The organism is Corynebacterium sp. LK26, assembly GCF_014335085.1.
In the GTDB taxonomy this organism is placed as follows: domain Bacteria; phylum Actinomycetota; class Actinomycetes; order Mycobacteriales; family Mycobacteriaceae; genus Corynebacterium; species Corynebacterium jeikeium_D.
In genome coordinates this window covers 1-57,671 of sequence record NZ_PDHB01000001.1, presented here as the reverse complement: position 1 = coordinate 57,671, position 57,671 = coordinate 1, and the positions used below count along the sequence as shown (strand labels likewise).

Genomic DNA, 57,671 nt, shown 5'->3' with positions numbered 1-57,671 from the left:
GTCCCTCGGCCCGCTGCTGGAGTCCATCTCCGCACACGTTGATGGCGTTCCGTGCTGTACTCACATTTCCTCCGATGGCGCTGGCCACTTTGTAAAGATGGTCCACAACGGCATCGAGTACGCGGATATGCAGGTCATTGGCGAGGCCTACCACCTGCTGCGCGAAGCCGCTGGCCTCACCCCTGCAGAGATTGCAGATATCTTCCGCGAGTGGAATAAGGGCGACCTGGATTCCTACCTGGTCGAGATTACCGCTGAGGTTCTCTCTCAGGTCGATGAGAAGACAGGCAAGCCGCTGGTGGATGTCATCGTTGATGCTGCTGGTCAGAAGGGTACCGGCCGTTGGACGGTCAAGGCCGCTTTGGACTTGGGCATTCCAGTAACTGGTATTGGCGAGGCCGTGTTCGCTCGCGCCCTGTCGTCTTCCCTTGCTCAGCGTGAGGCTGCCCGCAACCTGCCGTCGGGAAGCCTGGCTAAGGCTCCGGAAGATCGCGATGCTTTTGTGGAGCGCGTCCGTAAGGCGCTCTACGCTTCCAAGATCGTTGCCTACTCGCAGGGCTTCGATGAGATTAACGCTGGTGCCAAGGAGTACGGCTGGGAGATTGACCGCGGTGCGCTGGCGACCATCTGGCGTGGTGGCTGCATCATCCGCGCACAGTTCCTGAACCGCATCAAGGAAGCGTACGACCGCAATCCGGAGCTGCCGGCGCTGGTACTCGACGAGTACTTCCGTGACCAGGTCACCGAGTGCCTCGACGCGTGGCGCGACGTTGTCGTCACTGCAGCACAGATGGGTATCCCGGCTCCGGTGTTCTCCTCTTCGCTGGCTTACTACGACGGCCTGCGTGCGGAGCGTCTGCCGGCAGCACTGGTTCAGGGGCAGCGTGACTACTTCGGTGCGCACACTTACCAGCGTGTTGACCGCGAGGGTGCTTTCCACACCCTCTGGTCTGGCGACCGCTCCGAGGTTGAAGCGTAGTCTTGAAGTCTGTCGCTTCACGCTCTTGAAGTTAAAAGGGGTCTGAGATGCCATTTCCCAAGAAGGCAAAGCCTGATTTTGTGCCACGAGTTCTTTCCATCGCCGGCACAGACCCAACAGGTGGCGCTGGGCTCCATGCCGATTTAAAATCAATCGCCGCCGCCGGTGGTTATGGTATGGGCGTGGTCACCGCTTTGGTATCTCAGAACACCGTGGGCGTTCGTGCCGTCCACACCCCACCTGTTGACTTCCTCGTCGAGCAGCTGGCTGCTGTAACTGAGGATGTCACCATCGACGCGGTGAAGATTGGCATGTTGGGTTCACGCGAACTCACGCAGGCCGTCACCAACTGGGTTCGGGAGACCAAGCCAGCCGTGGTTGTTCTCGATCCGGTTATGGTCGCCACCTCTGGCGACCGTCTGCTTGACGAAGATGCCATGGACGCAATGCGTGACTTGGTCGCGGAAGCCACCGTCATCACGCCGAATGTTCCCGAACTGGCATTGCTTGCCGACGCCCCGGAGGCCAGCGACTTCACTGAGCTGATTGAGCAGGCGCTGGAGTTCGCGAGCAAGAACGATGTCATCGTGATTGCAAAGACTGGTCACTTAAGTGATGAGGAAGCCGGCAATGCCGTGGCCTTCCCCGATGGCCAGGTTTTCTTCAGCTCTTCTCCCCGCATTCACACTGAGAACACCCATGGCACGGGTTGTTCGCTGTCCGCAGCTCTTGCCACACGGATTGGTGGGGGCTCTGCGATTAATGATGCCCTGCGCTGGACTACGCGCTGGCTCAGCGAGTCCATTCGTTTCGCGGATAACCTCAACGTCGGCCAGGGGCACGGCCCCATTGACCACGGCCACAGGGCTCGTCGCCTGGAAAAGGTCGCGCTTCGCCGAATGCAACCAGTGCATCTGAACTCTAGTTTTTACCCGGCGGCCATCGAAGGCACTGATACTGAGCAGACGCCGAAGGAGCTGGAATCTTTCTTCGGCCACTCACTCCAGATTGCGCCGGCGGGCCCCTTTACTTCCCAGCTGTGGCGGGACATCGAGGACATCGTTGCCGAGATTGGCGGAATGTTCAGCGTCCCCACGATGCTCCGCGGCGACCTTTCCTCGGACGAAACCAACTTCTTCGTAGCGCAAGAGGCCTGGTACTTGCACCAAGTTTTCCCAGTCCTGTCGCATCTGGCAACCAAAGCACCCTGCGCTAAGGAACAGGTTCTGTGGTCGTCACTCGCACAGGAAGCCCTGGTGCGTGCGTTGGAATTGAGCAATAACGCGCTGGAAGAGACTTCTTCGGCGCTCGAGGACATCGAGCCGACAACCATCACGCAGCTTTTGCTGGACGTGCATTCTTCCTGTAGCGCTTTCAACCCATATCGGGTCGCCGTAACCAGTATCGTCGCCGAAATGTGGATTGCAACCGAGCTGACTCTGCAAGGAAAATCGCTGGTTGATGGGGATTCCGCGATCGCGAACTGGGTGGAGGTGTATTCCGACCCCGAGTATGTTGACAGTGTTCAGCAGGCTCTCGAGGTCCTTGAAAAGAATATGTCCACGGCCAGCGATGCGGAGCTCAAATCCATCCGCAACATCTTCCGTCGAGCCGCCATTCTTGAGCGCGAGGCCTATGCGCAACCGGGTCGCGGTTGGTAAATGTCATGGGACGGTAGTTTTCAAGCTCACCGGACGTGCCTATTGCATGGCTGTCCGGGGATAGCGGTATTCTAACAAGCATGCCCCCTCCTGCTGAGTCCAGTGATTTCAGACAGTTGGGCACGCCGGAAGCGATTGTGAGTATTCTGCGTGCCCAGCACATAACTTCGCCTACCGCCGTGCAGGTGGCGACTTTGCCAGATGCTTTCGCTGGCAAGGACGTTCTCGCACAGGCCCCCACAGGCTCGGGCAAAACGCTCGCATTCGGCATTCCGCTGGTCGCGTTACTCAATAACGCCTCTCCAGCGCTTCCCGGTTACCCGCGCGCGCTCATTATTTCGCCAACGCGCGAACTCGCAGATCAGATTGCTGATGTCCTCGCTGACATCGGTGCCGCTGCAGGTCTGCGTGTCTTGAGCTTGGTCGGCGGTGACTCCGTGGCCAAGCAGCAGACTCTGCTCGCGGCACCAGTCGATATCGCTGTGGTCACACCGGGTCGCGCACACGATTTGCGCCGCCGCGGTCTCCTCAGCCTTGAGCACGTCCTCGCTGTTGTCGTTGACGAAGCGGACATGCTCGCTGACATGGGCTTTCTGCCCGATGTTCTGGGCCTGGTCCGTGCGTGCCCGAAGTCGGCACAGCGCATGGTTTTTTCCGCCACGATTAACGACGACGCCGCGGGGCTTATTCGCGATCGTCGCGCAAGTAGCACTGAAGTTGCGAAGCACAAGGTCACTGCCTCCCGGTTGACCATGCGCAATATGCGGCATCTGTTACTTCGGGTGGAGGACAACAACGAAGCCGACGAAGTGGTCGCCTGGATTGCCTCCCGCAAGGATCAGTGCGTCATCTTCGCCAACTCTAAGGCGCGTGTCGTGCAGCTGGCTAAGTTTCTACAGTTCTATGACATCAAGTTAGGTTTCCTCCACGGCGATCGCGGCCAGGCAACTCGCCGCGCGGTCCTCAAGGCCTTTGCCGACGGTGAAATCAATGTCCTCGTCACCACGGATGTGGCCGCTCGTGGCATTGATATCGATGCTCTTGACTTGGTTGTGCACGCGGATCCGCCAAGGGATTCCGCGACGTATATTCACCGCTCTGGTCGGACGGCTCGTGCAGGTGCTTCCGGCACGGTAGCGATGATTGTGCGTGACCGCCAGGTTGATCAGGCCCGCGAGCTGCTGGCAGGGGCCGGCGTTGAAGCTGAAGAGCTGCGCGCCGCTCCGGGACTGCCGCGATTTGTCAAGGAACTGGGCGCACGGCGTCCGCGCCGGGCTCGTCAAGATCAGAGCCAATCGGCAGGCGGTGCTGGTGGTGCCGGTTACCGCGGGCGCGGCGGTTCGTCGGCAAGCGGAAAGAATCGTGCTGGCGGTCGCGTACACCGCCCCAAGCGAGGGAAAAAGAAGAAGAGATAATCAGTGGATATTGTTCTCAATATTGTCGCGGTTGTCGGCTTTATCGCGCTAACCGCTGGCACCGGCCTCTTTGTGGCGTTTGAATTCGCGCTGACGGGACTGGAGCGGTCTACGATTGACGCCGACCGCGCCCGTTCAGCGGATGCACCTGCTGAGGCCGTTCACAAGGCGCATAATCGACTGTCCTTCCACCTCTCCGGTGCACAGCTGGGCATTACGTTGACGACACTGGCAACTGGTTTCCTCGCGGAACCGGTGCTGGCGCAGTACTTCACGCCGATGTTGCATTGGATGGGGCTCAGCGAGTCTGCAGCGGGACCGACCGCGCTGATTCTTGCGCTCATTGTGGCCACGATGTTGTCGATGGTCTACGGCGAATTGGTGCCAAAGAATGTCGCGATTACAGAGCCGTTGGCAGTAGCGCGAGTTACGGCTCGTCCGGTGATGGCGTTTAACTGGGTGTTCCATTACTTCATCCATTCGCTGAATGCTACGGCGAACTGGCTGGTGCGCAAGCTCGGTATTGAACCGGCGGATGAGTTGGCTTCGGCGCGTTCCCCGCAGGAGCTGGAAGCACTGGTGCGCAATTCTGCGGAGCAGGGGGCATTGGATGAGTCGAAGGCCGCTGTGCTCGAGTCGTCGTTACGCTTTGGCGAAACGACGGCGGAGGACCTAATGACGCCGCGGTCGACGATTACCTCCCTCGATGTCGATGACACGGCGCTGGACCTGCTGGCTGTCGCTATCGAATCGGGGCATTCCCGCTTCCCCATTACTGACGGAGACCTCGATGCCACTGTCGGTGTTGTCCACGTCAAGGACGCATTTGCGGTGCCTGCGGCGAAGCGTTCAACCACCACCATGCGGGAGATTGCACGGCCTGTGCCGACGCTGCCGCAGTCGCTGGACGGCGATGCCGTGCTGGAGGCCGTGCGTTCGGCCGGTTCGCAGATTGCGCTGGTCGCGGACGAGTACGGCGGCATCGCCGGCATTGTCACCATCGAGGATGTCGTCGAGGAAATTCTTGGCGAGGTCTGGGATGAGTACGACGACAAGGAGTCCGAGCAGGAAGTCAAACGCGCGATCGAAGGTTGGAACTGCTCTGGCCTTGTGCGTACCGACGAGCTGCCGACCAAGGTCGGATACTTCGCCCCAGAAGGTAGCTTCGAAACGCTCGGTGGCTTGATTATGTTTGCGCTCGGTCGCATCCCGGAGGTCGGTGACGTCGTCCTGCTGCCAGAGACCGAACGCGACTTCATGGACGAGTTCGAATCGGGTATCGCCGGACGCTGGTACGCCCGCATTCTGGCGATGGATGACCGCCGCGTGGACCGTGCCATTTTGATTCCTGTGACCAACGAGCGCGCTAAGGAGATGTTCAACCTATGAGTGACTGGTTTGGAATCCTCCTGACTTTCTTCTTGTTGTTGGTCAACGCGTTTTTCGTGGGCGCGGAGTTCTCACTTATTGCTGCGCGCCGTGACCGTTTGGAAGCGCTGCTGGCTCAGGGAAAGAAGCGCGCACGCACAGTTATCAATGCTTCTGAGCACCTGTCGATGATGCTCGCCGCCGCACAGCTGGGCATCACCATTGCCTCGCTACTGCTGGGTAAGGTCTCTGAACCGGCGCTGGCACATCTGCTGGAAGCTCCTTTCCACGCCATGGGTATTCCGGAGTCGCTGCTGCACCCGCTGAGCTTTGCCATCGCATTGATGCTGGTGTCAGTGCTGCACATCATGCTCGGTGAGATGGTGCCGAAGAATATCGCGCTGGCAGGACCGGAAACGATGGCCATGCTGCTTATTCCTGTTCACATGGTCTTCTACCGCTTGACCAAGCCGCTGTTGCTGCTGTTTAACTGGATGGCTCGCCATACGCTGAGGCTGTTCGGCATTGAGCAGCGCGATGAGCTCGACACCACTGTCGATTCCACTGAGTTGGCATCGATGATTGCGGAGTCTCGTCAAGAGGGGCTCCTTGACAGCGAGGAGCACGTCCGCCTTCGTCGCACACTGGCTTCGGCCACGCGCACCATTGAGGAGGTACTGATTCCGCACGAGCAAATTCGGCGCCTCCCCACCGCACCGACTGTGGGCGACCTAGAGACGGCGGTCACCGAAACTGGATTCTCCCGGTTCCCCGTCGCTGCAGCCAACAATGAACCCAACGAGTACCGCGGCTATGTTCACGTGAAAGATGTCCTCGACCGCGTCATGGATCCTGCCTCCGGCCCAGAGACAGCCATCCCCGATGACGAGATTCGCCCGATGATTGAGATTCCGATCGATGCCACGCTGGATGAGGGATTGCGCATCATGCGCCGCTACAGCGCCCACATGGCAGTGGCTGTACGCGCTCGCATGCCAAAGCCGCACCTGCGCGCAAACGCCCCGGCAAGCATCGCTCCGAAGACTGGTGCTTTCTCCGGCGCGGAGCAGATCGGCATCGTGGCTCTGGAGGACCTCATCGAGGAGCAGGTCGGTGTCGTGCGCGACTGGACCCACGAGGTCTCCCCGCGTCGCAGCGGTGCGCCAAAGCAGCACTCGACCGTGAACCAGCCCCGGACCCGACCGGGCAGCACGCAGGGGCGCCAGCCGTGACGCCTACGCCCGATTCGTCTTTCGATTGGCGTGAAGCCAAAGCAAGGCATATCGCCCGCGTCGATGTCCTGACCCGCGACCGCCTGTCCCGTCGCAGTCGCGGCCAGCGCCACCCGGTCTGGGACTTCATCTTCGAGTACTACCCCGTTAAACCCGGCCAACTCCGCCGCTGGTCACCGGGCATCGGCGTAGATCTTCCCGGTGCGACGGCCAAAGACATCAGTCACCTGAAGTTCTTTACCCTCGACACGGACGACACTACCGATAGCCCTGCCCGCAAGGAGCCCACCGATACCGCCTCTGGGACGGCGCGCATGGATGTTTCGGCGTACGTCGATAAGCGAGGTACGACGGTGGCGTACATCGGCAATCTGTTGCGTTCGACGCGCGCGAATCCGGCGCACTTTGACTGCTTTGGCCTGCATGAATGGGCGATGGTGTATCGCCAGCCGGAGCATCGTCATCCGGAGCCACTGCGGCTGGGTCAGGCAGGCACGGACGAGGTCGTCGAGGCCCACACGGTTCGATGTACGCACTTCGACGCCTTCCGTTTCTTCACGCCCGACGCCGTGCCGCTCAACGAGTTTGCCCCGACGCGCGAGACACAGCCGCACTGTGAGCAGATGGGGTGTCTGCACGCCAACATGGACTTGTATAAATGGGCGACCAAGCTCGGCGAGGCGGTCCCCGGCGACCTGTGGCTGGATACTTTCGAGCTCGCGTGCAGTGCCCGTGAGTTGGATATGCGCGCCGCTCCCTACGATCTGCGGGATTGGGGTTTTGCGCCCATTCGCATCGAAACGCCCGAAGGCAAGGCCGAGTACGTCCGCCGCCAGCGTGAGCTCAGTGCGCGTGCCGATGTTCTGCGCGGCCGTCTTCTCGAAGTGGTAGATGTCGCATTGTCCACGCAGTAAAGTTGGCAGGAGTTACGTGCGCGTTTGTGCTTTACGACGAGGTCTGCTGCGAGTCGGCAGTGCCGAGCACACTCAGCATAGAAAGGGCTAGAACGACATGGGACGACACGCCTCGGGTGAGAACAACTATCGAGTGGCTAAGGGGCCTTTTATTGCCGTCTTGGTCGTAATTGTTTTGGTCGCTGCGGTTTTTGCCTGGGTTAATCTGCGCAAGAGCAACGATTCGTCGATTGATGCTGACCGTGCACGGTGTACGAAGGGTGACCTGACGCTGGTGGTGACCGCTGATCCTGCTGCGGTGGGCTCGGCACAGAAACTTGTGCAGGACTATGGCGAGTCGAATCCCGTGGTGAGGGACTTCTGTGTGCGGCCACAGATTACGGTGGCGGGCTCGCAGGAGGTTGTGAACGCCCTGTCTGAGGCTGGCGGTGCTGAAGCTGGTGAGGGAGCTCCGGAGGACCCCGCTGCGGGTGAAGCCGGTACTGGAATTATGACTCCGGGAGTCTGGATTCCCGCCGATATCTCTTTTGTGGACCAGGCGAAGAACTCAGACAAGGTCAAGGTCAACAACCCCAAGACGTGGTTGCCGCCGATTGCCAGCGGCGTGGCCTTCACAACCAATCGTGCTGACCAGCTGAACAACGCCACCTGGGAAGAGCTTGCAGGATTGCGCGTGGCCGCCCCAGGTGGCTCCGATGCGGCACTGTCGGCCGTGATTAGTGCTCGACTTGGCGGTGGCCCGGACGTCGCTCGCGAACGCGCGGGCTTGGGTGAGGTCTACACCTCCAATACTCTGCTGACCATGCTCAGCCAGAACGTCGCTGATTTCGACGGCGTGGCCGCAACCCAGCCCATGCTGCAGATGGCCGGCGAGGGGCTGAAGCTGGTCTCCCCTGCGGACGCACCCCAGTTGCACGCGCCAGTTGTCACCTTTGGCTCCGGCGGCAAAATCGACGAGAACACGGCTCGCGCGGCCGAGGACTTCCGCAACTTCGCAGCAGATCACGGCGCCGACGGCGAAGCTGCTGAGAGCACTTTCAGCCCTGAAGTAGCGGAGAACTTTGGAGTGCTCTCGCAGATTCAGACGGATTCTTTTGCGCTGCCGCCAGCACTGGAGCAGCCGGACGCGCAACAGCCCGCAACTGCGGTGGGTTCGGCGCTCCTGCTCGCTGACACCTCCGAGGGCGTCGATGTTGGGGCGCTGTCTGCGGCACTTTCCGGCGCTATCGATGCGGCACCTGGCGGCCGATACGGCCTGTGGACATTCGCACCCGAGGTGAACCGCCTCGCGGAACTTCCCGCGCCCGATGACGAGGCCAACAACGGCGCGGAAGCCGTAAAGGGTTCGCTGGCCGAACTTCCGGCCGGTGGTGAGGCACAGTTCTGGCCAGCGCTTATCGATGCCTACCAGGCCGCCCGGGACACCTACTCCCCTGACAAGCCGAACCGTCTCGTCGTGCTCACCTCGGGTCGCGATGCCTCGGGCGCCGATGCCGCCGAGTCTGTCGAGAGGATTAAGGAACTCATTAGCCCGGACCGCCCGGTAACGATTGAGGTCATCGTGCTTCCCGACGGGGACAGCTCCAGCCCCGAGCTGCAGGAAGTGGCAAATATGACCACTGGCTCTCTGCGCATTGCGGCTGACTACGGCGATGGCCTGGCCTCTCAGTTGGCTGCGGCTATCGGTACGGAGTAAGCAGAAAAAACCGCCTCCATCTGGTCCAACCTCGGGAGAGGTAAGACGGAACCAGTTGTGGAAGGCGGTTTTCGTTTAGTTTGTTTCGGCTATTTGAGCGGCGGCCGTAGCAGCAACGCCGCTATCCAGCCAAATAGTTGGCTGTTAGGAGATGCGACGGCGACGACGCTCAGCCAGCTCGTCGATGCCAGTGCCTGGGTTCTCCTGAGTACCATCGATACGCTCAGACGGGAAGGAGGCGATGGTGCCAGTCAGTTCCTTCATAATGCCCGGGACAGCAATGCCGAACACTCCCTGGCCACCGTTGAGCAGGTCGATGACCTCTTCATTGGAGCGGCACTGGTAGACGGTGCGACCGTCGGAAACCAGAGTGATGGTAGCCAGGTCATCGACGCCGAGGTCGCGCAGGCGGTCGACAGCCAGACGGATGTTCTGCAGGGAAATACCGGTGTCCAGCAGACCGCGAACAATCTTCAAAACGAGGATGTCGCGGAAGGAGTACAGACGCTGGGTACCCGAGCCCTTGGCGGTACGGATAGAAGGCTCCACCAGCTTGGTGCGTGCCCAGTAGTCCAGCTGGCGGTAAGAAATGCCCGCTACCTGACATGCGATAGGAACGCGGTAGCCAACCTGCTCGTCCGGTCCCATGTCGAACAGGGATTCCTGAACCGCGCGTGGCTCTTGCGAGTCCGACGCACGGAGCTCATTGTCGCCAAAGAGCGAACCGCTGTTGTCGTCGACCATATAAATTCTCCCGAGGTAGTTTCACTGCCGTTATTTATCTTTCGCCAAGGTTAATCGGCTGTCAATACATCACAGGACGACACGCCGAATCTCTAAACCTAAAGTTAAGGTTTAGAGTTTGGAGTCATAGTTTCCCCAGCTCAAGCACGACCCGGGAGCAAAACCGCAGGACGGGATGAAACTATAACTTACGAAAAGTTACCCCTTTTATGGGGTCATTCAGCGACACGCCGGAGGAAATAAGCGTCACAACTACCTCAAAAGTAACCGGTTATTCACTCCAGTCACACGTTTAACGGTCGCCATCGGAAGCTGAATCGGCGCCACCGTCGGCTTCACCATCAGACTTCTTGTCCTCCGCATCACCATGCGGCTCGGCGAAGTAGTCAGCATCAATACTGTCGAGGAATTCCGCAAACTCCGACACCGATGCCTCGACGGAGTCGGTCTCCGACTCGTCGGCAAGCGAACCGCCATTGGTTGCGACGAGACGCGCCGCTACCGACGTGGCGTCGAGCACATCACGCGCGACATACAGCGGAACCTCAAGCTCGCTAGCGATAAGGATGAGGTCGGAGGGCCGCATATCAATCTCTGCGCCACCTTCGAGCACCAGGCTGGCGATGAAAACGCCCTCATGCACGCCCGTAATCTGGCCGCGCAGGGCGCTCTGCCCCACCATGTCCAGCGTATCGACGAAGACCTCATGCATGCCCGGGCGACGCTGCGTAGCGCCGGTCTCACGGGCGGAGTACTTCGTCGCCGTCGCCAAATCAATCCAAATCGGGATAATCCGATTGGTCTCTTCGGCATGCAGGAGCAGCACTGGATCGTCCTCAGGAGGATGCGCCATCCAGTCTAGAAACTTGACTTCTACGAGTTTTTCGTCCATAACAGCGATAATTGTAGCGAGCCGCTATTTACGCGGGACTACCGACTACTTCCCCAGGTCCTTGTTGACCTGGCGCTTGACCAAAGTGCCGTGCAGCGTGACCATCAGCGCAGTCATCTCACGGCCCATCTCCACAGCCTTCTGCTTGCCGCTAGCTGCACGCGACTTACTCAGCGGACTAGCAGCGAGCGACACCAAATCTGCCTCACGGGCCGCAGCGGTACGCACAGTTTTGAGGTGGCGGGCATCCAGGCCAAACTCAGCCAGCTTGACCGCCGTCTCAGTGATGAGCAGGTCATCGCCATCGAACATGTTCAGCGTGTCCGGAGTAATCAGGCCCACTCGAACCAGTTCAGTGATGAACTTCTCGCTAGCGCCGGTGCGCTCTGCCAGCTCCGCCTGCGTCAGCGAGACCACTGCGGCTTCGCGGAACTGATCCGCCGTCACCAGTGGAGTGACCGATGCCAGCCCGTCGCCGCCAGCGTTGCCCGCATCAATTTCGTCGAGCTGCTCTTTAATAACCTTCAGCGGCAAGTAGTTATCGCGCTGAACGGTGAGAATGTAGCGCAGGCGGTCAATGTCCGCCTGGCTGTAGCGACGATAACCCGAGGAGCTACGCGACGGGCACAGCAGCCCCTCCGACTCGAGAAAACGAATTTTGGACAGCGTTACATCAGGGAACTCAACCTTGACTTCCTTCAGCACAGCACCGATGGTCTTCTTCTTGCCCACCGAGCGTGCTTGCTTCGCAGTGCTTTCCGACGACGCCGGCTGCGCAACTGCTGATTTGCGTACTGCTGCCACTGGTCTTTTCCGAGCCTTTACAAAAATAAGGGGTTAATGCCGACAGGCGTCGACATTAACCGATGTCGAATTAGTTACCGATCAGGAAGACGAGGCGGAACTTACCGACCTGAACCTCGTCACCATTAGCCAGAACCGCGGAGTTCTTCGGCTCGCGGTTAACGTAGGTACCGTTCAGCGATCCCACGTCGACGACCTCGTAGGAGTCACCGTTCTTGCGGAACTCTGCGTGACGACGGGAAACAGTCACATCATCGAGGAAGATGTCGCTGTCCGGGTGACGACCAGCGGTGGTGACTGCCTGATCGAGCAGGAAACGCGAACCCGCATTTGGCCCCCGCTTGACAACCAAGAGTGCCGAGCCCGCCGGAAGTCCTTCAACACCGGAGACCGTGGAGTCCGTGTTAGAGCCGGACTCCATTTCCTTCAGCAAATCTGCACGGAAGACCGAGGTGGTCTCGACCGATGCCTCTGGCTGGCCGCTATTGCTAGTCATATCTTTCCCTCCGGGATAACCTTGGGCGATTTACTCGTTACTTTTTAGATAATAGCGCCCCAACCGCTTTCATGTTGTTATCTAATCCCAACCATGTTGTGACGCAGCTCACCGACAGGGTATGTACAACATGATTGATATGCGTAAATACCGACATCTGAGAGCTTTCTCTGTGGGTGTACCTAGGCCGGTCACCTGAGAAATATTTTCAAATTGTTACCAAACTTGTGGTTACGGCTTACCTAAACATCGCGGCAATCGAGCCGACGACCGAGCCACCACCATTGCTCAATGGGTTGTCGTTGACCATGTAAGTCCACGTCGAGCTCGGGCGAGCAAGACCCGTGTCCTCCAGATGTGCGCCTTCGCCGTCGATTTCGACCTCCTGGAAGGTCTGCACCGACTCGGTAACGGCATTGTTCACCAGGTTCTTAAAGGCGCCGATGGCGGCGCGGTGGAACTCATCAATGGGGCTTTCCTTAGCCAGCGCGCGCAGGTGAATCGACTCCCGCAGGTCATCCAGATCCGCCAGGTGGTCCGACCATCCGCGATCCAGGTGGCTCAGCATGATTTCCCGGGCAGCGTCCTCGGCGACATCGCGCCCGATTGCGGATTCGACTTCCTTCGCCCGCGCCGATGCCAACTTGGACAGTTCTTCCCAGGCAGCATTCGTAGTCAGCAGCTTCTCCCGGCGCTCATCCAGAATCTCGCGCTGGTCACCGATGAGCTTGTTGTACTTCCATGTCGTCGCATGAATCGACAGCATGGTCGCCTCTGTCACTCGCTGTGCGCGGTCGATGAACTGATAGGCCCTCTTATCCCGGACGCGGCCATCGTCCTCGGGAAGCACGCTCAGCGTCTCGCCAGCAGCGCCCTCGGAAATCACCGGATCATCCAGGGAGACAAAGAACACCGACGAGCCCGGATCGCCCTGGCGCCCGGCGCGGCCACGCAGCTGATTGTCCAGTCGGTCAGTGCGGTGCTTCCCCAGGCCAATGACGCATAGTCCACCGCGCTCAACGACCGCATCGCGGTTGGATTCATCTGCCCCGCCGAGACGGATGTCGGTTCCTCGTCCGGCCATCTGGGTGGATACTGTGACGCGGCCAATATCGCCAGCATTGGCGATGACTTGGGCCTCCAGCTCGTCATTTTTCGCGTTCAGCACCGAGGATTCGATGCCGCGCAGGACCAGCGCATCGGCTAGTCGTTCCGATTCCGCCACGTCACGGGTGCCTACGAGTATTGGTCGACCAGTGCCGTTGAGTTCCACGACCTCGTCGACAAGCGCGGCGAACGCGTCGTCGGTGGTGGCGTAGATGCGGTCGGGCTCGTCGTCACGAATGCATGGGACGTTGGGTTCGATGACGGAGACGTGGAGTCCGTAAAACTCGCGGAACTGGTCTCCCGCGGAGGTGGCGGTGCCGGTCATACCGCAGGTGATGTCGTAGCGGCCGACGAGTTGCTGGATGGTCATGGAGTCGAGGATTCGGCCGCCCTCAGAGACCTGCAGGCCCTCCTTGGCCTCTACCGCCGCTTGCAGACCGTCCGGCCACCGCTGCAGTTCCGCCACGCGTCCCTTCGAGGCGTCGATGAGCTGTACCTTGCCATCGCGCACGATGTAGTCGACATCGCGCTGCAGCAACTCGTGAGCGTGCAGTGCAACGTTGACCTGAACCAGGGTGGTGCCGACATGTTCGGCGTCGTACAGCGAGCCGATGCCAAGCAGGCGTTCGACGCGTGCGGCGCCGGTATCGGTGAGGAAGACGTTGCGGCGGCCTTCGTCGACGGTGTAGTCGTCGCCGAGCTGCAGGCGACGCACCACGTCGGTGATCTGTCCGGTCGGTGCGGTGCCCGGCTCATTGCCGGCAAGCACGAGCGGGACTAGCGCTTCATCGACCAACACGGAGTCGGCTTCGTCGATGATGGCGACGTCAGCGGGCGACTGCACGCGGTCTTCGATGGCCGGCGCGCAGCGGTCGCGCAGAACGTCGAAGCCGAGTTCGTTGACGGCGGCGTAGACGATGTCTGCCGCATATGCTTTACGACGCTCCCCCGGTCCCTCCTGCGGCGAAATAGCCGCCACCGAGAGCCCTAGGAACCCGAACAGCGGTTGCATCCACTGCGCGTCGCGGCCTGCGAGGTAGTCGTTGACGGTCACGGAATGCACGCGGTGGCCACGCAGCGCGAACCCTGCTGCAGCCAGGGCGCCGGAGAGGGTCTTGCCCTCACCGGTGGCCATCTGGACGACGTCTCCCTCCATGAGCGCCAGTGCGCCTTGCAGCTGCACATCGAAGGGGCGCATGGACAGGGTGCGCTGGGAGACTTCGCGGAGCGCGGCTAAAAGCTCCGGTGCGTCGGTGGCGTGTTGGCGGGTGAAGTCGGCGAGGTCGGCGTCGGAAAGCGCCTGTACCTGCGGCTCGAGCTCAGCGGCGCGTGCCACCAGCCCTACGCTGCGTTTTTGGTTGCGCCCTTGCTTGCCGCTAAGAGCCTTCCAAAACCAATTAAACCCAGCCATCTTCTACCCTTCCTGCGCGCGTGTGGTTGTCGGCGCGTTCTGACTCACCAGAGTAATCAATCTGGGCCGGCCTTCGGAGTGTCAATCGCTGCCAGCGAATTTGCACCATATGTCTTTAGTCACATCTTGAGTTTGAAACAATGGGTTTAACACTTGATGCGAGCAATTTTCGGAAGGACTTGAATCCCCTATGGCAATCGAATTCATCCCCACCGCTGACCTGGTTGACGAGATCGGCCCGGACGTGCGTTCCTGCGATACCCAGATGCGTAACCTCGGCGGTCGCGTGGAGTTCTGCGGCAAGATCTCCACGGTCAAGTGTTTCCAGGACAACGCGCTGCTGAAGAAGGTCCTCTCCGAACCGTCGGAGGGTGGCGTGCTTGTCATCGACGGTGACGCTTCTGTGCACACGGCGCTGGTCGGTGACGTTATTGCGGGGCTCGGCAAGGACAATGGCTGGGCTGGTGTGGTCGTCAACGGCGCGATTCGCGACTCCAAGCTGATTGGCGAGATGGACTTCGGCTGCAAGGCGCTTGGCACCAACCCGCGCAAGTCCACCAAGACCGGCGAGGGCGAGCGCGACGTCGTTGTCTCCTTCGGCGGCATCGACTTCGTTCCGGGCGAGACGCTCTACGCTGACTCCGACGGTATTGTCGTGCGCTAGTAGCATCGCGCGCTAGACGGCAAACAAAAGCCGTAAACAAAGCCGCCGCCTCCCGGAATCTTCCAGAAGACGGCGGCTATTTTTGTCGGGCTGACCGGATTTGAACCGACGACCCCCTCACCCCCAGTGAGGTGCGCTACCAAACTGCGCTACAGCCCGCGTGCACGAAAGTGCAACGAGCTATAGGTTACATCATTGGAGTTTGAAGGCGAAAATCGCCCCAGACCCCTGCCCTGCCTACCGCATTACTGCAGGTAGATGGTCACTGGAGTGGATGTCTCCGCCATCTGTCCCTCCGGCGGATCGATCGAGGCGACCTTGCCCATAATCGCAGCCACAGAGTTGGTCGGATTGCCCTCGGCGTCGACGACGGTCACATTCTGGTAGCCGTTGGTACGCAATTCCACCTCGACCGATGCCGGACTCTTGCCCACCACGCCCTGCGGGATGGTGCCCCAACCGCTGCTGCGCTCACCGGGGCCAGGGATAGCTGGCGGCGACTCGCGAAGTTGGTCCAGCTCCTGCTCGAGGCGCTCACGGGTGTCGTTAATCGTGCCCGACGGGTCCAAACGATCGGTTGGGCTTGTCGTGGTTTCTTCCGGCGAGGTTGTCGTCGGCGTCGGGCTTGACGACGTCTCCTGCGTCGGCTCCGCCGTATTGTCGTTTTTGTCCTCGGTTCCGGAAGTAAAGGACAAGACCAGGGCTACCAGCGCGACTACGGCCACCATGGCGGCGATGGCCACAATGGCGACAGGCTTGCCCCAGCCCTTCTTAGAGTCATCATTGCCACTGTTGCCACGGTTATTACCGCGGTTGTTGCCGTTGTTCATGTCGCCGTAACCGCCTGCGCCGCCTGCGGAGTACTGCTGGGTTGCACCTGCCTGCTGGCCCGCCTGACCATAGCCGCGTTCTTCTTCAGAAAGCGGGGCCCAGTACTGGCCGCTACCCTGTGCGCCACTGCCTTGTGCACCGGCGGCACCAGCACCTGCACCGGCTCCGGCACCTCGCGAGTTCTCAAAACGTGTTTCATCGCCACGCTGCAGGAATTGTGTCTCAGAGGAGTCGCCACCGAAGTATTCGGTCGGCTGCTCGCCCGCGAAGTCGGCATCTGGGTTGTATCCGCGGTATCCCTCGTCCCGCGGAATGTAGCGAGTCGCGGAGTCATCGCCGTATGCGCTTGAGGAATCGCGTCCGTAGCTGTTGTCTCGGCCATCGTGCTGAGAGCCGTCACGGTTGTTGCCGCGCCTGACCATTGTCAGTTCTCCTTATCGCTAATTTACTGAAACTCTAAAATGCCAACGAAAAGCCCAAAATGCAATCGCCTAAATCACATTTTGGGCTTTTCTCAGCTCAATTCGAGCGACTAGCAGGCCTGAACGGAACTACCTGACGGTGCTTCCTAGCAGGTCCTAGCGGCGCTTCTTCTTCTCGCGGACACGCACCGCGATGCGCACCGGTGAGCCCTCGAAACCGAATTCTTCACGCAGCTTGCGCTCCAGGAAGCGACGGTAGCCGTGCTCCAGGAACCCGGTGGTGAACAGCACAATTACCGGCGGGCGCGAGGATGCCTGGGTGGCAAACAGCACGCGCGGCTGGCGGCCACCACGCAGCGGTGGCGGGTTCTGCTGCATGATTGCGCGCAACCAAGTGTTCAGGCGACCAGTGGAGATACGCTTATCCCACGACTCCACGGCCTCCAGCATGGCCGGCTCCAGTTTCTGCACAGCGCGACCAGTCTTGGCGGAGATGTTCACCCGACGAGCCCACGGCACATGTGCGAGCTGCTCTTCAATTTCGCGCTCGAGCAGGTCGCGACGGTCCTCATCCATGAGGTCCCACTTGTTGTAGGCGACCACAAGTGCGCGACCGGAGTCGAGAATCATGCGCAGCACGCGCTGGTCCTGCTCGGTGATCTGCTCGGAAGCATCGACCAGGAAGATGACGACTTCGGCGTTGTCAATCGTCGAGCGAGTACGCAGCGAGGCGTAGAACTCGTGGCCCTTGGCGGTCTTGGTCTTCTTGCGGATACCAGCGGTATCCACAAAACGCCAGAGCGCCTCGTCCATCTGCACCAGGGAGTCCACCGGGTCAACCGTGGTACCGGCCACGTCGCTGACCACTGCGCGATCTTCACCGGAGAGCTTGTTCAACAGCGAGGACTTGCCCACGTTCGGCTTGCCCACCAATGCCACGCGACGCGGCCCGGTCGGTAGCGACTTCGCACGCGGCACCTCCGGGAAGGAAGCCACGACTTCGTCCATCACGTCGGCATTGCCACGACCGTGGAGGGCCGAGGTTGGGTGCGGCTCGCCGAGCCCGAGGGCCCAGAACTCCGCGACGTCGCCAAGCTGCGAATCCGACTCAAACTTGTTGGCAGCGAGAATAACTGGCTGCTCCGCGCGTTGCAGGCGACGGGCCATGACCTCTTCCGTGGCGGTGATGCCGACGGTGGTGTCAACGACCATAACAATCACATCGGCGGTCTCCATGGCGGTCTCCGCCTGACGAGCAATCGCCGCATGCATACCCTTGGCGTCCGGGTCCCAGCCGCCGGTGTCCTGCACCCAGAAGCGACGTCCGCCCCATTCACCCAGGTAGGAGATGCGGTCACGGGTCACGCCCGGGAAGTCTTCGACAACTGCTTCACGACGGCCAATGAATCTGTTAACCATGGTGGACTTACCAACATTCGGTCGTCCCACAATGGCTACGGTCGGAAGAGCTTCTTCCTCCTCGTCGCTGACGCCAAGCGCTGCGAAGGCGTTTTCCAGTTCTTCCCAGTCGGCATCGTCGTCGATCTGACCGGTTTCGGCGCGCTCGATGGCTTCGGAGATGATCGTCTCGTGGTCAGCGATCGTGCGGTCGATGAACTCATCTGCGCTGGTGTGGCTACCTGCGGTGCCCGGCGCGTTTTCGCTCCCCACGTTTGCGACCAGGTGTCCGGCAGTGTCGTCCTCGGAGTCGTCAGCGTCCTCGAAGTCACCCTCATAGCCCTCGTAAGATTCCTCGAACTCCTCGTTGTCGACATCGTCCCAGTCCATGGTGGACCCCGGGTAACCGGCCTCAACGACATCGAGGACGTTTTCCACGACCTCTTCGATGTCCATCTCGGAGGTGTCCAGAATGAACGCGTCCTCGGCTGGCTTCAGCGGAGAGGTCGCACGGTTGCTGTCGAGTTCGTCGCGGCGGATGACGTCGGCAAGCACGGTGTCGAAGTCAGCCTCACGACCAGCAGCGATGTCCTGGTCGTAGCGGCGGCGAGCGCGGACCTCTGCGGACGCGGTCATGAAAATCTTCGCCGGAACGTCCGGGAGCACGACCGTGCCGATGTCGCGGCCTTCCACCACACAGCGCACAGCCGATGCGGCCAGCGAACGCTGGAGTGCGACCAGGTTGGTGCGCACGGCCGGAATCGCGGAGACCGCCGACACATTGCGGGTGACCTCCGGGCCGCGAATCTCGCCGGAAACATCCTCGCCGTCGAGGAGGACGGCGGTGGAGTTCGGGTCATCGGAGACTTCCAGCGGCAGGGCGGCCGTCGCCTTAGCCACGGCTTCCTCATCAGTCGGGTCGATGCCCTGTCGCAGCACCCACAGGGTTGCCACGCGGTACATAGCGCCGGTGTCCAGGTACTTTGCACCCAGCTCGGTTGCGACCATCCGGGAGACAGTCGACTTGCCAGTGCCGGAAGGGCCGTCGATGGCAACCAACAGCATGTCGTCAGTGTTCTGCTCGCTCATGTGGGCTCCTTCAGCTCCTTGGTTCTCTTCGTTCTTTTTCACTAGTGCCATTTACAGCCCCACCGCGTTGTAGAGGGAGGTCAGCTCAGCCCGGTTGAGTGCGCGGAGAGCGCCCGGGGTCTGCTCGCCCAGCTGGACAGTGTGAATCTTAGTGCGCACCAGGCGCTCGACCGGGAAGCCCGCAGTCTTGAGCATCCGGCGGACGATGTGCTTGCGGCCCTCGTGCAGCTCGATGCGGACGATGGAGCGGCCCTGCCAGACATCGATGATCTGCGCCATGTCCGCCTTAGCGATGCCGTCATCAAGCTCAATGCCCTTTTCCAGCTCACGCATGACCTTGGCATCGACCTCGCCGACAACGGTGGCCATGTAGGTCTTGGTGACCTCGTAGCTCGGGTGCATCAGGCGGTTGGCCAGCTCACCATCGTTGGTGAGCAGCAGCAGGCCCTCGGTGGGCGCATCCAGGCGACCCACGTGGAAGAGTCGCTGACCAGCGCTAATCTTCTCACCGATGATGTCGCCCACACACGGGCGGCCCATGTCATCGTGCATGGTCGACTGCACACCACGCGGCTTGTTCAGGACGAAGTACTGCATGTCCTCATTGACGATGACGCGGGAACCATCAACGCGAATCACAGACGTGTTCGGGTCCACCCGCACGCCCTGCCGCGTCACAATCTTGCCGTCGACCTCGACGCGGCCTTCGTCGATAAGCTTTTCCGCCATACGACGCGACGCCACGCCTGCCTGCGCGAGTACCTTCTGCAGGCGCACGCCCTCACCTGCTTGGCTGTGAGCGCGCTTGCCCGAGCTACGACGGTCGGAGTCCACGTGCTGATGGCGCGCCGGGCGGGCGTTGGACACGTAAATGTCCTTCGCGTGGACGTTGGAGGTCTCCATCTTCGCGCCGCTGTCGCGACGGCTGCGATTGCGCTGGGCGTTAGTGGAGCCGTGTGCGCGGTTGGAGTGATTCTTACGGTTCTTGTGTGCCGGTGTGCCTTCTCGGCGAGCGGGTTTAGCCACTTGACCTACATCCTTTTCAAGCGTTGGAGAATGTTCTGTTTGTTAGAACGTCAGCGCCAGGCGACGCTGTTCTCTCCCCCGTGGGCCCAAAATTGGCCGGTGGAAGCAGGTTAATAAAGAGAATTACAGAGAAAGCCTCGCGCCTTGTCGTCTAGCCACCTTAGCACGTTTTTCGCAAAACGCCAGCTTAACGACGTCCCGCGCGGCCTCCACCTACAACGTCTTTTACAGCGCTGCGGCCCACTCTCGCACGCCCGGCAGCCACTGCGTAGCTTTCGCCACAAACTCCTGCCGGTCCAGCGCGCCAGCTCCCGCCTGCACCGACCCCAGCAGCGGCACCCCGGTGATGCGCGGCAGTTCCTCCAGGTTCGTCTCAATGATTGGGTCGACCTCCGCCGGCAACGAACCGCCCACCAGCGCCGTGACATTGACTCCACGGCCCCGCGCCACCTCGACGGTGAGCTCCGCCTCGTTCAGGCAACCCAGGTCCAACCGCGTCACGACCACCATCTGACTACCCGGCAACAACGCCGCCAGCTCCGGCAGCGCCCAGTCCTCGCCGAGCCGCACCAGCAAGCCGCCCGCGCCCTCCACGAGGACAACGCGGTTCGGCCCGTCGATAAGCTTGATCTTTTCAGCGATCTCCGTGGCGTTCGGCAGGCGCATTCCCGCGCGCTGCGCCGCCGCCACCGGCGCCATCGGCTCGGGGTAACGCACGAAGCCATGCAGGTTGTCGATCCCCGTCAGCTCCGCGACAGTGTCCAAATCACCGCCATTTGGGCCCGGAAAACCGGTCTGAATTGGCTTGACGACGTGCACCTCCTTACCCTCCTCGCGAAGTGCCGCCGCCAGTGCTGCCGTGCCGATGGTCTTCCCAATATCGGTACCGGTGCCTGTGACAAGGACGATGCTCATGGTGGTTGGTGCTCCTTTTGGTTGCGCTACTTGCGTTCTTCCTCGGCGGCGACGATGGCGGCGATGGCCTCGCAGATACGGTCGACCTCGTCATTGGTGCTGATGTACGGCGGCATGGTGTACACCAATTTGCCGAATGGCCGCAGCCACACCCCGGCATCGACAGCCGCTGCCGTGGCCAAGCCCATGTCCACCGGGCGCTGCATCTCCACGACCCCGATTGCGCCAAGAACCCGCACATCGGCCACGGCATCGCTGCTGGCTAAGGGCTGGAGCTGGTTGCGAAGTCGGGATTCGATGCGCGGGACATCCTCACGCCACTGCCCTTCTGCAATCAGGTCGAGCTGCGCGCAGGCCACGGCACAGGCCAACGGGTTGCCCATGAAGGTCGGGCCGTGCATGATGCCTCCGCCTGCGCCACTGGAAATGGTGCGAGCCACGTCGGCGGTGGTGAGGGTGGCTGCGAAGCTCATAAAGCCGCCGGTCAGCGCCTTGCCGACACACATAATATCCGGCACAATCCCGGCCGCCTGCGTCGTGAACAGGTCACCGGCCCGGCCGAAGCCGGTGGCGATCTCATCCGCGATGAGCAGAATCCCGTGCTTGTCACACAGCTTCCGGAGCCCCACAAGCAGCTCGTGGTCATGGAACCGCATGCCACCAGCGCCTTGGACCACCGGTTCAATAATGATGCCGGCGACGGAGTCGTCGATAAGCGAATCGAAGTGCGCGAGATAGCGTGCGCGCTCCTCCTCGGTTGTGCCGCGGGCGGGTGGTTTGTCGGCGAAGACCTGCGGAGTCCACTGCCCCGTCCACAGCGAATGCATGCCGCCCTCGGGGTCGCAGACGGTCATGGGCGCGCGAGTGTCGCCGTGATAGCCGCCGCGCCAAGTGGCCAGGCGGGTGCGCTCGGGATGGCCTTTGGCCTGCTGGTACTGCAGCGCCATTTTAATCGCCACCTCGACAGAGACCGAACCCGAGTCGGAGTAGAAAATGGCATCGAAGCCGGGGCCTGCGAGCTTTAGGAGCTTCTCCGCCAGTTCGATGGCCGGACGGTGTGTGAGTCCGCCGAACATGACATGCGACATCGTGGTGGCCTGCTTCTTCGCGGCTGCGATCAGCTTCGGGTGCGAGTGGCCGTGGCAAGCGGCCCACCAGCTGCTCATGCCGTCGATGAGGGTGCGGCCGTCGGCGAGGTGGAGGTTGACGCCCTCGGCGGACTCGACCAGCTTGGGCGCGACCGGCGACGGGATGGGGCCGTATGGGTGCCAGATGTGGTCGGCGTCGAATTGGGCGAGGTCGGCGATGGTTGGCGGGGTGTGTGGTTGGGCGGGTGGTTGGGAGTGCTGCGGGGTGTGCGACTGGGAGTGCTGCGGGGTGTGCGGCTGGGCGGTTTCCGAGGCTGTCATGATACTCAGCATAATACCTGTACAGCGCCAGACTTGAACGCCGTTCGGGGTTGGTGGTGGAGCTTCTCGCAAGGATTACAGACAGTCTCAGTGACTTTACGACACCCATGTCACCTCGTGGCAGCTGTGGAGGTGGCATGAGGTGACACTCGTGTCGTGAAGTGGACTTAGGGCCTGTGGAAGCGGGCCGAGAGCGGTGCCGACGCCGCCTAGTACAGCCGCCCCGCCTGGCTCCACACTCGTCGGCGACGCATGGCCAACTCGGCCGCCTTACCTGTGATTGTGATGGGCTGCCGCGCGAAGGCGTAGTTTCCGCGATAGCAACTGCCACCATTTGCCAGGTGACGTCGGATTTCTGCGGCCGCTTGCCGCAAGGTGGCTACGGCGGTGCCGTCGAAAAGCTGTGACCAGACGATTCGGATGACATTCAGTCCGAGGTTCTTCAGACGCTTTTCGCGCTCCAGCTCCTTTGCGATTGCCACCTGCGTGTCCGCGACTCCACCGTCGGTGTATTTCATACGGCCGTCGAACTCGACGACCAGCCCAAGTTCGGGCAGGTAGAAGTCCACGCGTGCGATGAAGCCACGATCATCCCGAAAGGAAACCTGCTGGAGCAACGGAGTCCGAGAATCGTTGACAGAAGCTAGCCCCGCCTGGACGATTGCTTCTTTAGTGAGCGATTCCCCAATGCTTTCCGACGACGCTGTCGCTTGCCTCAACAATCTCCTGGCCTGTGCATTTCCCGGAGCACGCGGATATGCAGCCAACGTGGCCAACAGTTCCTCGGTGTCGGTGTGGCGCTGGAGGGCGGCGTCGGCAAGCACTAGTGCATTGTGCGGGGTGCGGGAACGGCAGACGTCGATGACGGACTTTGGGACATCGGTGACGAGGCGGCCATCGATTTCTACGATGTCCTCGGGGAGAATCCGGCCGGAGACGCGGATGAGGCGTTTGTGCGGCTGGTACGGGCCATTCGGCGTGCTTCGCGATTGCCCGCGCGTGCGGCCGGAGTTGGCTATCGCGATGGGAGTGTTGTGTGTGAGCAGAGGTAAACCGTGGAGAGCAGCGGCGGCATCGCGGGTGACTACGGTGGTGGTGCCGCGATGGACGAGCGCTTTGATTTCCAGGATGTAACGTTCGGTGCTGTTTAGGGTGAGCCACCTGTCGACCGGCACGTACGCGCCGTGTGCGAGCCACAGGAGGCTGCCGCTTTTGGCTCGCTGGCGGAGATCTCGGTCGGAGTGCTGGCCGATTCGGGAAATTGCGAATGTGCTGGGGCGGGCGCATTCGCGCTGCTGGCCGGTACGGATGATGTCGTCGGCGTCGTAGATCCACTGCGGCATCGGATTGCGCTCCTGAGGTCCCTGCAACTGCTGGTTGGTGGGTGGCGGGGTGTGAGTGTTTGTGGGTTTGTGTGTTTGTGAGTGTTTGCGAGTGTTGGTGAGTGCTACGTTCTCATTTTTGGGCTCACACGGAGGCTCAGAAGGCGTCAATTTGGCGTCGACTGTGGATAGTTTGCAGTTTTCGGGAGTTATCCACAGGGCGTGTGGTGGGGTGGGTGTGTGGTGGGGTGCGTGTGCGTGTGGTGAGTGCAGTGGGGTGCAAAGGCTCGCAGTGAGCCGTCGTGAGCGGCAACCGCAGCCCCAAAATGCGACTTCACGACACCTATGTCACCTCGTGGCAGCTGTGGAGGTGGCATGAGGTGACACCCGTGTCGTGAAGTGGATCGATGACCGTCAGGCGAATCGAAAACCGTGAAGTGGGTCGTTCAATAGAGTGAACCCCACCTAGTCCAACGGCTCGTCGATCAAGTCGACCTCAGGCAGCAGCGGAGCCAAATCAGGCAGCTGGTCCAGCGAATCAATCCCCAAAAGCTCCAGGAACAGCGTCGTCGTAACGTACAAATGCGCGCCGGTTGCCGGGTCCTCTCCGGACTCCGCAATCAGACCGCGCGCGACCAGCGTGCGCATCACCCCATCGACATTGACACCGCGTACACCGGAGACCTGCGCACGCGTGGCCGGCTGTCGGTAAGCCACCACTGCCAGCGTCTCCATAGCTGCACGTGAGAGCTTCGACTGCGAGCCATCCAGCAAGAATCGCTCCACCGCGCTGGCGTGCGCGGGAGCCGTGTAGAAGCGCCAGCCCTCATCCGTTTCACGCAGCTCAATGCCGCTGCGACGTGCACGGTATTCGTACTCGATCTCGCGAAGCACGTCACGGACATCACTTGCGGAAACATCCAGCGCCCGCGCCATATCCTCCGCCGCCACCGGCGTATCGACTACCAGCAGAATCGACTCCACGCCTGCTCGCAACGGGTCAATGGGCGGCAATTGCGCCGAAGAAGCAGACACGGGCTCCACGGCCTGCTCGGATGGTGCGGAACTGGTTTCGCTCATGCGCGTCAGATTACGCAACCTCCCGCGCCGGGCGCTAATTGGCCGGGCGCTAATCAGCTGTTAGCGCCAGCCCAACCAAGCCCACGCCCGACCAAGCCCACGCCCGACCAAGCCCACGCCCGACCAAGCCCACGCCCAACAGCCAAGTCCCAACAGCCCAGCCCCAACAGCCAGCCCCAACGCAGCCCAGCCACCTACTCCCAGTTCGCCGCCGCCACGACGGCCGGGTCCACGTCCAGTCCGGTCCAGGCCACGTGGATTTCCTCCAGCGCCTCCTCCTGCTCCACACCGATCGCCTTGGCTCGGTAGAGCTCCAGCAGCGCCAGGAACCGCCCGACAACCTCCATGGACACGCGGCACTCCGAGGTCAGCTGCGTAAACGTCAACCAGGTCCCCTCGCCGGCCAGCCGCAGCGAGTCCAGAATTTTGCCCGCCTGCTCCGGCACGGACACGGGCACACCGTGGATGTGCCCGACGCCGACTTCCTCCGGCGGCTTCGGCCGCATCACGACGGCCGCAAACTCGGCAAACTCCCCGAGCGTCATGCCCAGGCGCACGGGCGGCAGCAGCTCCTCGAACTGCTTGTCCGGCCCCACAGCTCGCGGATAGCGCCGCGGCGCGGTCTTCTGCCACTCCTCGAATTGGTCGGCTACCTTGCCATACGCCTGGTATTGCAGCAGTCGGGCGAATAGCAGGTCGCGCGCTTCTAGCAGCTCTAGGTCTTCTTCGCTGTCGACGTCGCCACGCGGCAGGAGCCGTGCGGTTTTGAGGTCGAGCAGCGTCGCTGCCACGACGAGGAATTCGGTGATTTCGTCGAGGTCACTGACTGCGTCGAGGCTGCGTGTGTATGCGATGAACTCGTCTGTGACCGCCGCCAGCGCGACTTCGGTGACGTCCATCTTTTTGCTGCTGATCAGCTGCAGCAGCAGGTCGAATGGGCCGTTGAAGTTCGCGAGCGCGACGCGGAAGCCGGTGATCTCTTCCTGCACGCCCTCGCTTGCCGACGGTTCGGGAGTGTAACTATCCGGGGAAGTCACCTATTATTTGCGGCCTTTGCGCTCGATGACCTCGCGAGCCAAGTTGCGGTACTGTGCCGCAGCTGGGGTGTTCGGCGCCCAGGTGGTGATGGGCTCGCCAGCGACGGAGGTTTCCGGGAAGCGGACGGTTCGGGTGATGACCGTGTCGAAAACCTTGTCCCCGAAGACCTCGATGAGGCGTTCCATGACTTCCTTGGCGTGGCGGGTGCGGCGGTCGAACATGGTGACCAGAATGCCGGAGACTTCCAGGTTGAAGTTCAGGCGGTCGCGGACCTTGGCCACTGTGTCGGTGAGCAGTGCCAGGCCGCGCAACGAGAAGTACTCCGCCACCATTGGGATGATGACGCCCTCGGCGATGGTCAGGGCGTTGACGGTCAGCAGGCCCAGCGACGGCTGGCAGTCAATGATGATGAAGTCGTAGTCATTCATCACTGGGCGCAGTGCGCGTCCAAGGGCCTGCTCGCGGCCGACTTCGTTGACAAGCTGGATCTCTGCTGCCGACAGGTCAATATTGGCCGGGACGAGATCCAGGCCGGAAACCTTGGTGTGGTGGATGGCGTCGCGGACATCGGTGGTGTCGTCGACGATGAGGTTGTAGACGGTCAGGTCCAATTCCTCGTGCGGGACACCGAGACCAGCAGATAGTGCACCTTGTGGATCTAAGTCAACGAGCAGGACTTTACGGCCAAACTCCGCCAGTGCTGCGCCCAGATTGATGGTCGAGGTGGTCTTACCCACGCCGCCCTTCTGGTTACACATTGCCAGGATGACCGCGGGGCCGTGACTGGTCAGGGGTGCGGGTTCCGGCAGCTCACGTGCCGGACGACCGGTGAGACCGAGTTCAACTCGATCGGCCTCAAACAACCCTTCTTCAGCCACAGTCAATCCCTCTTCCTTGAAGATTTCTCATCAATTCTACTGCGCCACGTAATACCGCCACGTAATACCGCCTTATATTACCGCCACGTAGTAGCGCTACATACTACCGCCGCATATTACCGCGAGTATTCAGCCCGTGGGTGAGCCCCCGCCCAGACTCGTCGCATATTCTCTGCGGTAATCATGGTGTAAATCTGTGTCGTCGTCACTGAGGCGTGTCCGAGCAGCTCTTGGACTACGCGCACATCGGCACCGCCCTCAATGAGGTGCGTGCCGAAACTGTGGCGCAGGGTGTGCGGGGAAATTTTCACACTCAGCCCGGCGCGCTCACCCAGCTCCGCCAGCGTATTCCCCGCCGACTGCCGAGACAGCCTGCGTCCCAGCGAGTTGATAAACAGCGCCGGCCCGGAGTTCGCCCGCACCCAGCTCGGCCGCCCGCGCGTCAGCCACGCATCCAGCGCCGCCATGGCCGGCGATCCCACGGGCACGATGCGCTCCTTGCCGCCCTTACCACGCAGCAACACCAGGTTGGTTTCGCGGTCCACGTCATCGATATCCAGGCCGGTGACCTCCGAAACACGAGCCCCCGTCGAATACAGAAACTCCACCAGTGCACGGTTGCGCAAATCCGTCACGTCGGCGGTGTCGTCGTTGGGGATGGACTCGATAAGCCGGGTGACCTCATCAATGCTGAGTGCCTTCGGATACCGCGAGGGCTGCTTCGGCGGCGCCACCCGCTTGGCGACATCCACCTCCAACGCGCCCTCACCCACCGCGAACTTGTGGAGGCTCCGCACCGCGGACAGCGACCGCGTCACCGAGGTCGGGGCCAGTGCCGGCCTGCCCGCCGACTTATCTCCCCGCGCGAGATACGCCAGGAATTCTGACACATCCTGCTCGGTGACCTGCGCCAATTCCGTACGCCCAATCTCCCGCAGATAGGTGCGGTACTTTTCCAAGTCGCGCTTATAACTGGCGAGCGTATTCGCCGAAAGGCCTTTTTCCACCGCGAGGTAGGTGACGAAGGCGTCGACAAGCGAATCAATCGAACTCATCGGATGCGTTTCAGGTCCGCGCCGGCGCCCAGCTGCTCTGTTCGACGCTGAGCCAGAGCTGTCGGTCTGATGTCGAACGGCTCCGCGACCGCGCGCGGCGTCGCACCCCTCAGCAGCACCTCCGCCGCCAGCAGAATGCCGGACAGCGCGATGCCGTTGAGGATCTCTCCGCGCAGCGCCATCGCCACCGCATCCTCGACGCCAATCCACGACGCAGTCATGTCCGCTTCCTCATCGTGGGCTTCCGGCTTATCGACGGCATGGAGCCCCCTGGCCAGGTAGATTCGGACCGCTTCCTCTGCGAAGCCGGGCGAGCTGAACATATCAGTAAGCAGGGACCAGGACTCGGCCTCCAGTCCGGCTTCCTCGACCAGCTCGCGCTTGGCGGCCTCCAGCGGGTCTTCATCCGCGACATCGAGAAGCCCGGCCGGCAGCTCCACCAGGCGCTTCCCTGCCGCCTGCCGCCACTGATTCAGCAAGTAGAGACGGTTATTCTCATCTGCGGCAACGACCGCGACAGCGCCGAAATGCTCCACAATCTCGCGGGCGGAAACATTCCCACCCGGCATTCGCACCTGGTCGCGGCGGACCGCGAGAATAGGTGCCTCGAGAACAATCTCGGAATCAACAACGTCAAATTCGTGCGCCATGAGTTTCACTCTAATAGGTAGGGCGGATTCGACCTCGCGAAGCCAAGGTTAGTTGCGCTTGAGGGCTGCGGCGATGAGGCCGTCGAAAAGCGGATGAGCGTGGGTGGGGCGTGACTTCAGCTCCGGGTGCGCCTGCGTGGCCACGAGGTATGGGTGTACGTCCGTGGGGTACTCGACGAATTCGACGAGCTTGCCGTCCGGCGAAGTGCCCGAGATAACCAGGCCGGCTTCTTCGAGCTGGGCGCGGTAGGCGTTGTTGACCTCGTAGCGGTGGCGGTGGCGCTCGGTAACTTCGGTAGCGCCGTAGAGGCGCGCGGCGACGGAGTCTTCGGCAAGCTTCGCCGGGTAGGAGCCCAGGCGCATGGATCCGCCCAGGTCAGCCTCACCGGAGACGGCCTGGAGCTGTTCCTCCATCGTGGCGATCACCGGCTCGGCCGCGTTCTCGTCGAACTCAGTGGATGAAGCGCCGTCAACGCCTGCGGTGCGCGCCGCCTCGATGACGACACACTGCATGCCCAGGCAGATTCCCAGCAGTGGCGTGCCGGTTTCCTTGGCGTAGCGGATGGTCGCAATCTTGCCTTCGATGCCGCGACCGCCGAAGCCGCCGGGGATGACGATCGCGTCAACGCCGGCCATGTTCTTCTTCAGCCCCTCCGGGGTTTCGCAGTCATCGGAGGCGACCCAGCGGATGTTCGCCTTCACGCGGTGGGCGAAACCGGCGGCACGCACAGCTTCCGCGACGGACAGGTAGGCATCCGGCAGGTCAATGTACTTGCCGACGAGCGCCACCGTGACCTCACCCTTCGGGTTGTGGACGCGCTCAAGCAGGTCGCCCCACACGGCCCAATCCATGTCGCGGAACGGCAAGTTCAGGCGGCGGATGATGAAGGTGTCCAGGTGCTCGTCGTAGAGGACCTTCGGGATGTCGTAGATGCTCGGCGCATCCGGGCAGGACACCACGCCCTCGCGGTCGATGTCACACATCAGCGCAATCTTGTTTTTGAGGGAGTCGGGGACGTCGCGGTCGCATCGCAAAACGACGGCATCGGGAACCAGGCCGATTGAGCGAAGTTCAGCCACCGAGTGCTGGGTAGGCTTGGTCTTCAGTTCCTTCGAGGGGCCGAGGTACGGAACCAGCGACACGTGGAGGTAGAAGACGTTTTCGCGGCCGACGTCGTGACGCACTTGGCGTGCAGCTTCCAGGAAGGGCTGCGACTCGATATCGCCGACGGTGCCGCCGATTTCGGTGATGACCACGTCGGGCTTTTCGCCGTTTGCGTCGGCATTGCCCATAGCGACGATGCGGGATTTGATCTCGTCGGTGATGTGCGGGATGACCTGGACGGTCTGGCCGAGGAATTCGCCGCGGCGCTCCTTGGCGATGACCGAGGAGTAGACCTTGCCGGTGGTGACGTTGCCGCCGGCGGAGAGATTGCGGTCGAGGAAGCGCTCGTAGTGACCGAGGTCAAGGTCGGTTTCTGCACCGTCTTCGGTGACGAAGACCTCGCCGTGCTGGAAGGGGTTCATGGTGCCCGGATCCACGTTGAGGTAGGGATCGAGCTTCTGCATAGTTACTTTCAGACCACGCGAGGTGAGCAGGCGGCCGAGCGAAGCCGCAGTTAAGCCTTTGCCGAGGGAGGAGGCTACGCCTCCCGTAACGATGATGTATTTCGTAACCACGGGACTTCAGAATATCGCTTGCGCAGGTGCAAGCGCAAGCCATTTTTCACAATGGCGGATATTTGTTTCATATTTGGGTAACTTTTTCGGAGTTGCGCCCCATCCGTCAGCAGGAACGCAGCGACAAATGCAAACTAAGCGATGCTCTCGAAGATCATGGTCGCCTGGATGCGGTCCCCGCCCATCAGCCCCTTACTGCCCGAAGAGGCAGTAGTAATCGTGTGCAGCCGAAACCCCTGCGAAGCCTTGTCGTTGATTACCCCCTCAAGCTCTGTCAGATTAGCTGAGCCGGTACCGATGAACTTTTCCTTCAGAACCACCTGAAGAACTTCATAATGAGGCATTTTCCGCCCTCCGTTAAAGTAGTTTTCAATATTGCACGCAAAACAATACTCGGGCGGATGCATAAACGCGATCACGTCGTTACCCTCGGGGCTATGCCTGATTTAACGAATAAGACCATTGCAGTTTTGGCCACTGACGGATTTGAGGACTCCGAGCTGACGAGCCCGGCAGAGGCCGTAAAGGATGCCGGTGCGACCGTGCACGTTATCTCCACCGAAGATGGCTCCATTGAGGGCAAGAACGGCACGAAGGTGGACGTCGATAAGCTCACCAGCAGCGTTTCTGCCGATGATTACGATGCTCTGATTCTGCCTGGCGGCACCGTGAATGCGGACCAGATTCGCATCGATAAGGATGCCGTGGCGCTAGTGAAGGGATTCGCCGCAGCTAACAAGCCGATTGGCGTTATTTGCCACGGCGGTTGGATTCTCACCGATGCGGATGTGCTGAAGGGCCGCACTATTACCTCCTACATCAGCGTCAAGACTGACCTGATTAACGCTGGTGCCAACTGGGTCGATGAGGAAGTTGTCGTTGACGGCAACCTGATTTCCTCCCGCACCCCGGCCGACCTTGAGGCTTTCAACAAGGCACTCGTAGAGAACTTCTAAGCCACTCGGCTTTTAGCACCACCAAAGGACGGCTGTTGCCATGAGTTCATATTGGGATAATCCAAAGTCGCTGTGGGATCAGATTCCACAGCACGATCAGGAAGAGCACCCTGCCGCGCCAGAGCAGGAGCCCTCCGTGCCTGAGCAACCTTCCGCGCCGCAGCAGCCTCCCACACCGGAGCAGCTTCCGCCGCAGCAAGGGCGCCACCAGGGATTGCTCTCACACAACAGCATCGTTATCCAGCAGATTCGAAACTTTATGGCGGATGATTTCGACATCCTGGATACCGAGGGCCACTGCATCGGAAAGATCGAAACTACGGGCAGCACTCTGAGCCGAATGTTTATGGGCTCTCGTCGCCTGACAGTGTCCGAACCGGACGGCACTCCGGTATTCGTTATCACCGACCCGACCGATTTCACCCTTGATCGTTACGAGGTCTATTACCCCGACCCGCATGCGACTGATACCGAAGGCAAGCAGCAAGGTGGAGCAGAGTCATCGCGCCTTCTGGCCACTATTCAGCAGAAGTTTGCGTTCTTTAAGCGGCGGCTGGAGATTTCCATCCCCGGTTTTGCCAATTGCGAGGTCGACGGCGACGTCTGGCATTACGACGCCACTTTTATGATCAACGACGTCAGAGTCGCACAGATGTCACGCAAGTGGTCGGGGTTTGCGAATCTCCTATCCGGCAATGAGCGCTATGTTTTGCAGCTCAAGGATGATTTGCCGCCAGAGCTACGCGCAGCCATTATTGGCGCCGCTATTGCCCTGGATTTGATGGCGAAAAAGGCGCGATCCGACTAGCTATTATCGCTGTCGACTCGCGCCCTTTATCAAGAGCTACTGCTCACGAATATCGCTACCGCGCCCCTGCAGCCTGGGCAATGCGTCCGTCTATTTCCGTGATGCCATCAGAAACGGCATTGACGTGTTCAGGGCGGACATTGGCATTGTCGTTGATGCCGCCTTCAAAAACGGCGGTTACCGGCACGCATGGAACCTCAACGTTGCGCCCCAGCGCATTAGCTACCAGCGCAATTGCCCGTGGCGAGAAAGTTAGTCCGATGTGGCCCGACAGGTCCGCAGAGCACCCATCCTGCAGCAGAATGTTGTTGGACGTTGGTGCCTGCCACTGGCTTGCAGCCATTGGAGTGACGGCTTCATCAACCTGGGTAGAAATTGCAACATAGTTGACACCCGGCTGCTCCAAGCCGCCCTCATTCATCTTGGCCATGAACTCGCTATGCTGCAGCAGATCTACCAGGCTCGGGCTGACAATGTACCCCGCAGCCTTATTGCCAGCATTGTCGAACTGGTCGAGCTGCTCCAAACCATAGGAGATACCGAGCAGCGATGTGCCGTGCAGGACGCCCGCCAGGGACACTACCGTGCCTATACCCTGGCCTTGCTCCTGCTTGGCGTAAGCGGCAGCCAAGGTGCCACCAGCAGAGTGACCAACAATATCGACGGCGGTTGCACCAGTTTCAGCCTTGAGAGTGTCAATCTTTGCAGTCAGCTCAGCCAAAGCGGTGTCCAGCGGGGTCATGTTGCGCATGGTTGGAATAGAGCCAAGCACCGAAAACTCGTCAGGACCCAGCTTGCCGACGTTAAATGCGTACAGACACTTACCCATTGCCTTTAGCTCTGGTGCCATTCGCGCATAGGTCTGGTACGAGTTCGAGTTCATTCCATGAATCATGACCACAGGATTCTCACCAGGAGCAGGAACACACTGCACATTTGTGCCCTCTGGACTGATGTTTTCCGTCATCCCCTGATTGACCATGACGGTGGGGAAATCATTCGCCTTTGGGCCCCACTCGCCCATTTCCGTCCAAGACAGGACCTGATTATTACCAGTTGTCGAAGTTGGGTCAGCAGCCGCGATAGGAGCCGCTGCCATAGCGACACCAGCTGCGGCTACCAGTGCTGTGGCCGACCGTGCCAGCTTCGACAATGCTCGATGAGTGCCCATGATTACTCCTTGCATAGAGCAGTGAATAGTAAAACGCTTCCAATAAGAACTACGACATGAGCAAGAGCAAAACAGGCTATGAATCGCAATCGCACTCTGAAAGGCGGCCAATCAAAGCCCCTCAAAAGGGTTAATGCAATGTGAACTAAATATAACTATAATACTATCCACCTCCAGCTCTGCAGGCTTTTAAAGTGATGTCGGCCATAGAGTGAAACAGGCCGCACTTTCGTTGCAATGCCACAGGATTGCTACCGATCCCCAAATCGCCGGTGAGGCTAAACGTCTGTACCACGATTATTTAGAACAGCCAGCGATGCGGGGTCCTACACCTCCAGCGAGGAAACCACGTCACTGATAGCAGAACTCAGTGAAAACACCTTTTCACCTGCTCATACAGTAAGGTATTTCACATGCACAAACGACACATATTCGCCCTCGCACTGACCATTCCAGCGCTGTGCCTTTCGGCGTGCTCCAACGGAGAACCGGAAAAAGCACCGGAGCCGACTACCGTTACAAAAACCGTCACCAACCCAGAAAGCAACACAGAATCGACGACACAATCCACTACCAAGACCCCTAACCCGTCGACGCCCCCGACCCGGACAACGGAAAGCCCCGGGGCCACTGGTTACACCGGCGCTCCCACTGGTGAGCCGACAGCTATAAACAAGACGATTTCGCATTGTGCGAAATCCTCGCAGGGACTCTACGAGCAGGGCACCACCTGGTTTACCGACGGCACCTCCGGCTGGACACAGTATTGCGCCAACAATTTCTATGACGGCCCTTCCACGAACACCGCCCCGGAGCCTCAGAACAACGAGCCATCCCCGTGGGTTCAAGGCCAAATCGACTGGGCTGATTGCCTGAACTCTGGCCATTCCGAGGACGAGTGCCGCGCGATGTTGAATTAAGAAGCCGCTGCCGCCTTCGCCGAAAAGCACTCGCAGCGGCAGCTACGCCAATTCAATTCAAAGCCACCACCGCCCCCCAAAAAAATCCCCACAATCCCCTACCGCACGCCCTCCCCAGCCTGCAGTGAGATCGGTGACGCATTGCCCCGCGCCGTCGTCACCGAGAAGTTTGCCTTACTTGCTAGGTAGCGGTCATCGGAGGCCTCAATCGGCACTCCATCCAGCGTGAATACACGGCGTCGCACACGCAGCAATGGCGCGCCGACCTGGATCTTCAGCAGTGCAGCATCTTCTTCATTGGCCGGAACTGCGTCAACCGTGCGCGTCGCAAAAACCTCTAGCCTTCCAACCGCTCCAGAACCAGTGCAGCGACTTCGTCAATTTTCTCTGCATAGCCAGTACGCTGGTTGAGCTGAGTTCCCCGCACGCCATCAGTTGCTTGCAGGTCTGCAATTGGTGAATGACTATCTTGAGCAGTCGCCGGCATGGAATACATGTGCGGCACATGCCCAATCAGGTACTGGTCGCACGAATGCCCGAGGCTATCGCCGATTCGCTTTGCTTCGTCGTCGAACTTGCCGCGGAATCGTTCAAACGCTCCGACAAGCTGTTCTTTACCATTCGAGCGCCGCTTCACGTATTCCAGCGTTGTGTAGCCAAGGTACTGAAGCCCACGCCCATCGCGCCCGAGCAGTCGAAGCTTTCGAGTTTTCTTCGAAATATCTGGCGAGTAGTTCCTCCACTGAGCAAGGTTGCCCTCAGAAATTTCGCTGTATTCAGTGACCCAGTCGTTAAACCACTTGGCGAGGTTTCCAAAGGCGTGGAAGCTGAACAGGTCGGTTGACGTAGGAGTAACGAAGGCGTCGCAACCCAAGAGCACGGTTCGATTAAAAGGGCCTAACGACGGTCCCACGTCGTAGAAGATGTAGTCGTATCGATCTTCATCCTCCATAGCCACAGCCAACTGTCCGGCCCAGTGAATTCGACGAAAGTCACCGGTCTTCTTGGCTAGCGATGACTGCCATGCGTCACTCATGACATCTTCAATGTTGGAAAGTGCCGGGTGCCCTGGCAGGACATCGACTCCAAACCGCTCCGAGCGCACTGGCCGGATATCGGGCTCGATATCGGTCTCGCCTTCCCGCAGCGGAATGAACAGCGAGTAGACCGTATTACCCAACGAATCTCGCTCGGCCTGTTCATCATTCTTGCTGCTCAGGTAGATTTCCTCATGCTGCTCTTCAGTCAGCATGAGCTGTGTGGCGTTACACTGCGGATCGCAATCCACATAGAGCACTCGTTTACCCTGACGAGCGAAATAATGGGCGACATTGGTGGATAGAGTGGTCTTCCCCACCCCACCCTTGTTGTTGAAGAAACTGAGTGTCCGCATCGGGCTTCCTATTTACATAAAAACAGTCTCCCGATTGTATAAGATCTGAAGCCCACTCAAGTAACCCCGCAATGACAGGTCACACCCGCCGTGGGACGCCCTACTGATCCTCTTCGAAAAAGTCCTCATCCAGTTCGTAAAGAGTAATCTCATGTGCTTTCTGAACCGCGACACCGTAATCCAGCATGAGCGCGGAAAGCTTCACACCATCAATCAGAACAATCGTTCCGTGCCGATAGTTTGCGGCAGCTTCTACTGCCCCGTTGGTAAAGCGGGACGTTGTGATGAATACGCCTTTATTTGCACCGCGAGAATCGAGCGCACCAATGAAGTTTCTTATTTCTCCATTTCCAACGGAATTCGAGTCAGCATAGCGTTTAGCCTGCACATAGACTTTCCCTAGGCCCAGGGCATCCTCACGAATTACCCCATCGACACCACCGTCATTGGAACGTCCCAAATGCTGTTTCTGTCCGTGGACACCGCCGTATCCCATCGCCCACAGCAGTTCAATAACCGCGCGCTCAAAGAACTCTGGGGTTGAGTCCTGCAGGCGCTGCCGCAAATCGGTTGAAACCTTCGCGTTCCAATCAGCTTGCGCATCCTCCACCATCTCTAATGGAGATTTCGTCGGACTAGGCGAAGCCTCTTCCCATTCATCTAGAGTTCCTACGCCACGTTCACCCGAGGATGCCGGGAAGTCAGCTGCTGCATTGCCAGAGCTCTTACGCTCCCGGATCTCATCTAGGTACTGCCGCCACTTAGGCCACTCCAGCATGTCCTTTTCGGTATACTCCGCAAGATTCCTTGCATCTACCTGGCGCCCATCATCCGAGATCATGTATCGACCGCGCTTGGGTCGGATCACCAAACCAGCTTGCGCAAACAACGAGCAGGCCCAAGCGATCCGATTTCTATATCTTGGCTGCCCAGACGGAATAGTTTCCGCCAAAACCTCATCAGAAAGTCCCAGATGTTTGACTACATCGTCGCCTATCTCCGTGAGCCGTCGTTCTCGCCCGTCTGATAGCACACGCAATACTACTGGACGGAACTGATCTGTAGTCGGAACGCTGTCTGGTGCCATAGAAGAATTATAAATGCCTCATACTGGCTGGATTGTAAATATCGCTTTTGACTCTAATTTCCGGTATCCAGCCCATCCACAATCCGCACAGTCTCCATAGCGACCCGCACCACACGCCCGATAAGGTCCACGATGTAACGCGGGTTCCCTACCTCATCAGCCCAATCGTTTGGATCATTAACAATGCCGGATGCCTTGTCCTTTTTGACCTGATAACGATCAATCAGCCACGTCACCGCTGAACGTGAGCCCAACATGTACTCATCCGCTTTCGCCGGAATACCAGCAATGGTCACGCGCTTGTTGTAAATCAACTTCGTCACGTCATTGACGTTCTTGCCTGTCTCCGGATTCTTGCGCTTAGCCCACCTCATCTTGAGCACGCGCCACGTCTCACGGTCGGACTCATCGCCCTTGACCTGAATGTCCAGCGGCCACGGCTCGACAGTCTCGTAGTTGATGTGAAGGTCCATCAGCTCCTGGCCAGCAGCAGCGAACTTGTCGAACTCCGCGCGTGAGCTCGGCGTCTCAATATGCGGCAGCATCTTCTTCAGATCAGCCGCGTACCTCGTGCGGTAGACGGGATCATGCAGCTTGCCGTAGACAAAGTGGAAGATGTCATCACCCGTGATGTCTGAACCCAGCGCATCGCGATAGAGAGCCTTAATCTCATCAGTGATGTTGTCCACGCGCACATAGCGGTCGACGACCTCACCAATCGAACCGTAGACACTGGCTTCGCCCTGCTTTACCGAGGTTCCCTCACCAAACAGCCCACCATCGTCGGCCTCGACGGCGGCCCAAGTGAAGCGGGGGAAGAACTGACCCGTATACGTAAAGAACGACAGATCAGGCATGAGTTCAGTTGCAAGCACCGCAAAGTTTGCCGCGTCTCTAGGAGCCATCACAACAAATCCAATATTTTGGTGCTCTGGGGTCGGGAACATTGATGGCACCTGATATATCTCATTATTGAGCTGGCGACTTCGGTCGAAATACACATTCTGTGTGAAAAACGGACGATACAATGCCTTTCTAAAACCAGCATCATCAACTTCAATTTTTTCTTGTTTCAAGACCTGGCGACGGTTTCTTCTATCCCACGAGAATTTTGACAAATCGAGGCTATCTTTCAGCGCTTCAAAAGTGACTTCATTACCTTCTATCTGTTGCCGAGCAACCGTATCTACAACTTCGTTATAGTATTTAGCCGTTTCACAGATATTCTCCCGTATTGCTTCAAAACTACTGTTGTATGCCCAAGCATCTCGGGAAGTTGCTATTCCAGATCCGAAAACCTTGAAAATTTTAGAGGAGGCACCTCTCTTTTCACTCAATATCGGCCACGTCTCAAACTCCTCCGAGCGCTGATTGATCCAGTCGCCTTCCTTGTTTGGAGTAACGGTCTGCCAGTTGAGGGACGTTAGGGTCGAGGTGTCAATGAGCGAGAGCTTCTCCTCCCGGCTGGCAGCATCAGGTGTCTGCACGTAATGGAGACTAAATGCGGTCTTACTCGGATTCTTCACACCAATAATAATGGCGATTGTTGTTTGAGAGCCCGCACCGAAGATTTGGCCGCCCTCAGCCCGCCAATTTGAGTGACGCATGTTTCCGCGCAGATTAAACACGTATAAATCCGTGAAGTCTTCGGCCATGGATAACCGCACACCGTCCCCGGTGTTGCCGTCAATCCAACCGCCATTTGAAACGAACGCCACCACGCCTTGGTCACCAATGCGGTCGGTAGCCCAGCGGAAGGCGCGTAGGTAGGAGTCGTAAAGGGATCCCTTGCGCTGTGCTGTGGACTTGGCTGCGTAGGTCCCCTCAATGCGTTTGTCCAGGCTTGGATACTTCAGATTCGCATTCAAGTCGTTAGCGGACTTCTGCCCGGCTGAATATGGCGGGTTACCAATCACCACGTTGATTGGCGCATTTTTCTGCCGCTCGATGGTGGCGTTGTTCTCCTGGAAAATATGCAGGTCTGGGATATCGCCTTCTTCGTGAATCTGAAAAGTATCAGCCAGCGCAATGTTGGTGAAGGGAGCATAGTCCGGCGCTGGTTCGCCATTGCGAAGCGCTGCTTCTTCGCGCAGTGCATTGTAGGTTGTCTCGATATTCACCGCAGAGACGTAGTAAGCCAGGAGCATGATTTCGGTCGCGAAGAGCTCGTTAGCGTACTTGCGAGCCAGGTCCTCTGGCTTGATGAGGCCGGACTGCAGGAGGCGAACCGTAAAAGTCGAGGTGCCAGCGAAGGGATCGAGGATACAGACGCCTTCGTCGGTAAGCCCCTTGCCGAAGTGATTCTTGGACACGTCATCTGCAGCACGCAGGATAAAGTCGACAATTTCAACTGGGGTGTAGACGATGCCCAGTGACTCAGCCTGCTTCTTGAAGGCTTTTTGGAAGAAGCGCTCATAAAGCTCCTTGATGACCTGCTGCTTTCCCGAGGCGGAGTTCACTTCAGAGGCTCGAACACGGACGGACTCGTAAAACTTCTCGAGGGAGTCGGTTTCGGTATCAAGATTGGCTTCGGAGAGGGCCCCGACCATCTTCTCCATAACCTGAGCCACGGGGTTATGGGTGATGAAGTCGTGGTTCTCGAAAAGCGCGTTGAAAACCGGAGCTGTAATGAGGTGCTGCGAGAGCATTGAAATGGCATCATCTTCGCTGATGCCGTCGTTGAGGTTATTGCGGAGTCCCTCGACAAAGCTATCGAATTCTGTGCGGAGGGTGGCATCGGCGCCGTCGACAAGCGCTTTGATGCGCGTAATTTGGTTTTCCGCGATGGTTGCGACGTCGTCCGCCCAATCCTCCCAATATGTGCGGGTGCCGACTTTGTCGACGAGCTTGGTGTAAATGGCCTCCTGCCACTCTTCCAGAGAAAACAGTACGAGCTGTTGAGTTAGCTCATCATTATCGGCCAGCGGCTGCGGATTCTTCACCGAGTCGGCTTCGGCCTCGTTAATGGCATCGGTGGGAGAAGCGCTCTCAGAATCGGTGTCGGAGCCCGTTTTCTGGGAATCCTTTTTGCCGATGTGGTCAACTTCGATTGGCAACTCTTCAGCAGGATTCGTTTCGTTCAACGCGATGGAATTGACCTTGGCATTGAAGCGGTCATCATGCGCTCGAAGCGCATTCAGGATTTGCCAGACAACCTTGAAACGGGCGTTGTCATTGAGTGCCTGCGCTGGCGAAACGTCCGGAGCGACTGCGACCGGAAGAATAATGTACCCGTAGTCCTTGCCCTCAGACTTGCGCATGACGCGGCCGACGGACTGGACAACGTCGACCATGGAATTACGCGGGTTGAAGAAGATGACGGCGTCCAACGCTGGGACATCGACACCCTCCGACAGACACCGGGCGTTTGTGAGCACGCGAGTGTGCTGCTCGGCTGCTGGAGACTCCAACCAAGAAAGCTTCGTGCCTCGCTCTAGGGCGTTCATGCCGCCGTCGACATGCTGCGCAGAAATGGAAACATCCACGTTATGCAAAGAGACATCATTGAGAACTGCCTTTTCTTCGAGCAGTTCTCGGTGGGTGTTGACCAGTTGCGGATAAGAGTCAGCGATTGCCTGCGATGTCTTGATGTCACGAGCGAATGCCACAGCACGCTGCATCGGTTCCGCGTCTTCTTCGAAGCCACCCTTTTTACCCTGCAGAGAACCGGAGCGTTTTGCCAGACCGTTCCATGCACCAATCATTGCCGAGGCCAAAGTGAGATTGATCTGGCTGTTCTGGCTGCGGTTGATGGCATCAGCAGCTACGGACTCGTCAACAGTCATGACGAGAACCTTGTAGTCGGTGAGCAGGCCTTTTTCTACGGCTTCCCCGAATCCGAGGCGATAGAACTCTGGGCCGTAGATTGCTTCGTCATCCATGGAGGCGAGTTCGGCTGAGTGGTCCTGGGCCTTGCCCTTTACAGAATCGTCATACAGACGCGGCGTGGCCGTCATATAGAGGCGCTTATTAACCTTGATGTAATCGGCATCGTGGATGCGGACGAAATTACTTGCATCTTCACCAGCGAGAGTGATGCCGGTTGTGCGATGTGCCTCATCGCAAATGACTAGGTCGAAGTCGTCGAGACCTTGCTGCTGGGCTTCATGAACAGCCGGCAACGACTGGTAGGTGGAGAAAACGATGTGGAGCCCCTTGGCCCGCTTGCCGCATTCAAATCGCTCAGCAATTTGAATGCCGTTGGTTGAGACGGGGACTTCTAGGTCGTAGGTCGCAATATCCTCGGCTTTACGGGAGACCTTCGAGTCTGAGCACACAGCGAAGGTGCGCATGTCGAGGCGCCCCTGTGCTGTCCATTCTTTGAGCGTTTGCGACAGCAAGGAAATGGATGGCACAAGGAAGAGAATACGAGCCTTGCCACCGTTTTCCTCAGCTACACGTTCGGCGAGGCGAAGAGCGGTGAAGGTTTTACCAGTGCCGCAGGCCATGATGAGCTTGCCACGGTCGTGGGTGGCAAATCCAGCCATGGCGCTATCAATAGCTTCTTGCTGGTGCGGGCGGGGCTCGAAGGTTTCGCGCTGCGAGAGATTGATTTGGATCTCGGAGCCGGGGAAAGCGACATCCCAGTTAATCGGAGATTCAGCAATTGCTGCCGTGCCAATTCGGCTGGTTGGAATCAGCTGATTAGCCAGAGCTTCTTCTGCGTGCGAAGACCAGTGGTCAGTTGTCGAAATGATGATGCGGCTGCCGAAGTGTTCCGGGCCAGATTCGGTTGTGAAGGTGCGCCCCGACGCTTCAAAAAATGAATCTAGGTCAGCCTTGGCCAAGCGAGTCGTTGGCATATAGAACTTGCACTGGATGGCTACCCACGTGCCGTCGTCAACGCGACGAGCGACCAAGTCGATGCCGGTGTCCGGCGCTCCCCCGTTGTACTTCCAGTCCGACCAGCGATAGACCTCATCGAACTGTGCTTTCAGAGTTGGGTCGGTGCGGAAATAGTTGACCATGAGCTTCTCGAAAGCGATGCCATACTTTGCCTTCGGCTGATTCTCACGGAGTTGCTCGAGGACCTCTGAAAACTTAGACATGAAGATATTATGCCCTAGGAAAGCTGTGGGATAATCTAAGACATGCGGGGCGTTGGTTGCCGCAGCGACTAAAAGCGTCATTCTGGGCCGAAGTCAAGAAGCTTCGATTGTTCTGGTAAACCCGCAGGCCTGCCAAGGGTTCCCGCTCCACCCATCATAGATCTCAAACCACTCTGCCCTCTTCTCTATAACGGAATTACATCCGAATGAGGTTCACAGGCTAGATTCGCTTGAGGAAGTTATTCTAAAATAAAACTGGCTAAACTGCTCTGTTTTTGTAGTGGCACGAGATAGCTTACCAACTTTGGTGAGCGAAGACCCATAGGTTTTCCGAATCTCGGGGATGGCGTTGATTCCGGATTGTAACTTCCTCTTCAAAATACCCACATTATCTACCAGATACAGATTTCTTTCGATTTCGGTATTAATACGGTCTTGCAGCTGGAACCGTTCTGGCGAATCAGGATCAGCGTCCCAATATTCATCCACATGCTCCAAAGCTTTACCGAAAATGTTCTTGAAAGCAGACGCAGCCAAATGATACTTCAAAGAAGTCTCACCTTGATGAAGTTTCTGTTCATTTATCTGCATGACTAAATATGCACTAGCGTACAAAAGAGAGACTGGAGTTCCCTTTATCCAAATATCATCCTTGCCACCATTCTGATAACGATCGAAATACCCAATTGCGCTGTGAGGTCTTTGCATTACACAAGCTACATAAGCGGAAGTAAACTCTTTCTTGGGAAGAATTCTCCTCCTTGGAATTTTCGTAGCTACCCTATTAAACTGCCCACTTCTACGTTCAAACACGATGGGAAATTTAATATCCTCACGTTTACAAAAGTCTTCTAAAGCACGCGCTGTCTTTGTACGTGCGACCATATCGCTCACGCTTATATTATTCTGACTGTTCGTGGAAAATGTGACATCATCTAACAACTCACCAGTAGCCGTTTTAATAACGCGTACTGGAACAAACACGTTCTCTAAATTGTCACGGTGATCATACAAGGCATAGGAGGTCTGACAGCCGTTAACAATTTGATAATTGGTGAGCTTCTTAATACGACTTGCACCGTTAATGTCTGCGGCCACTATAGTGACACCATTATTCATAAACGCGAACAAACCGCGACCATGTTCACTGGAGAGCGTTTTGCTCATGCCTTGGTATGGAATCGTATCAACACCTTGAAAGTCACGTATATTTTCATTGAATAGACTATGATCCATAGTCTGACCATCCGGACATATAATCTTTAAGAACTCCACCCCAGGTACAAATGCAAAAAACGAGTCGGCCAAATCGTTAATTTCCGATGGGAAGTTAACAATTGGATTCCCACACAAACTGAATTCGCACTCATTCTGGCCATTAAGAAAACCAACCTTTTCAACAAGGTCTTCAGCGCCATAAAACGTGAATGTCACTTCTGAAACGAAATCTTGAAGCACACAATCTAACTCCGATACAGCTGTTCGAACAGATGCGCTCACATCATTTTCAAAACTTTTTGCGTCATTTCGGTTAGATACGCACCAATGCAAAGATACCTTTGGTTTCTTTACATACTTTTGTGCTAAACTTTCTGCGAAAACTTTTTGGTAGTCAACTAGCCGATCATTGATATCAAACGCTTTCACAAAAGCGTCATCCCAGGGTTCATCAATGACAAACTGTTTTGCGGCAGTAATAAACTTATGAATGTCGCCGGAGTCAATGTTTTTCTTGCCATTTTTTGACTGAACCAGATGGAGTGAGACTTCGATAGTAGAACTGTGCTCCACAGCTGATTCTAACGCATCCAGGTTTTCACATAGAACGCCATTGACAAAAACACCGACGCCATCGATATGATAATCATCGGTTTTATCTTCAGCGGAGTCTGCGGTCATAAAATCAGACGGATCATGTGATGCTTTCTGAGCTGAGTTAATCACATAATAGTTACAGAATGCTTCAAATCTATAATCTTCCTCTGATCGATCTTTAGCCTGAGTGTTGTACCAATCCTCACAGAATTGTTTAAACCAGGATCGAAGAATCGGCTTCATATTATTTTTCTTTTGTGTCATTTTCCCTAATCTTCAACAAGTCGTAATTTTAATTTTCTGGCGAGCCTAACCTACGAGTGACCCCCACCTGTCCCGCAGCGTCAGACACCGCGTCCACACGCTTCACAGCAGGGTCGGCGCCCCAGCGCTCGTCAGGCAAGGCACTGACACCTCCGCGACCAAAGCCGTCAGTCCCCACCACAACGTGACCGGCCGCACCCTCACCAGCACCAAAGCCCTCAGCCAGCGCCACCGCCAGATCTGCAACCAGGCCAGCACCGAACTCCGGGTCCTCGCCCTTATCAATCGCTGCGCGAGAGACAGTGCCGTGATTACCAACAATCACAATGCCAGCAGCCGGGCGCAGCGTCCCCTCGTCATACTCAACAAAGCCGCCGCCCTTCAGGGCCTCCAGCAGCAGCTTTCGGTCAGCAGCGGAAGCCCGCTCTCCCCCATCCTTATCCAGCTCCAACACCGGTGCCAGCGCCTGGCCAGCCTGTCGGCCCGGCTCGCGGCGCTCCGGGTCCAGCTGCACATCAGCCGGCAGCGAGGTAGAAACCGTGTCCTTCAGCTCATCTGCACCAGCGGAAGAGAGGGACTTATCAGTCAGCTTCAGCACGCCCGCATCTGGGGCACCAGCAGCGCGCAGGGTCTCGGAAACCCCTGCAAGCTGCTCATCGGTGGCATCAGGCGTGGCGATAACAAGGACGGGCACGTCCTTCAAAGAGTCTTTAACAATCTCCCCGACGATGGGCTCGATGATGCGGTTGGCTTCATCGGCACGCGCTTGCTGCGCATCAGCGCGCGCGACGGCAGCATCGCGCTCAGAGGCGGCACCGGTACCGAAATCAATGCCGGCACCAGCGGGGTTCAGCACATAAGCACCCAGCGCAGCACCTGCCGCAACGCCGAGGGCAGCACCTGTCACACCGGCTGTAAACTTCCCGCTCCTGCGCTTCTTCCCCATCGCCCGTCCCTCATTCCTTTCGCCGACGCCTCAATCAGCACTGATAGCTGAAAACTCAGGCGCTCACAATGCTCAAGATACCGCTAAAACTACTTAAACAGCCCCTGGAACCACAGTGCAATGGAGTTCCAGGTATCAATCAGATTCTCGCTGACAGAACCATCACCGGAAGTACCAGCGATAGCGAAGATCACCGCAACGGCGACAAAGATAGCCAGGATTGCCCAGGCCACACCGAAACCACGGCTATTGACCTGGTAGAGGTCGGCGACCATGCGACCGTCGACAAGCTTCTCCCCGACCTTCAAACGCGACAGCAATGCCGACGGCACACCGCTTTGATCCTCAGCGTGGTAGATGCTGTCGATGTTCTGCGGCGCGCCGACGGAGACCACCATGTCGGCGTCGTGATGCGCGGCGAAGACCAGCGCCAGGTCAGTGGCGGAATCGGACAGCGCCGGGAAGGTCATGGCACCAATGCCGAGGTCCTGAATGCGCTCAAGACCCACCGCGTGACCGTCCGGGTCGGCAGGCAGGATCACGCAACCGGCAGACCGCAGCGCCTCAGAGTTGATGTTCTCCGGATCACCAATGATGTAGTCCGGCTGGTACTTAAGATCAAAGAGCGTGTCGGCACCGGTGTCGACGCCGATGAGCAGCGGCTCGTACTCGCGGATGAAATTCTTTAAGTCTTCCAGCGTCTTGCGGTGTCCCTCACCAGGGCTGACCACAACGACCTTGCGGCCACGCAGCGGCTCCGTCTCGTCCGGAATGCCCAGGCCATCGATGTAGAGCGGGGACTCGGTCTTGGCGAACTCCACCAAGTTGCCGGAGAGAGCCTCCAGACGGTCGACCATGCTGGTGCGGCCCTCATCGAAGGCGCGCTCGAGCTCGTCCTGGTCGACCTCGTCGCCCTGCCCAATCAGGCGGTCACCGTGGTAGAGCTTGCCATCGTCAAGCCTGCCGTTCTTGCCGTCCTTGAGCTTCTCAAAGACCTCGTCGCCGACGTTCTGCACCATTTCAATGTCGGCGTCGCGCATCATCTGCGGGCCGTAATTCGGCACAAAACCAGTGGTAAACGCGCCAGTGTTCACCACTGCGGCGACCTTGGCATCAATCAACTGCTGTGCCAGTGGACGCGAGATATCCGGCGCATCGATCACCACGATGTCGCCTTCGCCCATGCGCTTGAGCGCACGATCCAGGCGGGAACCGTCCCGCACGGTCCCCGAAATGCCAGGAAGATCTTTTTCGTTCCGAGAGAACAGACTCATGGCACTTAGTGAAACATAAGTGCAGCTACTTGGCCGAGAAGGCGCGCCGAGATTGATCCAGAAGATCTTGCGCATGCGCGCGTCCGGAGTCCGAATCGTCCAATCCCGCCATCATCCGCGCGAGCTCGTCAATCCGCTCCTCATCGCCCAGGCTCGTCACCTTCGACGACACCGCACCCGAGCGCGCATCCTTGCTGACCACCAAGTGGGTATCCGCAAACGCCGCCACCTGAGGCAAGTGCGTGACGACGATCACCTGGTTATTCACCGCCAACTGCTTCAGGCGCTTACCAATTTCCACAGCCGCGCGCCCACCAACACCGGCATCGACCTCATCGAAAACCATCGTGTGTCCGGCTTGTCCTTCGGCGAGGACAACTTCCAATGCCAGCATGATGCGGGAGAGCTCACCGCCGGATGCGGATGATGCCAGCGGACGCGGCTCGGCACCCTCGTGGGCGCGAAGCTTGAACTCAATGTTGTCCACGCCAGCGGGACCAAAGGTGTCGGCCTTGGTGATCTCCACCACCAGCGAGGTGTGCGGCATGGCCAGGCCCTTGAGCTCCTTGGTCACGGCCTGTTCCAAGTGCTTTGCGGCTTTTGCGCGGGCCTTGGAGAGCTTCCGCGCGGTGGTGCCGAGTTTCTTCTCCGCGGTTTTGATCTCCGCTGTGAGTTTGTCCAGAGCTTCGCCGGAGACATCCAGCGTGGCGAGCTTGCGCTCCGCCTTATCCCGCCAGGCCAACACGCCCGCGATATCCGGGGCGTACTTGCGGGTGAGGTTCTTAATCTCCACCTGGCGCTGCATGAGCTTGTCCAGGGACTCGGTTTCCTCCGGCAGACCGGAGAGAAACGCGCCAAGGCCAGCGGAGATCTCGGAGAGCTGGCTGGTCAGTTCATTGAGCTGGTTGGAAAACTCGGTGAGTTCCTCGTCGTCTGCGCCGGCGAGCTCGTTTGCGGCGGCTCCGAGGAGTTCGGCGGCACCGGAGTCCTCGGTGGCAGCATCCATACCGGTAGTGCTCACGGCAGCGGCACCGTCAATGGCGGCAAGCGCCACGGCCGCCGCGTCGCGGAGACCATCCAGGTCCTGCATGCGCCGAATCTGGGAGGCCAGGTCCTGGTCCTCGTCCGGCTCAGGTGAGACTGCGTCGATTTCCTCGATGGCGAAGCTGAGCTGGTCAGCACGCATGGCCAGCTCACGGCGCTTAGAGGTCTTTTCTTCCAGTTCTTTGACCAGGGTGCGCCAGTGTGAGCGCTGCTGACGATAAGTTTCCAGGGTTGGCGCGATGGTGTCGGCATCCATGCGGTCGATGGCCGCACGCTGCTCATCGGCGCCTTGCAGGCGCAGCTGATCATTCTGGCCATGAATGGCAATCAGGCGGGTGGAGACATCCGCCAGTGCAGCAGCCGACGCACTCCGGCCACCAACCCACGCCCGGGAGCGCCCCTTCGCGGAGACCTGACGGGCAAGCAGATACTCATCATTTTCATCGCGCTCGCCACCGAGCTCAGAAACCACAGCATCGATGGTGGCTGACTCTTCCTCCGAGAGGTGTTCGGTGGAAACGCGGCCTTCCACCAAGGCTTTGTCGGCGCCGGTGCGCACGCGGCCGGCGTCGGCACGCGCGCCACAGAGCAACTTGAGGCTGGTGACCACCATGGTCTTACCCGCACCGGTTTCGCCTGTGAGTACGGTCAGGCCTGGGCTGAATTCAAGCGTCGCGTCAGGGATAACGCCGAGGTCGCGGATGGAAATCTCAGTCAGCATGGCGCTTGCAATCAGTCCTTCCCTTGAAGTTGGGGGCCGCGGGCACGGTCCCGGTTGTGGAGTCTCGTGACGGCTCTTGTCTGCCGTGTTTAGGGGCTATTGGGCCTCGGCGGGGCCGCGCCACCCGGACGTCGGCAAGCGGAACTTGTGCACCAGACGATCGGCGAACGGCTGATCGTCCAGACGCACCCAACGCACCGGCTGCGCGCCGCGCTCGATTTCGATGCGGCTACCCGGCGGCATGGTGATGTTGCGGAAGCCGTCGAGCACCGCGACTGCCTCGGCGGTGTCGTGGTTGGTCTCAATCGCGATAGTCGAATGCGGAGAGATCACCAGCGGGCGGGAGAACAGCGCGTGGGCGTTGTTGGGCACGACGAGCATAGCGTCGAGCTCCGGCCAGAGTACGGGACCACCTGCGGAGAAGGCGTACGCGGTGGAGCCGGTCGGCGTGGAAATTAGCACACCATCGCAACCGTAGGAACTCACCGGGCGACCATCGACTTCCAAGATGACGTCCAGCACGCCACGGCGGTTGACATTTTCGATGCTGACTTCGTTCAGCGCCCAGCCCGAGCCAATGACGCGGCCGGTGGTGTCACGGACGGTGACGCGGATGGTCATGCGGTCTTCAATACGCCAGGAACGCTTGATGACGCGGCTAATTGCCTCCGTCATGGACTCCTGCTCCCACTCGGCGAGGAAGCCCACGTGCCCCATGTTGATGCCGAGCACCGGCAGGTCAGCCGAGTGCGCAATGTCAGCGGCGCGTAGGAAGGTGCCGTCGCCGCCGAGGACGAGGACGAGTTCGCATCCCGACGCCGCCTGCGGGGAATGCCAGTAGCGCGGGTACTTGCCGAGCGTCGGGTGCGCAGCCAGCGCCTCCGGGTTCTTACCGGCCAGCACGCGGATATCGATACCCGCGGCCTCTAGCAGCTCGGCAGCCTCGGCGGCCATTTCCAGGTTGGCGCTGCGGCCGGTGTGCGGGACCAGCAGAATCTCGCGCTTGCCGGCGCTGGTCTTGGGCTTGCTTTCCCGTGAGTGAGTCTTCGCGCTAGTCATTGTGCGGCCCCTCCTCAACAGCCTTGGCGATGGCCGCAGCCATAGCCTCATCACCAATATCGCTGGCGCCGCCGTCTTTCACCAGCCACAGGAAGAACTCCACGTTGCCGCTCGGACCCGGCAGCGGGCTGGCCACGGCTGCGCGGAAGGACAGCCCCAGAGTGCGGGCGTATTCGGCGACTTCCTGGACAACTTCCTGACGCAGTGCATCGCTGCGCACGACACCACCGGAGCCAAGGCGCTCCTTGCCCACCTCGAACTGCGGCTTGACCATTGGCAGCAGGTCAGCGCCCTCGTCGAGGCAGGAAACAATCGCTGGCAGGACCAGCTTCAAAGAAATAAACGACAGGTCGCCAACCATGACATCGGCCGTGCCACCGAGAATCTCCGGCGTCAACGTGCGGACGTTAGTACGGTCGAGCACAACCACCCGCGGGTCATCCTGCAAGCGCCAAATCAACTGACCGTAACCGACATCGACGGCGTAGACGGTCTCGACATCGCGGCGCAGGCACACATCGGTGAAGCCGCCCGTGGAGGCACCGGCATCCAACACCTTCCGGCCCTTCAAGTCCAGGCCCTGCGGCTCGAAAGCCTCCAGTGCGCCGAGCAGCTTGTGAGCCCCGCGCGACGCCCAGTTCTCGTCTTCTTCCAGACCACTGACGCGAATGGACACGTCCCCCGTCACCGCAGTCGCGGGCTTAGAGGCGACAAAACCACCGACCTCAACTCGGCCGGCTTTAATCATGTCCACTGCCGCCTCACGGGAGCGAGCAATCTTCCTTCGCACCAGCTCCGCATCGAGCCTGCGCTTAGGAGCTTTCTTTGCCACCGCGTTCACTTTCCTTCCCTGCGTGACGAGCCCAGGGCCTCATACAAAATCTCATGCGCCCGCTCAAACTGCGCGACTCTCTCCTGCGGCGTCGGGGCAGGTGCTGACAGTGCGGCCGCCACCTGCTCGCGGACGTCCTCCGGAGTTACCTCACGCGCGCCGGGCATCGCCGCCGGGCTAGGCGCAGGGCTCGGTACAGATGCAGGGCCGGGTTTCGGCCCCGGCACAGGACCAGCGCCCTGCCCCAGCCCCTGCCCCGGCTTCGGTGCAACCTCACTCATCGGCTATCACTTCCGCCAGGCAGCCAGCGCCGCCTCAGCAGCCGGGCCCTCCGCGCGGACCTGCGCGACCTCGACTGCGCCAGCACGACCAGCCTCAGAGTTCCACACCACATCTACGACCGTCAGCAGAGCCGCCACCGCGGCCTCCGCCGGGTTCACCAACCGAAGATCTTCCATGTCACCGCCAGAAAGAACGATGACACCGGCCTCCGCGTCGTCGTAACGCGCGGTGAAACCAGCCTGCGGAGCCGGACGTGCCTGATCCAGCTCACGATTCAGCGCAGTCATGTCAGCACCGATGAGCGTCGGGCGGTGCTCAGGCGGCGCCGCAACGACATCCATATGCGTGGAAACGCCTGTGACCACCATAAACGTGTCCATCTTTGCCGCATTTCCGCCCGCGATGTCGGTGTCGAGGCGATCCCCAATCGCCAGCGGATTCTTCGCGCCCACACGCTCCGCCGCCTTAATAAACATCGGCGGCTTCGGCTTACCCGCCGACAGCGGCGCCACGCCCGTGGTCGTAGAAATCGCCGCAGCGACCGAACCATTACCAACCAGGAAACCGCGCTCCGACGGCAACGTCGTATCCAAATTCGACACCAGGAAGCGCGCACCTCGCGACACCGCCAGCGCCGCCTCCGACATCTGCTTCCACGTCATCTCACGGTTAAGCCCCTGGAACACCGCTGCAGGGTTGTCATCAGCGGAATCCACGAGGTTGTACCCCGCCTCACGAGCCAACTGCTTAAACGACTCCGCACCCAACACAAAAACGTTCGAACCCGGCTCAATGACCTCCGCCGCCATCTCAATGGCCGCCTGTGCCGACGTCATCACATCGTCCGCATGAACGTCATAGCCCAGCCCATTGAGCTGATCTGCCACGGTCTGCGGCGCGCGCGAGGCGTTATTCGTAATAAACACCATCGGCAGCGCTGCCTCGGTCAGCCCTTCCAGCGCGTTCGGAATCGCCGCGCCGCCCTCGTAAATCGTGCCATCCAGATCCAGCAGAGCGGCATCATAGGAAGAAGCGACAGAAGCCATGGGGGTTCATTTCTCCTTTTACGAAATAGGAACGCTTTACGACGAATTGTAGATGCGCAGCCCGATTGCGCCAGCGGTGACTGGTTCTTCGAGCCGGGCAGCTGGGCTGATTACTTGCTCAACTCTTCGATGCGCTCGCGAGCATCGAGCATCTGGTCCACATCGATCTTGGCGCAGCGGGTAAACCACACCTTGGCATCATCTTTACGACCGGCCTCCACCAGCGCATCGGCGTAGGCGTAGAACAGACGAGCTGCTTCGAAATCCTCGCGGTCCGGGTTCAGATCCTGGGTCTCCAGCTCGACCAGAGCCTCATCAATCTGACCCATATCGCGGCGAGCACCTGCGGCGACGATAGCCAGCTCAGTCTTGGACTCGTTGTCCAGCTGCTTGGCTTCCTCGGAGCGAGCCAGCTCAATGGCCTTCTCCGGGCGACCGAGGCCGCGCTCACAGTCCGCCATGACCGCGAGCATGCCCGGGCCACCGGAGATGCGGCGAGCAGCACGCAGCTCCGCCAGGGCTTCCTTCCACTCACCTGCGTGGTAAGCGGCAACACCAGCGGTCTCACGAACGACACCGACGCGACCTGCGCGGTCCTTCGCTGCGCGGGCGTGCTCCAGAGCACGCTTCGGGTCTTCAGCCATCAGGATTGCGGACATGATCATGTGACGAGCAACCTTGTCGGCGTTGTCCTTAGCCAGGCTTTTCAGATCCTGGCGCACGCTCGGGTCGAGCTCATCTGCACGAATGTCATCTGGGAGCTTCGGCTCGTTCTTGCGGGCCTCAATGCGCTCCTCGCGGAAACCTGGGCGCTGCGGGCCGGTGCGGTGCGTACGCTTCTCATCCTGGAAGCGGCCACCACGGTTGGAGCGACGTGGCTTGCCACCACGACGGTCGAAGTTGCGGCCTCCCTGGCCACCGCGCCCGCCCGGGCCGCGACGATCATTGCGGTCGCCCCGGTTAAAGTCACGATCATCGCGATCATCACGACGGAAGCCCCGCGAACCACGGGAATCGCGGTTACCGCCATGACCACCGTGACCACCACGGCCACGACCACCCGGGCCACCGCCCTGTCCACGACGATCGTTGCGGTTGCGCCCGTTAAAGCCGCCCTCGCCACGACCATGGGAACGGTTAGACCCGCGGTTTCCGCGATTTCCTCGGCCTTCGCCGGAACGAGGACCTTCGTGCTCAGCCATGAAGTCGGAGCTCCTTATAAGTAATGAGTAAAAGAATTTATGTGTTTTCAGGCTACCAGTAACCCCGGATTGCCTGGTGGTCTACCTAAAAGACCAAACTTTCATACTACCGCTAAGACCTGCCCACATTCCAGCCCAGCAAACGTGCGGAACCTGTGGCCTTCCCCACTGCCTCGGACAAATCCCAGACAGCCAGGCCAACCCAGTCGTCAGTGGTGAACTGCGCGGTAGCGGTGGTTCCCTCGACGCGGAGCTCATGCTCGGCATCCGAAAGCCCGTCTGGCACGGCGAGGTTGGCGCCCAGGGCGTCGTTAAGCAATGCCTTGAGTGCGCGGGCATTACCCTGCTCAGCGCGATGTGCGGCGCGGCGGAAAATGGTGAGCGCTTCCTTGGCGGCGTCCTCGGGTGTCACGGTGGTGTCGACGGCGAGGTCAAAGAGGCCTTCCTGCTCGAAGGTTGCGGCCTTGGGTGCCTTAGGCTCGGAACTAGGCGCGGGGGTGGTTTTTGTTGGCGCCGCATTCGTCTGCGCGCGACTACCCGAACCAGCGAAACCTGGCCCCTCCGGCACGGCGGTGCCCTTCTGATACGCGGTGGCGGCGGCGCGGGCACGCTGATCAGCAGCCTCGTTCAAGTCGTGACCGGAATGTCCCTTGACCCACTCGAGGTGGATATTGCGGCCGGCAAGCAGCTGGTCGATGTCCTGCAAGATATCGACGTTGAGGACGGGCTTGCCGTCGCGCTTCTTCCATCCCTTGCGTTTCCACCCCGGCATCCACTTAGTGACGGAGTTGATCACGTACTGCGAATCACACAGTACGAAAAGGGGCTCGACGGGGATGTGCGCGGTGGCGCGGAGCAGCTCGGCAAGAGCGGTGAGCTCCCCGCGGTTATTGGTTCCCTCTTTCCATCCGCCGGCGGCCCAGCAGCTGTCGTCGATATACCAGCACCACCCGGCAGGTCCGGGGTTGTGCAGGGCGGAACCGTCAACGGCAGCAGTAATAGTCATGAGGCTAGATTGTATCGGCTGCGTGGGACCGGCCAGGAATTGCCTTAAGAGCCGTAGCAGGCGACCGGACCGTGCGGCCCCTCGACGATGTCAATCTGGGTATTGAAGATTGGGCTCAGAACCTCCGAACGCATCAGCTCTGCGGTAGGGCCGTGCTCTACAATCTGGCCGTCTTTGACCGCACAGATGTAATCGGCGTAGCGAGCCGCGAAATTGATGTCATGCAACACCACCACCATGGTTCGACCCAAATCGCGCACTGCAGTGCGCAGGTACGACATGATGTCGACCGAATGAGAAATATCCAGGTTGTTCAACGGCTCGTCGAGAAGCACGTAATCCGTCTCCTGGCAGAGCACCATTGCGACATACGCGCGCTGACGCTGCCCACCGGAGAGCTCGTCGAGGTAGCGGCCCTGGAGCGCCTCAAGATTGAGGAACTCGATGTACTGGGAGATGATGCGCTCGTCCTCAGCGGTCAGGCGCCCCTGGCTGTGCGGGAAGCGGCCGAAACTGACCAGCTGGCGCACGGTGAGACGCGTGACGAAGTGGTTGTCCTGGCGCAGAATCGACAGCACCTTCGCCAGATCCTTCGACTTGGTCTTGCCCACGTTGTATGGACCGACGTTGATGTCACCGGAATCGACGGCAAGGAGGCGGCCAATCATAGTCAAGAGCGTGGACTTGCCCGCGCCGTTCGGGCCGATCAGAGCCGTGATTGCGTTGGTTGGAATTTCCAGGTCAACGGGGCCAATTGACACCTCGCTGGTATAGCTCTTGCTTACACTGTCGAGGAGAATCATAGCCGTCCCTTCTTCAAAACGACGTAGAGGAAGATCGAACCGCCAACCAGCTCGATAATGATGGACACCACGCCCTGGGCATAGAAAACGTGATTGAGGATGAAATACGCACTGGCCAGCGTGACGTAGCCAATCAGCGCCGCCATCGGCAGCACAAAGCGGTGGTCATAGGTATCCGCAGCCTGGTACGCAATGGTCGCGACCAGGAAGCCGAGGAATGTCATCGGGCCGACCATAGCCGTCGATACTGCCATCAGCACGGACACCGCAACCAGCACGGTGATGGACCGAACCTGGTAATTCACGCCCAGATTCGTCGCGACTTCACGCCCCAACGACATGACATTGAGGGCCCGCGAATGCAGCGCAATCACCACGATTGCCGCGATCACCAGCGGGATCGCCACCGGGAAAAACTCCGGGTCCGCGTTGTTGACAGAGCCGAACAGCCGCGCCGTCAGCAGGTCAAAATCCGAAGGCGTCAGCATGCGCTGCATAAATGTCGATACCGAGCCCAGCCCGCCACCGATAACAATGCCCACCAGCAGCATGCTGTGCATATCCGCGCCCTGCCCAGTCAACAGCCACGCATACAGCACCAGCGACAGCCCCACCATCAGCACGAGCTGCAGCACAAACGCCCCAACCGAGCCGGCATTCATCAGACCCGTCGCCCCGAAGAAGTACACCGCAGCGGTACTGATAGCCACGTACAGCGCTTCAAACCCCATAATCGACGGCGTAATAATTCGGTTATTCGCAATCGACTGGAACGCCACTGTCGCGACGGCATGGCAGCAGGCAACCACGATCATGGCAATTACGGCATCAAGACGCCGGCGCGCAATCAGCCAAAAACCATCCGTACCGAACGGCAACGGGTTGTCCCACGCAAGCAGGCCCGCCGTAAACAACACCGCCAGGCCCGCCAGCGCAGCAATGATAATCCAGTACCTGCGCGCCGCGGCGGCCGTGCTAAACGACGTCGTTTGCGGCCCGGCCTGGTCGGCCACCGTGTGAGTTGAACTGAGATTAAGCACGACGCCGCTCCACAATCAGATAGACGAAGATGGCAGCACCCAGGATGCCGAGAATCACCGATACCGGAATCTCGAACGGGGCGATAATGACGCGGCCAATCAGGTCCGCAATCGTCACAATGGCAATGCCCACCAGGCATACCCAGGGAAGATTGGAGCGCAGATCATCGCCACGGAACATGGAGACGATATTCGGGACGATGAGCCCCAGGAATGGGAGGTTGCCCACCACGACGGTGACCAAACCTGTTGCGATTGCAATCAGCCCCGTTCCCAGGAACACGATTCGCTTGTAGTTCAGACCGACGTTGGTGGCAATGTCCTCACCAAGCCCCGCAACCGTTAACCGATCGCTGAATACGAAGACGATTGCAACCACGATGACGACCAGCCACAGGAATTCGTACTGCCCTTTATAAATGGCAGTAAAAGAGCCTGCGAACCACACGCCTAGCGACTGCAGCATGTCCGTCTGTAACGCAAAGAAAGTCGAAATCGAACTGACTACCGCACCCAACATGATGCCCACGATGGGCACAACCAGACTTGACTTCAAAGCGACACGGCGCAAGAACAGGAAGAACACTGCCGTGCCGATGAAAGCGAAGATGATTGCCCCGCCCATCCGGCCAAGCATCGAGGCCGAAGGAAAGAAATACATCACGAAAATCAGGCCGAGACCAGCCCACTCCGTGGTTCCCGTGGTGGTGGGTTCGACAAACTTGTTGCGCGTAAGTAGCTGCATGACCAAGCCACACATCGCCATCGCGGCACCCGAGAGCACTAGTGCAATGGTGCGCGGTATACGCGTAGTGGCGAACATCTCCCAGCCGTCGTCGGCGCCCAGGATGTCGTATTGGCCTACAAACAGCGACATAGCCACCAGGACTGCCACAAAGGCAATCCCGATGGCTAGTCGGGAATCCAGTAACTTCTGCATAGAGTTGGTGAGGTACTCCTGTGACTGGTCAGAGAACTATTAGGCCTGCTCGAAGGCGTCGGCAAGCCCGTTCAGAATCTCCGTGTACGTGATGATGGACTCGTTGGTGTAAGTGTCCTCTGGGGCGTAGTAGATCTTGCCCTCCTTGACTGCCTTCACGTTCTTCAGCGGAGCGGCTTCCTCGACCACAGACTGTGCCGAACGGTACTCATCGGTACCGCGGACAGAGGTGCCAGCATCGCGGTCAAGCACCATGATGAAGTCCGGGTTTGCCTCAGCGATGGACTCGGCGGAAATCTCATCACCCTGGTGGTCATCGCTGGCCTTGTCGACCTCCAGCGCCGGCTTCATGCCAATCAGGTCGAACAGCGGGCCGAAGGTACGACCAACAGTCGGAGCAATGTAACCGAGGGTGCCGCCCGACGAGTTCAGCGCCATGACCTTCACGTCCGGGTTGTAAGCCTTGCGAGCGCGCTCCAGAGCCTTGTCAAAGTCTGCGATGAGCTGATCGGCTTCCTTCTCCTTACCGAAGATGGCGCCCAGGCCCTTAGCGTGCCGCTTGAGCTCCTCGTCCAGCGGCTTGCCCTCGCGCGGCTCAAACTCCACAATCGCGGAGTTCGGAGCGAGCTTCTTCAGGTCATCGTAGTACTTGCCGAAACGCTGACCGTTCACAATCAGGTCCGGGTCAGCAGCAGCAACAATTTCGAGATTCGGCTCGCGGTGACTGCCGATGTCCTGAACGTCAGGATTGTCCTTGTAGTCGGAAACCGTGAACGGGATAATCGGTTTAGGAGCTGCAGCCAGCTTAATACCCCACTGATCGAGCATCTCGAAGGAACGGTTATCCGTGGCCACAACAGAGTCAATCTCGGCAGGTACGGTCTGCTCACCATGATTATCAGTAACGGTAATAGTAGACTCGTTGCCTGCAGCTGCAGACTTATCCTCGTTACCGGCATCAGTAGAACAAGCACCAAGAACAAGTCCAAGGCTCGCAACAGATGCAACTACGATATTGCGAATACGGCCGGAGTTAGAACGCGCCACTTAAAGGCATCCCTTCGGTCACAGTAGGATTGTTAAACAAACGCCACTTAGACGCCGTTACCCAATCACTTACTTAGGTAATCATTACCTGTGAAACATTAGCTTAGGGTTCCCTATTTAACAAGTAAATACGTTATGAAATTACGCAATATTTAGGGCATATTTCGAACTTGGCTTAGCGTTGGCTAATTTGTGCTGGTAAAGGCACAATTGCAGCGTTCGCTAACGGGGGTAACTTGTGCCCTACGGAAGGTAACATGTGCACTATCGACGTATGTTTGGGTCTCGCTGGGCGTAGTTGGGCCTAGTTGGGCCTAGTTGACAATGAGCTTGCGAGCTTTGCTTGCGAGAATGGGCTGCGCTTGAATACGGGCTGTACACGCGATTGGAGGCTATACGTGTGAGTACAGGCTGCAGGCATAAATACGGGCTGCAAACGTGAAACTGTATGAGTTTATGACACTTTCAAGCGATCTTTCGCGCTATTTCTGTCATAAACGCAGTCAGTAACTTTAATTAGCCCACAGCCGCTGCCATAGACCCAGGAACTAACCCCGCATTCACCCGCCAATGACAGCCATAAAGGCAGTCAGTAACTCACATTGGGGTAAGCAGCGAAAGGTGCCAACCGGGCGATCCTCTAAGCGGACACGCCTGTGTCCATTAACCCGGACACCCTTTGCCCCCTTAAGCCTCAAGACACCGGTAAGCCCGCCTTCCGCTACCGAGCAGACCAACCCCTATTTAATCCCGTTTACTCGTGGGTAACAAAAAGTGGGCCGCAGCAGCCC

Annotated in this window: 47 protein-coding genes, 1 tRNA gene and 1 pseudogene (1 of these 49 running past the window's edge); 11 read left to right on the top strand and 38 right to left on the bottom strand. The window is 59.2% G+C overall.

Annotated features, from left to right (window positions below; genetic code table 11):
- The 7 genes from gndA to CRD13_RS00215 form a co-directional block, all read left to right on the top strand.
- Positions 1 to 979: the 3' portion of an NADP-dependent phosphogluconate dehydrogenase gene (gene gndA, locus CRD13_RS00245; protein ID WP_049170491.1), read on the top strand. Its footprint begins 473 nt before the window's first position; the window shows 979 of its 1,452 coding nt (coding positions 474-1,452); its start codon lies beyond the left edge, outside the window; the stop codon is at positions 977 to 979.
- Positions 980 to 1,026: 47 nt separating this feature from the next.
- Entirely contained in the window at positions 1,027 to 2,640 is a 1,614-nt protein-coding gene (locus CRD13_RS00240; RefSeq protein ID WP_049193543.1) for a bifunctional hydroxymethylpyrimidine kinase/phosphomethylpyrimidine kinase, read from the top strand.
- A gap of 80 nt (positions 2,641 to 2,720) precedes the next feature.
- On the top strand, positions 2,721 to 4,055 hold the full coding sequence (locus CRD13_RS00235) for a DEAD/DEAH box helicase (RefSeq protein ID WP_222864994.1): 1,335 nt from the start codon (positions 2,721 to 2,723) through the stop codon (positions 4,053 to 4,055).
- Positions 4,056 to 4,058: 3 nt separating this feature from the next.
- Positions 4,059 to 5,444, top strand: a complete 1,386-nt coding sequence (locus tag CRD13_RS00230) for a hemolysin family protein (protein WP_016422831.1) — start codon at positions 4,059 to 4,061, stop codon at positions 5,442 to 5,444.
- Positions 5,441 to 6,655, top strand: a complete 1,215-nt coding sequence (locus tag CRD13_RS00225; protein ID WP_187401154.1) for a hemolysin family protein — start codon at positions 5,441 to 5,443, stop codon at positions 6,653 to 6,655. The genes CRD13_RS00230 and CRD13_RS00225 overlap by 4 nt, the downstream gene beginning before the upstream one ends.
- Complete coding sequence (locus CRD13_RS00220) at positions 6,652 to 7,569, top strand: 3-methyladenine DNA glycosylase (RefSeq protein ID WP_069359512.1); 918 nt, start codon at positions 6,652 to 6,654, stop codon at positions 7,567 to 7,569. Before CRD13_RS00225 ends, CRD13_RS00220 begins: the two co-directional genes overlap by 4 nt.
- A gap of 97 nt (positions 7,570 to 7,666) precedes the next feature.
- Positions 7,667 to 9,265: a hypothetical protein gene (locus tag CRD13_RS00215; RefSeq protein ID WP_187401153.1), complete on the top strand. Its 1,599-nt coding sequence runs from the start codon at positions 7,667 to 7,669 to the stop codon at positions 9,263 to 9,265.
- Between the two features lie 144 nt (positions 9,266 to 9,409).
- Here the strand turns inward: CRD13_RS00215 and CRD13_RS00210 are convergent, their stop codons facing one another.
- The 5 genes from CRD13_RS00210 to secA2 form a co-directional block, all read right to left on the bottom strand.
- Positions 9,410 to 9,913 (bottom strand): MerR family transcriptional regulator, encoded by a 504-nt coding sequence (locus CRD13_RS00210; RefSeq protein ID WP_172620271.1) that lies wholly within the window; start codon positions 9,911 to 9,913, stop codon positions 9,410 to 9,412.
- Between the two features lie 388 nt (positions 9,914 to 10,301).
- Positions 10,302 to 10,901 carry a bifunctional nuclease family protein gene (locus CRD13_RS00205; protein ID WP_070546170.1) on the bottom strand — a complete coding sequence of 200 codons (600 nt, stop codon included), beginning with the start codon at positions 10,899 to 10,901 and terminating at the stop codon, positions 10,302 to 10,304.
- A 45-nt stretch (positions 10,902 to 10,946) separates the two neighbouring features.
- Positions 10,947 to 11,705: a MerR family transcriptional regulator gene (locus tag CRD13_RS00200; RefSeq protein WP_049170471.1), complete on the bottom strand. Its 759-nt coding sequence runs from the start codon at positions 11,703 to 11,705 to the stop codon at positions 10,947 to 10,949.
- Positions 11,706 to 11,775: 70 nt separating this feature from the next.
- On the bottom strand, positions 11,776 to 12,201 hold the full coding sequence (odhI, locus tag CRD13_RS00195) for an oxoglutarate dehydrogenase inhibitor Odhl (protein ID WP_016422837.1): 426 nt from the start codon (positions 12,199 to 12,201) through the stop codon (positions 11,776 to 11,778).
- 238 nt (positions 12,202 to 12,439) lie between these two features.
- The gene (gene secA2 / locus CRD13_RS00190; RefSeq protein ID WP_187401152.1) at positions 12,440 to 14,719 is read right to left on the bottom strand and encodes an accessory Sec system translocase SecA2; all 2,280 of its coding nucleotides are present in this window, start codon (positions 14,717 to 14,719) and stop codon (positions 12,440 to 12,442) included.
- A gap of 190 nt (positions 14,720 to 14,909) precedes the next feature.
- Here secA2 and rraA point away from each other — a divergent pair, with 190 nt between their 5' ends.
- Positions 14,910 to 15,383, top strand: a complete 474-nt coding sequence (gene rraA / locus CRD13_RS00185) for a ribonuclease E activity regulator RraA (protein ID WP_016422839.1) — start codon at positions 14,910 to 14,912, stop codon at positions 15,381 to 15,383.
- Positions 15,384 to 15,468: 85 nt separating this feature from the next.
- Here the strand turns inward: rraA and CRD13_RS00180 are convergent.
- The 14 genes from CRD13_RS00180 to CRD13_RS00115 form a co-directional block, all read right to left on the bottom strand.
- Positions 15,469 to 15,542 (bottom strand) — tRNA-Pro (locus CRD13_RS00180).
- 86 nt (positions 15,543 to 15,628) lie between these two features.
- Positions 15,629 to 16,636, bottom strand: a complete 1,008-nt coding sequence (locus CRD13_RS00175; protein ID WP_070546174.1) for a PASTA domain-containing protein — start codon at positions 16,634 to 16,636, stop codon at positions 15,629 to 15,631.
- Positions 16,637 to 16,792: 156 nt separating this feature from the next.
- On the bottom strand, positions 16,793 to 19,123 hold the full coding sequence (gene der, locus CRD13_RS00170) for a bifunctional cytidylate kinase/GTPase Der (protein WP_147721708.1): 2,331 nt from the start codon (positions 19,121 to 19,123) through the stop codon (positions 16,793 to 16,795).
- A gap of 51 nt (positions 19,124 to 19,174) precedes the next feature.
- Positions 19,175 to 20,026 carry a pseudouridine synthase gene (locus tag CRD13_RS00165; RefSeq protein ID WP_048734193.1) on the bottom strand — a complete coding sequence of 284 codons (852 nt, stop codon included), beginning with the start codon at positions 20,024 to 20,026 and terminating at the stop codon, positions 19,175 to 19,177.
- Positions 20,027 to 20,374: 348 nt separating this feature from the next.
- A complete protein-coding gene (gene bioD / locus CRD13_RS00160) occupies positions 20,375 to 21,064 on the bottom strand; it encodes a dethiobiotin synthase (RefSeq protein WP_070429687.1) in 690 nt (229 codons plus the stop codon).
- Between the two features lie 26 nt (positions 21,065 to 21,090).
- Positions 21,091 to 22,473 carry an adenosylmethionine--8-amino-7-oxononanoate transaminase gene (locus CRD13_RS00155; protein WP_222866606.1) on the bottom strand — a complete coding sequence of 461 codons (1,383 nt, stop codon included), beginning with the start codon at positions 22,471 to 22,473 and terminating at the stop codon, positions 21,091 to 21,093.
- 209 nt (positions 22,474 to 22,682) lie between these two features.
- Complete coding sequence (locus tag CRD13_RS00150) at positions 22,683 to 23,843, bottom strand: hypothetical protein (protein WP_187401151.1); 1,161 nt, start codon at positions 23,841 to 23,843, stop codon at positions 22,683 to 22,685.
- Between the two features lie 417 nt (positions 23,844 to 24,260).
- A complete protein-coding gene (gene scpB, locus CRD13_RS00145; RefSeq protein WP_049189939.1) occupies positions 24,261 to 24,875 on the bottom strand; it encodes an SMC-Scp complex subunit ScpB in 615 nt (204 codons plus the stop codon).
- A 194-nt stretch (positions 24,876 to 25,069) separates the two neighbouring features.
- Positions 25,070 to 25,912, bottom strand: a complete 843-nt coding sequence (locus tag CRD13_RS00140) for a ScpA family protein (RefSeq protein ID WP_187401150.1) — start codon at positions 25,910 to 25,912, stop codon at positions 25,070 to 25,072.
- Between the two features lie 3 nt (positions 25,913 to 25,915).
- Complete coding sequence (locus CRD13_RS00135; RefSeq protein ID WP_048758465.1) at positions 25,916 to 26,791, bottom strand: ParA family protein; 876 nt, start codon at positions 26,789 to 26,791, stop codon at positions 25,916 to 25,918.
- Positions 26,792 to 26,907: 116 nt separating this feature from the next.
- Complete coding sequence (locus tag CRD13_RS00130; protein ID WP_187401149.1) at positions 26,908 to 27,846, bottom strand: site-specific tyrosine recombinase XerD; 939 nt, start codon at positions 27,844 to 27,846, stop codon at positions 26,908 to 26,910.
- Complete coding sequence (locus CRD13_RS00125) at positions 27,843 to 28,496, bottom strand: NUDIX domain-containing protein (RefSeq protein ID WP_147721712.1); 654 nt, start codon at positions 28,494 to 28,496, stop codon at positions 27,843 to 27,845. The genes CRD13_RS00130 and CRD13_RS00125 overlap by 4 nt, the downstream gene beginning before the upstream one ends.
- 48 nt (positions 28,497 to 28,544) lie before the next feature.
- On the bottom strand, positions 28,545 to 30,176 hold the full coding sequence (locus CRD13_RS00120) for a CTP synthase (protein ID WP_147721714.1): 1,632 nt from the start codon (positions 30,174 to 30,176) through the stop codon (positions 28,545 to 28,547).
- Between the two features lie 134 nt (positions 30,177 to 30,310).
- Positions 30,311 to 30,520, bottom strand: coding sequence for a DUF4177 domain-containing protein (locus CRD13_RS00115; protein WP_187401148.1), 210 nt, complete (start codon positions 30,518 to 30,520; stop codon positions 30,311 to 30,313).
- 93 nt (positions 30,521 to 30,613) lie between these two features.
- Between CRD13_RS00115 and CRD13_RS00110 the strand changes: the two genes are divergently transcribed.
- Together CRD13_RS00110 and CRD13_RS00105 are read left to right on the top strand one after the other, a co-directional pair.
- Positions 30,614 to 31,132, top strand: coding sequence for a type 1 glutamine amidotransferase domain-containing protein (locus CRD13_RS00110; protein WP_070827751.1), 519 nt, complete (start codon positions 30,614 to 30,616; stop codon positions 31,130 to 31,132).
- Positions 31,133 to 31,172: 40 nt separating this feature from the next.
- Complete coding sequence (locus CRD13_RS00105) at positions 31,173 to 31,940, top strand: LURP-one-related/scramblase family protein (RefSeq protein ID WP_147721718.1); 768 nt, start codon at positions 31,173 to 31,175, stop codon at positions 31,938 to 31,940.
- Positions 31,941 to 31,995: 55 nt separating this feature from the next.
- On the opposite strand, the gene CRD13_RS00100 is transcribed toward CRD13_RS00105, so the two are convergent.
- Positions 31,996 to 33,111: a triacylglycerol lipase gene (locus CRD13_RS00100; RefSeq protein WP_187401147.1), complete on the bottom strand. Its 1,116-nt coding sequence runs from the start codon at positions 33,109 to 33,111 to the stop codon at positions 31,996 to 31,998.
- 413 nt (positions 33,112 to 33,524) lie between these two features.
- Between CRD13_RS00100 and CRD13_RS00095 the strand changes: the two genes are divergently transcribed.
- Positions 33,525 to 34,031 carry a hypothetical protein gene (locus CRD13_RS00095; RefSeq protein ID WP_147721722.1) on the top strand — a complete coding sequence of 169 codons (507 nt, stop codon included), beginning with the start codon at positions 33,525 to 33,527 and terminating at the stop codon, positions 34,029 to 34,031.
- A 98-nt stretch (positions 34,032 to 34,129) separates the two neighbouring features.
- Here CRD13_RS00095 and CRD13_RS00090 read toward each other — a convergent pair.
- The 18 genes and pseudogenes from CRD13_RS00090 to CRD13_RS00005 all read right to left on the bottom strand — a co-directional run.
- Positions 34,130 to 34,348 (bottom strand): annotated as a pseudogene (locus tag CRD13_RS00090) (UTRA domain-containing protein); the annotation flags it as partial.
- Between the two features lie 20 nt (positions 34,349 to 34,368).
- Positions 34,369 to 35,424: a ParA family protein gene (locus CRD13_RS00085; protein ID WP_147721724.1), complete on the bottom strand. Its 1,056-nt coding sequence runs from the start codon at positions 35,422 to 35,424 to the stop codon at positions 34,369 to 34,371.
- 100 nt (positions 35,425 to 35,524) lie between these two features.
- The gene (locus CRD13_RS00080) at positions 35,525 to 36,511 is read right to left on the bottom strand and encodes a restriction endonuclease (protein ID WP_147721726.1); all 987 of its coding nucleotides are present in this window, start codon (positions 36,509 to 36,511) and stop codon (positions 35,525 to 35,527) included.
- A gap of 53 nt (positions 36,512 to 36,564) precedes the next feature.
- Positions 36,565 to 41,559 (bottom strand): DEAD/DEAH box helicase, encoded by a 4,995-nt coding sequence (locus CRD13_RS00075; RefSeq protein ID WP_187401146.1) that lies wholly within the window; start codon positions 41,557 to 41,559, stop codon positions 36,565 to 36,567.
- Between the two features lie 213 nt (positions 41,560 to 41,772).
- On the bottom strand, positions 41,773 to 43,638 hold the full coding sequence (locus CRD13_RS00070; RefSeq protein ID WP_187401145.1) for an AIPR family protein: 1,866 nt from the start codon (positions 43,636 to 43,638) through the stop codon (positions 41,773 to 41,775).
- A gap of 28 nt (positions 43,639 to 43,666) precedes the next feature.
- Positions 43,667 to 44,584: a copper transporter gene (locus tag CRD13_RS00065; RefSeq protein ID WP_187401144.1), complete on the bottom strand. Its 918-nt coding sequence runs from the start codon at positions 44,582 to 44,584 to the stop codon at positions 43,667 to 43,669.
- An 89-nt stretch (positions 44,585 to 44,673) separates the two neighbouring features.
- Complete coding sequence (steA, locus tag CRD13_RS00060) at positions 44,674 to 45,858, bottom strand: putative cytokinetic ring protein SteA (protein ID WP_187401143.1); 1,185 nt, start codon at positions 45,856 to 45,858, stop codon at positions 44,674 to 44,676.
- A gap of 25 nt (positions 45,859 to 45,883) precedes the next feature.
- Positions 45,884 to 47,623 (bottom strand): DNA repair protein RecN, encoded by a 1,740-nt coding sequence (gene recN / locus CRD13_RS00055; RefSeq protein ID WP_187401142.1) that lies wholly within the window; start codon positions 47,621 to 47,623, stop codon positions 45,884 to 45,886.
- 96 nt (positions 47,624 to 47,719) lie between these two features.
- Positions 47,720 to 48,682: an NAD kinase gene (locus tag CRD13_RS00050; RefSeq protein ID WP_070595401.1), complete on the bottom strand. Its 963-nt coding sequence runs from the start codon at positions 48,680 to 48,682 to the stop codon at positions 47,720 to 47,722.
- Positions 48,675 to 49,514 (bottom strand): TlyA family RNA methyltransferase, encoded by an 840-nt coding sequence (locus CRD13_RS00045; RefSeq protein ID WP_049171668.1) that lies wholly within the window; start codon positions 49,512 to 49,514, stop codon positions 48,675 to 48,677. The genes CRD13_RS00050 and CRD13_RS00045 overlap by 8 nt, the downstream gene beginning before the upstream one ends.
- A gap of 5 nt (positions 49,515 to 49,519) precedes the next feature.
- Positions 49,520 to 49,795, bottom strand: a complete 276-nt coding sequence (locus CRD13_RS00040) for a hypothetical protein (protein WP_049189958.1) — start codon at positions 49,793 to 49,795, stop codon at positions 49,520 to 49,522.
- A 6-nt stretch (positions 49,796 to 49,801) separates the two neighbouring features.
- Positions 49,802 to 50,842, bottom strand: coding sequence for an HAD-IIA family hydrolase (locus CRD13_RS00035; protein WP_049193446.1), 1,041 nt, complete (start codon positions 50,840 to 50,842; stop codon positions 49,802 to 49,804).
- A gap of 110 nt (positions 50,843 to 50,952) precedes the next feature.
- Entirely contained in the window at positions 50,953 to 52,062 is a 1,110-nt protein-coding gene (locus CRD13_RS00030) for a hypothetical protein (protein ID WP_370549566.1), read from the bottom strand.
- Between the two features lie 94 nt (positions 52,063 to 52,156).
- A complete protein-coding gene (locus CRD13_RS00025) occupies positions 52,157 to 53,050 on the bottom strand; it encodes a ribonuclease H (RefSeq protein WP_187401140.1) in 894 nt (297 codons plus the stop codon).
- 44 nt (positions 53,051 to 53,094) lie between these two features.
- Positions 53,095 to 53,853 carry an ABC transporter ATP-binding protein gene (locus CRD13_RS00020; protein WP_187401139.1) on the bottom strand — a complete coding sequence of 253 codons (759 nt, stop codon included), beginning with the start codon at positions 53,851 to 53,853 and terminating at the stop codon, positions 53,095 to 53,097.
- Positions 53,850 to 54,893 carry an iron chelate uptake ABC transporter family permease subunit gene (locus CRD13_RS00015; protein WP_053087318.1) on the bottom strand — a complete coding sequence of 348 codons (1,044 nt, stop codon included), beginning with the start codon at positions 54,891 to 54,893 and terminating at the stop codon, positions 53,850 to 53,852. The genes CRD13_RS00020 and CRD13_RS00015 overlap by 4 nt, the downstream gene beginning before the upstream one ends.
- Positions 54,886 to 55,833, bottom strand: a complete 948-nt coding sequence (locus CRD13_RS00010) for an ABC transporter permease (protein WP_049171656.1) — start codon at positions 55,831 to 55,833, stop codon at positions 54,886 to 54,888. The genes CRD13_RS00015 and CRD13_RS00010 overlap by 8 nt, the downstream gene beginning before the upstream one ends.
- Before the next feature lie 39 nt (positions 55,834 to 55,872).
- Positions 55,873 to 56,880: an ABC transporter substrate-binding protein gene (locus CRD13_RS00005; RefSeq protein ID WP_187401138.1), complete on the bottom strand. Its 1,008-nt coding sequence runs from the start codon at positions 56,878 to 56,880 to the stop codon at positions 55,873 to 55,875.
- Positions 56,881 to 57,671: the final 791 nt, after the last annotated feature.

Excerpts from the sequence above, each read along its gene's own strand:
- CRD13_RS00235 (WP_222864994.1), top strand. The coding sequence starts at position 2,721 with ATGCCCCCTCCTGCTGAGTCCAGTGATTTCAGACAGTTGGGCACGCCG.
- CRD13_RS00240 (WP_049193543.1), top strand. The coding sequence starts at position 1,027 with ATGCCATTTCCCAAGAAGGCAAAGCCTGATTTTGTGCCACGAGTTCTT.
- CRD13_RS00080 (WP_147721726.1), bottom strand. The coding sequence starts at position 36,511 with ATGGCACCAGACAGCGTTCCGACTACAGATCAGTTCCGTCCAGTAGTA.
- bioD (WP_070429687.1), bottom strand. The coding sequence starts at position 21,064 with ATGAGCATCGTCCTTGTCACAGGCACCGGTACCGATATTGGGAAGACC.
- scpB (WP_049189939.1), bottom strand. The coding sequence starts at position 24,875 with ATGAGCGAAACCAGTTCCGCACCATCCGAGCAGGCCGTGGAGCCCGTG.
- CRD13_RS00175 (WP_070546174.1), bottom strand. The coding sequence starts at position 16,636 with ATGGTCAGGCGCGGCAACAACCGTGACGGCTCTCAGCACGATGGCCGA.
- CRD13_RS00105 (WP_147721718.1), top strand. The coding sequence starts at position 31,173 with ATGAGTTCATATTGGGATAATCCAAAGTCGCTGTGGGATCAGATTCCA.
- CRD13_RS00215 (WP_187401153.1), top strand. The coding sequence starts at position 7,667 with ATGGGACGACACGCCTCGGGTGAGAACAACTATCGAGTGGCTAAGGGG.
- CRD13_RS00115 (WP_187401148.1), bottom strand. The coding sequence starts at position 30,520 with ATGCCTCATTATGAAGTTCTTCAGGTGGTTCTGAAGGAAAAGTTCATC.
- CRD13_RS00070 (WP_187401145.1), bottom strand. The coding sequence starts at position 43,638 with ATGACACAAAAGAAAAATAATATGAAGCCGATTCTTCGATCCTGGTTT.
- CRD13_RS00125 (WP_147721712.1), bottom strand. The coding sequence starts at position 28,496 with ATGGCGCACGAATTTGACGTTGTTGATTCCGAGATTGTTCTCGAGGCA.
- CRD13_RS00075 (WP_187401146.1), bottom strand. The coding sequence starts at position 41,559 with ATGTCTAAGTTTTCAGAGGTCCTCGAGCAACTCCGTGAGAATCAGCCG.
- CRD13_RS00205 (WP_070546170.1), bottom strand. The coding sequence starts at position 10,901 with ATGGACGAAAAACTCGTAGAAGTCAAGTTTCTAGACTGGATGGCGCAT.
- odhI (WP_016422837.1), bottom strand. The coding sequence starts at position 12,201 with ATGACTAGCAATAGCGGCCAGCCAGAGGCATCGGTCGAGACCACCTCG.
- CRD13_RS00110 (WP_070827751.1), top strand. The coding sequence starts at position 30,614 with ATGCCTGATTTAACGAATAAGACCATTGCAGTTTTGGCCACTGACGGA.
- CRD13_RS00025 (WP_187401140.1), bottom strand. The coding sequence starts at position 53,050 with ATGACTATTACTGCTGCCGTTGACGGTTCCGCCCTGCACAACCCCGGA.
- der (WP_147721708.1), bottom strand. The coding sequence starts at position 19,123 with ATGAGCGAGCAGAACACTGACGACATGCTGTTGGTTGCCATCGACGGC.
- CRD13_RS00085 (WP_147721724.1), bottom strand. The coding sequence starts at position 35,424 with ATGCGGACACTCAGTTTCTTCAACAACAAGGGTGGGGTGGGGAAGACC.
- CRD13_RS00130 (WP_187401149.1), bottom strand. The coding sequence starts at position 27,846 with ATGAGTTCGATTGATTCGCTTGTCGACGCCTTCGTCACCTACCTCGCG.
- rraA (WP_016422839.1), top strand. The coding sequence starts at position 14,910 with ATGGCAATCGAATTCATCCCCACCGCTGACCTGGTTGACGAGATCGGC.
- CRD13_RS00040 (WP_049189958.1), bottom strand. The coding sequence starts at position 49,795 with ATGAGTGAGGTTGCACCGAAGCCGGGGCAGGGGCTGGGGCAGGGCGCT.
- CRD13_RS00225 (WP_187401154.1), top strand. The coding sequence starts at position 5,441 with ATGAGTGACTGGTTTGGAATCCTCCTGACTTTCTTCTTGTTGTTGGTC.
- CRD13_RS00100 (WP_187401147.1), bottom strand. The coding sequence starts at position 33,111 with ATGGGCACTCATCGAGCATTGTCGAAGCTGGCACGGTCGGCCACAGCA.
- CRD13_RS00010 (WP_049171656.1), bottom strand. The coding sequence starts at position 55,833 with ATGCAGAAGTTACTGGATTCCCGACTAGCCATCGGGATTGCCTTTGTG.
- CRD13_RS00065 (WP_187401144.1), bottom strand. The coding sequence starts at position 44,584 with ATGGGGAAGAAGCGCAGGAGCGGGAAGTTTACAGCCGGTGTGACAGGT.
- CRD13_RS00155 (WP_222866606.1), bottom strand. The coding sequence starts at position 22,473 with ATGACAGCCTCGGAAACCGCCCAGCCGCACACCCCGCAGCACTCCCAG.
- CRD13_RS00210 (WP_172620271.1), bottom strand. The coding sequence starts at position 9,913 with ATGGGACCGGACGAGCAGGTTGGCTACCGCGTTCCTATCGCATGTCAG.
- CRD13_RS00050 (WP_070595401.1), bottom strand. The coding sequence starts at position 48,682 with ATGACTAGCGCGAAGACTCACTCACGGGAAAGCAAGCCCAAGACCAGC.
- CRD13_RS00035 (WP_049193446.1), bottom strand. The coding sequence starts at position 50,842 with ATGGCTTCTGTCGCTTCTTCCTATGATGCCGCTCTGCTGGATCTGGAT.
- secA2 (WP_187401152.1), bottom strand. The coding sequence starts at position 14,719 with ATGGCTGGGTTTAATTGGTTTTGGAAGGCTCTTAGCGGCAAGCAAGGG.
- CRD13_RS00165 (WP_048734193.1), bottom strand. The coding sequence starts at position 20,026 with ATGGAGACCTCCAACGTCCACGCGAAGGACATTTACGTGTCCAACGCC.
- CRD13_RS00020 (WP_187401139.1), bottom strand. The coding sequence starts at position 53,853 with ATGATTCTCCTCGACAGTGTAAGCAAGAGCTATACCAGCGAGGTGTCA.
- CRD13_RS00095 (WP_147721722.1), top strand. The coding sequence starts at position 33,525 with ATGCACAAACGACACATATTCGCCCTCGCACTGACCATTCCAGCGCTG.
- steA (WP_187401143.1), bottom strand. The coding sequence starts at position 45,858 with ATGAGTCTGTTCTCTCGGAACGAAAAAGATCTTCCTGGCATTTCGGGG.
- recN (WP_187401142.1), bottom strand. The coding sequence starts at position 47,623 with ATGCTGACTGAGATTTCCATCCGCGACCTCGGCGTTATCCCTGACGCG.